This is a genomic window from Planosporangium thailandense (assembly GCF_011947195.1).
Classification (GTDB): Bacteria; Actinomycetota; Actinomycetes; order Mycobacteriales; family Micromonosporaceae; genus Planosporangium; species Planosporangium thailandense.
This window is the reverse complement of sequence record NZ_JAATVY010000019.1, coordinates 56965-113799: the sequence shown is the minus strand read 5'-3', so window position 1 is coordinate 113799 and position 56835 is coordinate 56965. Positions and strand designations below refer to the sequence as shown.

55 protein-coding genes (2 of these 55 cut by a window edge) are annotated in these 56835 nt (G+C 71.5%); 20 read left to right on the top strand and 35 right to left on the bottom strand.

The window, feature by feature from the left end:
* On the top strand, positions 1–678 hold the 3' portion of the coding sequence (locus HC031_RS23070) for a hypothetical protein (RefSeq protein WP_167927471.1). 498 nt of this gene lie to the left of the window's left edge; the window shows 678 of its 1176 coding nt (coding positions 499–1176); the start codon falls outside the window, past its left edge; the stop codon is at positions 676–678.
* A gap of 134 nt (positions 679–812) precedes the next feature.
* Here the strand turns inward: HC031_RS23070 and HC031_RS23065 are convergent, their stop codons facing one another.
* From HC031_RS23065 to HC031_RS23050, 4 genes are all read right to left on the bottom strand, one after another.
* Positions 813–1163 (bottom strand): hypothetical protein, encoded by a 351-nt coding sequence (locus tag HC031_RS23065; protein ID WP_167927470.1) that lies wholly within the window; start codon positions 1161–1163, stop codon positions 813–815.
* 353 nt (positions 1164–1516) lie between these two features.
* Positions 1517–1918: a TIGR03618 family F420-dependent PPOX class oxidoreductase gene (locus HC031_RS23060; protein ID WP_167927469.1), complete on the bottom strand. Its 402-nt coding sequence runs from the start codon at positions 1916–1918 to the stop codon at positions 1517–1519.
* A 94-nt stretch (positions 1919–2012) separates the two neighbouring features.
* Complete coding sequence (locus HC031_RS23055; RefSeq protein WP_205863107.1) at positions 2013–3662, bottom strand: MFS transporter; 1650 nt, start codon at positions 3660–3662, stop codon at positions 2013–2015.
* A gap of 106 nt (positions 3663–3768) precedes the next feature.
* Entirely contained in the window at positions 3769–4329 is a 561-nt protein-coding gene (locus HC031_RS23050) for a hypothetical protein (protein ID WP_205863106.1), read from the bottom strand.
* Between the two features lie 245 nt (positions 4330–4574).
* Between HC031_RS23050 and HC031_RS23045 the strand changes: the two genes are divergently transcribed.
* Positions 4575–5429: a YunG family protein gene (locus HC031_RS23045; RefSeq protein ID WP_167927468.1), complete on the top strand. Its 855-nt coding sequence runs from the start codon at positions 4575–4577 to the stop codon at positions 5427–5429.
* A 63-nt stretch (positions 5430–5492) separates the two neighbouring features.
* On the opposite strand, the gene HC031_RS23040 is transcribed toward HC031_RS23045, so the two are convergent.
* The 4 genes from HC031_RS23040 to HC031_RS23025 form a co-directional block, all read right to left on the bottom strand.
* Positions 5493–6350, bottom strand: coding sequence for a sulfurtransferase (locus HC031_RS23040; RefSeq protein WP_167927467.1), 858 nt, complete (start codon positions 6348–6350; stop codon positions 5493–5495).
* A 360-nt stretch (positions 6351–6710) separates the two neighbouring features.
* A complete protein-coding gene (locus HC031_RS23035; protein ID WP_167927466.1) occupies positions 6711–8369 on the bottom strand; it encodes a histidine kinase in 1659 nt (552 codons plus the stop codon).
* Positions 8366–9037 (bottom strand): response regulator, encoded by a 672-nt coding sequence (locus HC031_RS34505; RefSeq protein WP_167927465.1) that lies wholly within the window; start codon positions 9035–9037, stop codon positions 8366–8368. Before HC031_RS34505 ends, HC031_RS23035 begins: the two co-directional genes overlap by 4 nt.
* A gap of 119 nt (positions 9038–9156) precedes the next feature.
* Complete coding sequence (locus HC031_RS23025; protein WP_338090787.1) at positions 9157–10014, bottom strand: NAD(P)H-binding protein; 858 nt, start codon at positions 10012–10014, stop codon at positions 9157–9159.
* 281 nt (positions 10015–10295) lie between these two features.
* Here HC031_RS23025 and HC031_RS23020 point away from each other — a divergent pair, with 281 nt between their 5' ends.
* Positions 10296–10733: a ribonuclease domain-containing protein gene (locus HC031_RS23020; RefSeq protein ID WP_420813667.1), complete on the top strand. Its 438-nt coding sequence runs from the start codon at positions 10296–10298 to the stop codon at positions 10731–10733.
* Positions 10730–11155: a barstar family protein gene (locus HC031_RS33365; RefSeq protein WP_167927464.1), complete on the top strand. Its 426-nt coding sequence runs from the start codon at positions 10730–10732 to the stop codon at positions 11153–11155. The genes HC031_RS23020 and HC031_RS33365 overlap by 4 nt, the downstream gene beginning before the upstream one ends.
* Positions 11156–11203: 48 nt before the next feature.
* Here HC031_RS33365 and HC031_RS23010 read toward each other — a convergent pair whose 3' ends face one another.
* Complete coding sequence (locus HC031_RS23010; RefSeq protein WP_167927463.1) at positions 11204–11413, bottom strand: hypothetical protein; 210 nt, start codon at positions 11411–11413, stop codon at positions 11204–11206.
* Positions 11414–11930: 517 nt separating this feature from the next.
* On the opposite strand from HC031_RS23010, the gene HC031_RS34500 reads away from it, so the two are divergent.
* The 3 genes from HC031_RS34500 to HC031_RS34495 are packed head-to-tail and all read left to right on the top strand — an operon-like array spanning position 11931 to position 15349.
* Positions 11931–13325, top strand: coding sequence for an alpha/beta hydrolase-fold protein (locus HC031_RS34500; protein WP_167927462.1), 1395 nt, complete (start codon positions 11931–11933; stop codon positions 13323–13325).
* Between the two features lie 47 nt (positions 13326–13372).
* Positions 13373–14278 carry an alpha/beta hydrolase gene (locus HC031_RS23000; protein WP_205863105.1) on the top strand — a complete coding sequence of 302 codons (906 nt, stop codon included), beginning with the start codon at positions 13373–13375 and terminating at the stop codon, positions 14276–14278.
* A gap of 9 nt (positions 14279–14287) precedes the next feature.
* Positions 14288–15349, top strand: a complete 1062-nt coding sequence (locus tag HC031_RS34495; protein WP_167927461.1) for a serine hydrolase — start codon at positions 14288–14290, stop codon at positions 15347–15349.
* Positions 15350–15470: 121 nt separating this feature from the next.
* On the opposite strand, the gene HC031_RS22990 is transcribed toward HC031_RS34495, so the two are convergent.
* Entirely contained in the window at positions 15471–16598 is a 1128-nt protein-coding gene (locus HC031_RS22990) for an NAD(P)/FAD-dependent oxidoreductase (protein ID WP_240942835.1), read from the bottom strand.
* Between HC031_RS22990 and HC031_RS22985 the strand changes: the two genes are divergently transcribed.
* Positions 16597–17205, top strand: a complete 609-nt coding sequence (locus tag HC031_RS22985) for a helix-turn-helix domain-containing protein (protein WP_167927460.1) — start codon at positions 16597–16599, stop codon at positions 17203–17205. The two genes, HC031_RS22990 and HC031_RS22985, sit on opposite strands and share 2 nt — an antisense overlap.
* A gap of 68 nt (positions 17206–17273) precedes the next feature.
* Here HC031_RS22985 and murJ read toward each other — a convergent pair whose 3' ends face one another.
* On the bottom strand, positions 17274–18836 hold the full coding sequence (gene murJ, locus HC031_RS22980; protein WP_167927459.1) for a murein biosynthesis integral membrane protein MurJ: 1563 nt from the start codon (positions 18834–18836) through the stop codon (positions 17274–17276).
* Positions 18837–19117: 281 nt separating this feature from the next.
* Here murJ and HC031_RS22975 point away from each other — a divergent pair, with 281 nt between their 5' ends.
* From HC031_RS22975 to HC031_RS34030, 3 genes are read left to right on the top strand one after another with little or no spacing between them, the layout of a single operon-like run.
* The gene (locus HC031_RS22975; protein WP_167927458.1) at positions 19118–19432 is read left to right on the top strand and encodes a helix-turn-helix transcriptional regulator; all 315 of its coding nucleotides are present in this window, start codon (positions 19118–19120) and stop codon (positions 19430–19432) included.
* The gene (locus tag HC031_RS22970; protein WP_167927457.1) at positions 19432–20346 is read left to right on the top strand and encodes a hypothetical protein; all 915 of its coding nucleotides are present in this window, start codon (positions 19432–19434) and stop codon (positions 20344–20346) included. The genes HC031_RS22975 and HC031_RS22970 overlap by 1 nt, the downstream gene beginning before the upstream one ends.
* 5 nt (positions 20347–20351) lie before the next feature.
* Positions 20352–20486: a hypothetical protein gene (locus HC031_RS34030; protein ID WP_277349774.1), complete on the top strand. Its 135-nt coding sequence runs from the start codon at positions 20352–20354 to the stop codon at positions 20484–20486.
* Between the two features lie 16 nt (positions 20487–20502).
* On the opposite strand, the gene HC031_RS22965 is transcribed toward HC031_RS34030, so the two are convergent.
* The 4 genes from HC031_RS22965 to HC031_RS22950 all read right to left on the bottom strand — a co-directional run bounded on the left by HC031_RS22965 (position 20503) and on the right by HC031_RS22950 (position 24303).
* The gene (locus HC031_RS22965) at positions 20503–20739 is read right to left on the bottom strand and encodes a hypothetical protein (protein ID WP_167927456.1); all 237 of its coding nucleotides are present in this window, start codon (positions 20737–20739) and stop codon (positions 20503–20505) included.
* Between the two features lie 221 nt (positions 20740–20960).
* Positions 20961–21764, bottom strand: coding sequence for an alpha/beta fold hydrolase (locus tag HC031_RS22960; protein WP_338090785.1), 804 nt, complete (start codon positions 21762–21764; stop codon positions 20961–20963).
* Positions 21761–22774: a short-chain dehydrogenase/reductase gene (locus HC031_RS22955; protein ID WP_167927455.1), complete on the bottom strand. Its 1014-nt coding sequence runs from the start codon at positions 22772–22774 to the stop codon at positions 21761–21763. The genes HC031_RS22960 and HC031_RS22955 overlap by 4 nt, the downstream gene beginning before the upstream one ends.
* A complete protein-coding gene (locus HC031_RS22950) occupies positions 22771–24303 on the bottom strand; it encodes an NAD(P)-binding domain-containing protein (protein WP_167927454.1) in 1533 nt (510 codons plus the stop codon). Before HC031_RS22950 ends, HC031_RS22955 begins: the two co-directional genes overlap by 4 nt.
* A gap of 181 nt (positions 24304–24484) precedes the next feature.
* On the opposite strand from HC031_RS22950, the gene HC031_RS22945 reads away from it, so the two are divergent.
* On the top strand, positions 24485–24823 hold the full coding sequence (locus HC031_RS22945) for a hypothetical protein (RefSeq protein ID WP_167927453.1): 339 nt from the start codon (positions 24485–24487) through the stop codon (positions 24821–24823).
* 20 nt (positions 24824–24843) lie between these two features.
* Here the strand turns inward: HC031_RS22945 and HC031_RS22940 are convergent, their stop codons facing one another.
* Positions 24844–25383 (bottom strand): DUF488 domain-containing protein, encoded by a 540-nt coding sequence (locus tag HC031_RS22940; RefSeq protein ID WP_338090784.1) that lies wholly within the window; start codon positions 25381–25383, stop codon positions 24844–24846.
* Positions 25384–25546: 163 nt separating this feature from the next.
* Between HC031_RS22940 and HC031_RS22935 the strand changes: the two genes are divergently transcribed.
* The 3 genes from HC031_RS22935 to HC031_RS22925 are packed head-to-tail and all read left to right on the top strand — an operon-like array spanning position 25547 to position 28266.
* Complete coding sequence (locus tag HC031_RS22935; RefSeq protein ID WP_338090783.1) at positions 25547–26344, top strand: polysaccharide deacetylase family protein; 798 nt, start codon at positions 25547–25549, stop codon at positions 26342–26344.
* The gene (locus HC031_RS22930; protein WP_240942834.1) at positions 26344–27651 is read left to right on the top strand and encodes a YncE family protein; all 1308 of its coding nucleotides are present in this window, start codon (positions 26344–26346) and stop codon (positions 27649–27651) included. The genes HC031_RS22935 and HC031_RS22930 overlap by 1 nt, the downstream gene beginning before the upstream one ends.
* A gap of 60 nt (positions 27652–27711) precedes the next feature.
* On the top strand, positions 27712–28266 hold the full coding sequence (locus HC031_RS22925; RefSeq protein ID WP_167927452.1) for a DUF1697 domain-containing protein: 555 nt from the start codon (positions 27712–27714) through the stop codon (positions 28264–28266).
* A gap of 91 nt (positions 28267–28357) precedes the next feature.
* Here HC031_RS22925 and HC031_RS22920 read toward each other — a convergent pair whose 3' ends face one another.
* Both HC031_RS22920 and HC031_RS22915 read right to left on the bottom strand, forming a co-directional pair.
* Positions 28358–29350: a ferredoxin gene (locus HC031_RS22920; RefSeq protein WP_167927451.1), complete on the bottom strand. Its 993-nt coding sequence runs from the start codon at positions 29348–29350 to the stop codon at positions 28358–28360.
* The gene (locus tag HC031_RS22915; protein WP_338090789.1) at positions 29337–31442 is read right to left on the bottom strand and encodes a transglycosylase domain-containing protein; all 2106 of its coding nucleotides are present in this window, start codon (positions 31440–31442) and stop codon (positions 29337–29339) included. Before HC031_RS22915 ends, HC031_RS22920 begins: the two co-directional genes overlap by 14 nt.
* A 197-nt stretch (positions 31443–31639) precedes the next feature.
* Between HC031_RS22915 and HC031_RS22910 the strand changes: the two genes are divergently transcribed.
* Entirely contained in the window at positions 31640–32155 is a 516-nt protein-coding gene (locus HC031_RS22910; RefSeq protein ID WP_167927449.1) for a nitroreductase family protein, read from the top strand.
* A 153-nt stretch (positions 32156–32308) separates the two neighbouring features.
* Here the strand turns inward: HC031_RS22910 and HC031_RS22905 are convergent, their stop codons facing one another.
* The 4 genes from HC031_RS22905 to pdhA all read right to left on the bottom strand — a co-directional run bounded on the left by HC031_RS22905 (position 32309) and on the right by pdhA (position 37683).
* Positions 32309–33712, bottom strand: coding sequence for a trypsin-like peptidase domain-containing protein (locus tag HC031_RS22905; protein ID WP_167927448.1), 1404 nt, complete (start codon positions 33710–33712; stop codon positions 32309–32311).
* A gap of 169 nt (positions 33713–33881) precedes the next feature.
* Positions 33882–35471: a dihydrolipoamide acetyltransferase family protein gene (locus tag HC031_RS22900; RefSeq protein ID WP_167927447.1), complete on the bottom strand. Its 1590-nt coding sequence runs from the start codon at positions 35469–35471 to the stop codon at positions 33882–33884.
* Entirely contained in the window at positions 35468–36457 is a 990-nt protein-coding gene (locus HC031_RS22895) for an alpha-ketoacid dehydrogenase subunit beta (RefSeq protein WP_167927502.1), read from the bottom strand. The genes HC031_RS22900 and HC031_RS22895 overlap by 4 nt, the downstream gene beginning before the upstream one ends.
* Before the next feature lie 23 nt (positions 36458–36480).
* Entirely contained in the window at positions 36481–37683 is a 1203-nt protein-coding gene (gene pdhA, locus HC031_RS22890; RefSeq protein WP_338090788.1) for a pyruvate dehydrogenase (acetyl-transferring) E1 component subunit alpha, read from the bottom strand.
* A 73-nt stretch (positions 37684–37756) separates the two neighbouring features.
* Here pdhA and HC031_RS22885 point away from each other — a divergent pair, with 73 nt between their 5' ends.
* Positions 37757–38269: an Lrp/AsnC family transcriptional regulator gene (locus HC031_RS22885; RefSeq protein ID WP_167927445.1), complete on the top strand. Its 513-nt coding sequence runs from the start codon at positions 37757–37759 to the stop codon at positions 38267–38269.
* Positions 38270–38306: 37 nt separating this feature from the next.
* Here the strand turns inward: HC031_RS22885 and HC031_RS22880 are convergent, their stop codons facing one another.
* The 6 genes from HC031_RS22880 to HC031_RS22855 form a co-directional block, all read right to left on the bottom strand.
* Positions 38307–38882 (bottom strand): hypothetical protein, encoded by a 576-nt coding sequence (locus tag HC031_RS22880; RefSeq protein WP_205863103.1) that lies wholly within the window; start codon positions 38880–38882, stop codon positions 38307–38309.
* 437 nt (positions 38883–39319) lie between these two features.
* Positions 39320–39901, bottom strand: a complete 582-nt coding sequence (locus HC031_RS22875) for a hypothetical protein (protein WP_167927443.1) — start codon at positions 39899–39901, stop codon at positions 39320–39322.
* Positions 39898–42006, bottom strand: a complete 2109-nt coding sequence (locus tag HC031_RS22870; RefSeq protein ID WP_167927442.1) for a galactose oxidase early set domain-containing protein — start codon at positions 42004–42006, stop codon at positions 39898–39900. Before HC031_RS22870 ends, HC031_RS22875 begins: the two co-directional genes overlap by 4 nt.
* A 489-nt stretch (positions 42007–42495) precedes the next feature.
* A complete protein-coding gene (locus tag HC031_RS22865; RefSeq protein WP_167927441.1) occupies positions 42496–44040 on the bottom strand; it encodes a long-chain-fatty-acid--CoA ligase in 1545 nt (514 codons plus the stop codon).
* Positions 44037–45209, bottom strand: a complete 1173-nt coding sequence (locus HC031_RS22860; protein WP_167927440.1) for an acyl-CoA dehydrogenase family protein — start codon at positions 45207–45209, stop codon at positions 44037–44039. Before HC031_RS22860 ends, HC031_RS22865 begins: the two co-directional genes overlap by 4 nt.
* A gap of 23 nt (positions 45210–45232) precedes the next feature.
* Positions 45233–46399: an acyl-CoA dehydrogenase family protein gene (locus HC031_RS22855; protein WP_167927439.1), complete on the bottom strand. Its 1167-nt coding sequence runs from the start codon at positions 46397–46399 to the stop codon at positions 45233–45235.
* A 179-nt stretch (positions 46400–46578) separates the two neighbouring features.
* Here HC031_RS22855 and HC031_RS22850 point away from each other — a divergent pair, with 179 nt between their 5' ends.
* Positions 46579–47220, top strand: coding sequence for a TetR/AcrR family transcriptional regulator (locus HC031_RS22850; RefSeq protein ID WP_167927438.1), 642 nt, complete (start codon positions 46579–46581; stop codon positions 47218–47220).
* Positions 47221–47298: 78 nt separating this feature from the next.
* On the opposite strand, the gene HC031_RS22845 is transcribed toward HC031_RS22850, so the two are convergent.
* Both HC031_RS22845 and HC031_RS22840 read right to left on the bottom strand, forming a co-directional pair.
* Positions 47299–47448: a hypothetical protein gene (locus tag HC031_RS22845; protein WP_205863102.1), complete on the bottom strand. Its 150-nt coding sequence runs from the start codon at positions 47446–47448 to the stop codon at positions 47299–47301.
* Positions 47449–47567: 119 nt separating this feature from the next.
* Positions 47568–48353: a hypothetical protein gene (locus HC031_RS22840; protein ID WP_167927437.1), complete on the bottom strand. Its 786-nt coding sequence runs from the start codon at positions 48351–48353 to the stop codon at positions 47568–47570.
* 275 nt (positions 48354–48628) lie between these two features.
* Here HC031_RS22840 and HC031_RS22835 point away from each other — a divergent pair, with 275 nt between their 5' ends.
* Entirely contained in the window at positions 48629–50926 is a 2298-nt protein-coding gene (locus tag HC031_RS22835; protein ID WP_338090782.1) for a S8 family serine peptidase, read from the top strand.
* Between the two features lie 55 nt (positions 50927–50981).
* A complete protein-coding gene (locus HC031_RS22830) occupies positions 50982–52136 on the top strand; it encodes a geranylgeranyl reductase family protein (RefSeq protein WP_167927501.1) in 1155 nt (384 codons plus the stop codon).
* A gap of 14 nt (positions 52137–52150) precedes the next feature.
* Here HC031_RS22830 and HC031_RS22825 read toward each other — a convergent pair whose 3' ends face one another.
* From HC031_RS22825 to HC031_RS22805, 5 genes are all read right to left on the bottom strand, one after another.
* Positions 52151–52954 carry a BPL-N domain-containing protein gene (locus tag HC031_RS22825; RefSeq protein WP_240942832.1) on the bottom strand — a complete coding sequence of 268 codons (804 nt, stop codon included), beginning with the start codon at positions 52952–52954 and terminating at the stop codon, positions 52151–52153.
* Positions 52951–54681: a heparan-alpha-glucosaminide N-acetyltransferase domain-containing protein gene (locus tag HC031_RS22820; RefSeq protein ID WP_167927435.1), complete on the bottom strand. Its 1731-nt coding sequence runs from the start codon at positions 54679–54681 to the stop codon at positions 52951–52953. Before HC031_RS22820 ends, HC031_RS22825 begins: the two co-directional genes overlap by 4 nt.
* Positions 54681–55430, bottom strand: coding sequence for a BPL-N domain-containing protein (locus HC031_RS22815; RefSeq protein ID WP_338090781.1), 750 nt, complete (start codon positions 55428–55430; stop codon positions 54681–54683). The genes HC031_RS22820 and HC031_RS22815 overlap by 1 nt, the downstream gene beginning before the upstream one ends.
* Positions 55427–56236: an arginine deiminase-related protein gene (locus HC031_RS22810; protein WP_167927434.1), complete on the bottom strand. Its 810-nt coding sequence runs from the start codon at positions 56234–56236 to the stop codon at positions 55427–55429. Before HC031_RS22810 ends, HC031_RS22815 begins: the two co-directional genes overlap by 4 nt.
* A gap of 87 nt (positions 56237–56323) precedes the next feature.
* Positions 56324–56835 carry the end of a Pls/PosA family non-ribosomal peptide synthetase gene (locus HC031_RS22805; RefSeq protein WP_205863101.1) on the bottom strand. Its footprint extends 3451 nt past the window's final position, so 512 of the gene's 3963 nt are visible here — the last part of the coding sequence; the start codon falls outside the window, past its right edge; the stop codon is at positions 56324–56326.

The following is a 56835-nucleotide window of genomic DNA, read 5'->3' as shown; positions in this document are numbered from 1 at the left end:
ATCCACATCGCGGCGGACACCGGTCCCGCAGTGGCGGACGCGGCCGACGGCACAGCCACCACCGGGACGTCCACGAACCGCAAAGCAACCGACCGGACGACCCGGGAGCAGCAGGCCAAGGGAAACGCCGCTTCCCGTAGTCACAACCGCACCGCCCCGAAACCGGCCTCCTCGGCGGCGAAGCCGCAGCCGAAGGGCGCTGCCGACGCCAAGCCGGCCGACGCCCCGGCACCGCCGCGGTCCGATCCCGCACCGGTCGGCGGGCTGATCCAGATCGAGATGGCCAACGCCATCACCATCGTCCGCACCGGCCAGGAGATGAACCTGCCGAAACGCGCGTTCGTGGTGGCCATCGCCACCGCCCTGCAGGAAAGCCACCTGCGCAACCTGGGCAACTCCAACGTGCCGGCGTCGCTCGACCACCCCAACGAGGGCGTGGGCAGCGACTACGACTCCGTCGGGCTGTTCCAGCAGCGCCCCAACTGGGGCAGCATCGACCAGCGGATGGATGCGCACCAATCCGCCCAACTGTTCTACCAGGCCCTGCTCGCTGTCCCCGGCTGGGACCAACTCGACGTCACCGTCGCCGCCCAGCAGGTGCAGGGGTCGGCCTTCCCCGACGCGTACGCGAAGTGGCAGGGCCTCGCCGAGCAGATCGTGGACGCCATCGCCCCCTGACCCCATCTGTCGACACCCTCCACACCGAATGTTCGAACCCGGCCGGTGCGCGCCGTGGTCGACGGGAAACACCCGCCGGCCGCGGCGCGTGCCGTTGGTACGCGGCTGAGCCGTCAATCCCGGAGCCGACAACCTCAGCACCCGCCCGCGACCGGCCCGTCGGACCGGCGATCCCACAGCGGTGGTGTCCCCCGCCGACCGGTCGTCGCCGAACCGTCGGCCGAGCAGGAGATGGTCACGATGGCGCCCGGCGGGTGACCGGTGCCCGAGTCTCCTGAATGCCGGCATCGGGCCGGGCGACGCGGTCCAGCAGCTTTCGCGGTCACGACCCCGAAGAGGTCGACGCCGTTGGTCTCGGCGCGATCGAGGTCGGCGCCATCCAGATCGTTGGCCGGCGAGGCCCGGGCGGCGCGCGGTGCGGCGGTGAGCAGGCTCATGGGCAACGGCAACGCTGCCGCGCCGAAGCAACTCCGGGCACGAATCATGCGCTCTCTCCTAGCCGAGTCGTTCGCATCCCGCCGGCCGCTCGGCTGGTGCGACCGGCGCACCGCCGGCGAGGGCCCACCTGCCGGTGCGAGGACGACACCGACGAGCGAAGCGGGATGCGGGACGCCCGCCGGTCATCCGTACGCGTGCGAGATGCCGACGGAAGCGTCCGATCTGGACCTGCGTGAGACCCGGAACCGCCCACGCCAGCGCCAGACTAAGGCGGCCGGGTACCCGTCGCACGCCGAGGCGCACGAAGTGTGCGGGCGCCGAATGTCGTGCGCTCATTGCCCACTGCCCGACCCGTGGCCGACCAACCGTCGCATGAGGACGTTGGACTTACGGTTACCGGCTACACGCTGCCGAGCACCCGGGTCACCGCGATCTCGATGACCACCCGCCGGGGGTTGGGACGCGGCGTACGGTACCGCTCGGCGTAGCGGCGCTCCGCATCCGCGACCGCATCCGGATCCCCGTTGAGAAACGCGCGGCCCTCCAGCGTCGCCCAGCGACGCCCGTCCACCTGGCACACCGCGACCGGCGCGCCGGCGGGCCCGGCCGCGGCGACGTTCCGCGCTTTCCGGGAGCTGACCGAGGTGATCACCCGAGCCGTGCCCGTCTCGGCGTCGAGGGTCACGCCGACGGGCACGACGTGCGGGGATCCGTCCGCCCGCAGGGTCGTGAGCGTGCACAAGTGGCGTTCCCGCCAGAACTGCCGTACCCGCTCGTCGCGCAGGTCGAGGTGGTGGTCCATCTCCGTATCCTCGCCGACCGCGACCGGGATCCGCGCCGTGCACGGCCCGGACTGCCGACCGCCGGCGCACGGCGCGGACTCTCCCACCGACGGGCTACCCCACCGGCAGCCCCGCCACAGCGTCGGCGTTGTCGGCGGTACCGATCTCGATGGTCCCGATGGCAGCGGTCCCGGCGGCAGCGGTCCCGGCGGCAGCGGTCCCGGCGGCGGTGTCGGTGCCACGGGTGTCGGTGGACGCCGCGTCGACCGGACCCGCGGCGGTGCGGCCCGACCCGATGAACCGCCAACCGACCAGCCCGCCGAGCACCGCGACCGACGCGCCGACCAGCAGACTGTGGTGCATCGCGGCATCGAAGGCGGCGCGCGCCGCCACGACCAGGCCGGGGCCGCCCGGACCACCGGGCGCGACGGCAAGGGCCTCCCCCAGCGAGCGGCGCGCCGCATCAGGTACGGCCCGTGGCAGGTGTGAACGGTACGTGGCGGCGAGGACCGAGCCGAGGACGGCGACGCCGAACGCCGCGCCGAGCTCCTGCACGGTGTCGTTGAGCGCCGACGCGACCCCGGCGTGCTCCCTCGGCAGTGAGCCCATGAGGGCGCCGCTCGCGGGAGCCATGGCGGTACCGATGCCCGCTCCCAGCAGGACGCCGCCGCCGAGGACGGGCCACCAGGACTCGTGCCCGGCGAGCAGGCCGATGACCGACAGCCCGGCCGCGACCGTGAACAGGCCCGCCGCGACCGTGCGCCCGTCACCGAGCTTGCGGGTCACCTGCGCCGACACCGGCGCGGTCAGGCCGACGGCCAGCGCCACCGGCACGGTCCGTAGCCCGGCGGCAAGTGCTGAGTAGCCGAGCACCAACTGCATGTACTGGGTGAGCATGAACGTCGAGCCGGCCAGGGCGAACATCAGCAGCGCGCCAACCGTGCTGGCGCCGGCGAAGCGCCGGTCGCGCAGCAGCGCCAGGTTGAGCATCGGGGCCGGCGCCCGCCGCTCCCATGCCGCGAACGCGACCAGGGCGGCCACCGCGACGGCACCCGCGGCCAGCACCCGGCCGCTCGTCCAGCCGTGCTCGGGTGCGCCGATCACGCCCCACACGAGCGCGATCATGCCGACCGTGGCGAGCAGTGCCCCCGGTACATCGGGGCGGGCGGCGTGCGGGTTGCGCGACTCCGGTACGAGTACCATCGCCGCCACCGTGGCGACGGCGACCACCGGCACGTTGACGAGGAAGACCGAGCCCCACCAGAAGTGCGTCACGAGCAGCCCGCCCAGTACCGGGCCGGCCGCGACGCCGAGCGCGGACACCGCTCCCCACAGCCCGATGGCTTTGGGGCGTTCATCGGCGTCGAAGATCTGCACGAGGATCGACAGCGTGCCGGGCATCAGGAAGGCGCCGCCGACACCCATGACGCCCCGCAGCAGGATGAGCTGACCGGACGTGCCGGCGAGCGCCGCCGCCCCCGACCCGGCGCCGAACAGCACCAGGCCCACCAGCAGGCCCCTCTTGCGGCCGTACCGGTCGGACAGCGAACCGGCGGTCAGCAGCAGGCCGGCGAAGACCAGGGAGTAGGCGTCCACGACCCACTGGGTCTGTCCACTGGACAGGCCGAGGTCGTGGACGAGACTGGGGATGGCGACATTGAGGACGGTGTTGTCGAGGGTGACGACGAACAGGCTCAACGACAGGACCGCGTGGATCCACCACCGCCGCGGGTGACGGGTCGGCTGCGGATCGGGGCTGCGCATGTCTGGGTGCGTCCTTTCAGGCTGGGCGGGGGGCGGCGGGCTGGGCGGGACGGCGGGCTGGGCGGGCTGGGCGGGACGAGCGGGGGTCGGTCGGACGCGGCCGTCGTCACGACCGGCCAGCGAAGACGGCGGTCGCCTCTCGGGGTACGGCGGTCGCCTGGCCGCCGAGGGAGTGTCGGCGGCGTACGTGGCCGGCCACGGCCGCGGTCAGCGCGGTCCGTGTGAGCACCATGGCCAACGCCATCAGGACGCACGCTGCCGTCCAGGCATCAGCGCCGGTGATGTGGTGGCGCATGGAGAACTCGCCGACGGCGCGGGCGCCGGAGTGGGTGGCCCATTCGGCGAAGGCGACCCGGCCGCCGATGACGGCGACCCAGACGGCTGCGAAGGCGGCCCCGGCGCGCAGGGTCAGCCGTCCACGCCGGAGCGACATGCGGGTGAACGCGGTCGCCAGGGCGCCGGCCGCGACACCGGCGCCGACACCCGCGAGTTCGAGGGTGACGTCGTCGCCGGCGGTCGGCACGCCGCGCAGGAACGCGACCGCGGCAACGCCGACGATCAGCAGCGGGACGGCGAACGTCGACCGGGTGACGGGACGTGCGCCGATGTTGCGGAGCAGTACCCAGGCGAGGAGCCCGACGTTGAGGATCCACTGCGTGAGAGACATCGTGAAACCTTTCGTGAGGTGACACGATCACTCTCGCCGGGCGGCGGTCCGGCCGCGTCGGCCGTGACGACCGCCCGGGCTGCGAGCTGCGGCCGAGCCGCTCCTCGGCCGGATGACGTAGCCATTCCGGCCGGATGCCGTCGATATCGGACGGAGCCGGTCGGGGCGCCATACCTGTCCGGGAGCCGTGCCTGCACGGCTGGCGAACGGCAGAAAATGTCAGAGGCGCGGTACACGATCTGGCGATGGTGACCTTGTCGCGCCTGCGAGCCGTCATGCGAAACGCCTGGGGGCCGGATACCTGTGATCCCGTGGATCTGATGGATTGGCGACCGGAGAACCCGGCGCGCGGTCAGTGCGGCGTCACCGCCCTGGTCGTCCACGACCTACTCGGCGGGGACCTGATCCTCGGCGAGGTTTACGAGCACGGCACGCGGCGCGGGTGCCACTACTGGAACCGTCTGCCCGACGGTACCGAGGTCGACCTCACCCGGGACCAGTTCCGCCCCGACGAGGTCGTCACCGCGGGTTCCGTCGTGGCCCAACCGTTTGGCTCGCCGCGACGTTGTCGTGGGCAGTACGAACTCCTTCGGCACCGGGTGCTCGCCCAGCTGCACGACGTCGGCGAGAGCGATCCGCACGCGCCGGCACCGGCCGGACCGCCGGTGAAGATCGCGTCGGTACTCCTTGTCGATCCCGCGGAGGCCGTCCTGCTACAGCTACGTGACGGGGATGCCCGGGCCGAGCCCGGCCAGTGGAGTCTGCCCGGCGGACATGTCGAGGACGGCGAGGATCCCGAACAGGCTGCCCGGCGCGAACTGGCCGAGGAGACCCGGTTGATCCCGGACGGGGAGCTACGACTCTTCTGCCAGCTGATCCTCCCAGATCTCGCCGGCGGTGGGTCACGGGTGGAGGTGCGCGTCTACGCCGGACGGTGCGGTTTCACATCCTCGGACAGCACCGTCGTCGCGGAGGGCCGGGCTGCGTCCTTCATACCTTTCAAAGACGTCACCACCGTCGACCTGAGTCCGACGGCCGCCGCTGTGCTGTCCCGCCTTCGCGCCCGCCCTCCGGAGTCCGGCGACGACCGCACGACCTAGCCGACCGCACGATCTAACTGGGTGTGTCCCATTTCCCAGCGTGGTCGCGACCGGCTCCCCGGTTCAGCGAGCGACGGGCAGGTCAGTGGCGCTGTATTCGGTCCATGAGCCGGCGTAGAGCTGTCCGGGCGGCAGCCCGGCGTGCTCGAACGCGAGGAGCAGATGGCAGGCGCCGGCGCCATTGCCGCAGTAGCAGACGAGTGTGTCGGAGCCTTCGCGCTGCGCGGTGTCGACGAGATCGCGCAGGCGGTCCGCGGGAAGCAGGCGGCCGTCGGCGTCGAGGGTGTCACGCCAGAACACGTTCACCGCTCCTGGGATGTGGCCGCCCCTGGTGTCGCCCGGTTCGTCAAGGCCGAGGTAGCGGCTCGCGGGGCGCGCGTCCACGAGGCGAACGTCCGGGGACACGGCGGTGGCGAGGTCGGCGACGCGGTTCGCCGGCCACAGCCGCGCCTCGATCGCGCGCGCGACGGGTGTGACATCACCGGTGTCGAGTGTCCCCGCGTATCCAGCGAGGCCGCCCGCAAGGACGGCTGCCGGCTGCCCGAGGGCGCGGAGCATCCACACCAGCCGGGCCGCAGCGACGCCTCCGAGGTCGTCGTAGGCCACCACCGGGGTGTCTGTCGCGATCCCGAGCCGGCCGAGCATCGCTGCCAGATCCTCGGGAGCTGGCAGCCCCGCGGGGTGACCGCCGATACGTGCAAACAGGTCGGCCTCGAAGTCGCAGAAAACGGCTCCGGGCAGATGCCCCGCACGGTACGCGTCGCGCCCCGGGCGGCCCTCGGCACCCCATCTCACGTCGACGAGGACCGTCCCGGGGCCGAGGTCGCCGATCGTGTCTACGAACGGCGGCCATCCCGCACTCGGGTTCGTCGGGCCATCAGCTCGCGGGGCTTTCGGCTGGTGTCCCTCGTTGGCTTTCATGTCCACCACGATACACAAGGGTGTCCGCAGTCTGAGACGCCAATCTCGGACTGTAGGACGCCACCTGTCGAGACGACGCACTCGCCTTCGGCATGGTTGATCGCGTTGGTCCCGCGATGAATGTGCAAGGAGCGGCTGACGTGCACGTGGCGAGAGGGACCGGGCGGCGGCGTGCACGGCCGGCTGACAGGTGACGCAGGATGGTCGCGATGCAGCGCGCTGAACACATGTCCCAGCAGCGCCCACTGCTCGTCGGTCAGGTCACCGGCATACGACCTGCCGCGGACGGTGCCGCAGGCTCTAGCCACGGCAGTCGCAGCCGAATAGGACACACCGATGAGGAGCCCGCTACGGCACCCGTCAGGCCGTCGGAGCGACGACGGTCACCCGCGTCCCCTTCGACGGGGCCGCGTCGATCCGCAGCGTCCCGCCGATCGCCGCCGCCCGGTCACGCATCGTCTGCAGCCCGAGATGCCCGGGGCGCGCCACGGTGGGGTCGAACCCGATGCCGTCGTCGTCGACGACCACGCTCACCGTCGAGTCCCCGGCGGTGATGGTGACCCGCAGACGCGACGCTCCGGCGTGCTTGAGCGCGTTGTGCAGGGCTTCGAGCGCCAGCCGGTACAGGTGCTCCTCGACCGCGGGCGCGAGCGCAACCCGTTCGGTGGGCGCCACCACCTCGACCGGAAGCTGCTCGCGCGCCGCCATCGCGGCCGCCTGCTTGCCCAGCGCCGCCGCGAAGCCCTCCTCCGCGAGCGCGCCCGGACGCAGCTCGAAGATCAGCGCCCGCATCTCGGCCAGCGCGCCCGCGGTCAGTTCGCGCAGCTTCGCGACTTCGGCGGCCGCGGGCGCGTCGGGGGCGAGCCCCGCCGCGGCGAAGTGCCGCTCGGCGGCGCGGGCGTGCAGCGTCATCGAAAACAGCGCCTGGCTGACCGAGTCGTGTAGCTCGCGCGACAGCCGCTGCCGCTCCATCAGCGTCGCGTTCTGCGCGGCGGTCCCGAACAGGGAGGCGTTCTGCACCGCGACCGCCGCCTGGTCGGCGAGCGCGGTCAGGTACGCCTCGTCGTCTTCGGCCAGCCGGTAGCCGTCGGGCAGGAACACGTACAGCTCGCCGAAGCCACGGCCCTGTGAGGTCAGCGGGACGACGACGAGGTCGTCCCAGCCGCCGTCCCGCCAGTACCCGTGCAGCACGGCGAACCGCTCGTCGGCCAGCGCGCCGCCGCGGAACCCGCGGTGCACCTCCAGCCGGGGCAGTGCGGCGGCGTCGGTGACGGCGGGCCGGACCTGCTGCCACATCGCCACCAGGGCGGCCGGGTACCCGTCGCCGGCCGCTGCGTCGACATAGGCGACCGGCCCGTCGGCATTCGCGTCAGCCCAGGCCAGCACCGCGCAGCCGACCGCGGCGGTCGTACGCTTCACCGCCGCCGCCACCTCGCGCAGCGTCACCTCCAACGGCTGGTCGACCGTCATGCCGGCCGCGATCCGGGTGAAGGCGCTGATGCGGTCTTCGAGCCGGCGGAACGCGAGCACGCGGTCGGTCGCGTCGGTGATGATGTCGACGACGCCGACGACCTTCCCGTCGGCGAACAGCGGCGCGAACACGACGTCCCAGTACGTTTCGAGATCGTCCACAACGATCCGCTGCGCAGCCTGCCGCAGCACCTGACCGGCGAGCGCCACCTCGAACAGCCGCACCAGGTCGTCCTCGTTGCCCGGCATCAGCTCGAACGCGTGTCGGCCCGGCGCGGTGTACTCGGCCGGCACACCCATGTAGTGCGCGTAGAACGCCGTCCACGTCTTGTTGCACCGCTGCAGCCGCATGTCGGTGCCGAATACCGCGACCCCCATCGGAACCCGGTCGAAGAACAGCGCCAGCAACTGGGCGTCGAGGCTCGCGTCGCTGACCGGGACCGGCTCGATGACCGGTTCGGACGGCATCGACGTGCTGTGCACCGACGCCCGCACCGCGGCCATCGGCCCCCACGCCGGCGGCGGGGCCGTTCGGTCATCGGTCGTCACGCCGGCTCCCGCCCCGCCACCAGGCCTTCCTTGACGGCCCACATGGCGGCCTGGGTACGGCTGGCGAGCCCGAGCTTGCCGAGGATGTTGGACACGTGCGTGCGGGCGGTGCGCTCGGCGACCCCGAGGTGCTTGGCGATCTGGCGATTGGTGCCGCCCTCCGCGATCAGCACGAGCACCTCGCGCTCGCGGGGAGTCAGCGAGTCGGCGGCCGACCTCGGCGCCCGCAGCGCGGCGGTCAGCGCCTTCGCCGCCGCCGGGTCGAGGTGGACCTCGCCCGCGACGGCGTCGCGGACGGCATCGGCGACCTCTCCCGCGTCGGCGTCCTTGAGCAGGTAGCCGGCCGCGCCGGCCGCCAGCGCCCCGCGGATCTTCGTCTCCTCCACGAACGAGGTGACGGCGACGACCTCGACGTCCGGCCACCGTTGTTTGATCGCCGCGGTCGTCTCGATGCCGTCCATCCCGGGCATCTGAAGGTCCATCAGCACCACGTCCGGAAGCCGGCCGTGGTTGGCGAGCACGGCGATCTCGTCGAGGGCCTGCCGGCCGTTGCCGGCCTCACCGACGACCGTCATGCCGGGCTCGGTGGCCAGATAGGAGACGAGCCCGGTACGCACCACCCGGTGGTCGTCGACGAGAAAGACCCGGATCTCACTGTCGTCGCTCACGCCTCACCGTCTCCTCTCCGGACCGTCTCTTCTCCAGTCCGGGACTGCCCACCCTAGCGGGTCGGTTTGCTCCGGGTCACGGACGGTATGCCGAGGTCAGCGGCGTGTCGGAGACGGCGTCAGCGGAAATCGGCCGCGTGGTCGCCGACCCACCGGGTGTACGAGGCGGCCGGTCGACCGGTGACCTCCTCGACCGTCGGCAGCACCGGCGCGCCCGCGCCGACGGCGGAAGCCAGGATCGACAGCACGGCGTCGACGATCGCCGGTGGCGTGTGGGTGGCCATCTGTCGCCGTGCCTCGTCGGGCGGCTGCTCCTCGTACCGGAGGTCGCGGCCGATCGACGCGCCGATGAGCCGTACCCGTTCGACGGCCGTCAACGACTCGGGGCCGGTCAGCTCGTACGCCCTGCCGGCGTGCCCGTCGTCGAGCAGCGCCCGCACCGCGACCGCCGCGATGTCGCGCTCGTGGATCGGCGCGGTGGCCGCCCGGCCGTACGGCGCCCGGACCACACCGTCGGCGCGGATCGCGGGCGCCCACGCCAGGTCGTTGGCCATGAAGGCGCCGGGCCGCACGAAGGTCCAGGCCAGGCCGGACTCCTCCACCGCGCGCTCGTACTCGGCGTGCGCCCGCCCGATCACGTCACGCGGGTCGAACGTCACCGCCTGCGACGACAGCAGGACGATCCGGCGCAACCCGGCTTTGCGGGCGGCGGCGAGGAACCCGCCGACCTGCCCGGGAACCGGAAACAGGTAGGCACGGTCGACCCCGTCCAGTACGGCCGGCAGGGTGTCCGGATCGCGCAGGTCGGCGCGGCGCACGTCGACCTCTGCCGGCAGTCCGGCACGCGCCGGGTCACGACTTGTGGCGCGCACCCGCTCGCCCGCTTCCAGCAGTTGGTCGACCACCTGACGGCCGACGTTCCCGGTCGCTCCGGTCACCAGGATCATTGGCGTGCCCCCGTCGCGGTCACCGCGCACCGAGCTCCCCGTCGACACTCTCCGTCGGAGCTCCCGGTCGATCGTAAGCGGCCCGGGTCAGCGCTGCCGCCCGTACACGGCGCCGGACGGTCGATCATTCGGCCACGGCCAATCATTCGTTCACGGTCAATGAATATTCCGCCGAGGGTGTTCCGCCCGTTCACATCGACAACAGAGAATCTATTAAGACTGTTTCGTGATATGGCCCGCACCCGGGCCAGCCCTCGGCACCGGAGGTCTCCGTGACCGCTCACACCACCCCCGCCGCCCACCCGCAGCGGCTGACGCCGGCCCGCCGGCTCCGCTTCATGGCAACGCTCGCCCGGTCGGTCGCCCTGACGATCGTCCTGGTAGGCGCCGCGCTGCTGGGCCCGGCCGTCGCGGCGCCCCCGACCGCCGCGCGAGCCTTCGCCGCCGCGCACAGCTCGTGCACGATCACGGGCTGCGCCGACGCCCGGACCGCCCGCAGCGGCTGGCAGAGCCTCGGCTTCCCCACCTCGCGCGGCTGGTACCACTGGAGCGACGGTGAGTACAACTTCGCCGGCGGGCAGTACAACAACTACGAGGGCCAACTGCCGTCAGGCGCGACCTACTACGAGTACGACGTCTACCCCAGGCCCTACGGAGCACACCGCGACGCGTACCGGATCGTCGTCAACCGGTCGACCGGGACGACCTGGTACTCGCCCGACCACTACGCCGACTTCTACAAGCTGTGACGCCATCTTCATTCGCACCCTGGCTGCGCCTGTCGACCGGCGCACCGCCGGACCGGGCCGTCCACGCTGGCACCGCTCACGCTGGCGCCGTCCACGTACAGGGGCGGGCATGTCGCAGTCGAGCGGGCCTGTTCTCGGAGTGGGCGGCGCGGCTGTCACTGCCGGAGTACTTCGGCCGCAACTGGGACGCCCTCGCCGACAGCCTGGCCGATCTCGTCGCAGAGGCGCCCCTGACGGTCGTGGTCGACGACGCCGTCCACCTGCTGGCCGACGAGCCGCAGGCGCAGTTACGCACGCTACTGGCCGTCCTGCGCGGAGTAGCCACCCGCGAGCCGGACCGGTTGGTCGTGCTCCTGCGCTGTGCGCCGGCCGACGAACCCGCACTCCGGCAGCGCATCACCTCGGCGGCCCCGCCGCCGTAGTCGATCGACAAGCCGACCGACGAGCTGATCGACGAGGCGATCGACGAGCTAGCGGTCGAGCATCCCGTACTGAACGGTCCACCCCAGCCGCAGGATCTCTTCGCCGTAGAACTCCAGTCGGACGATCGTGTCGAAGCGGTCACGGATCTGCCGCTCGCCGGCGCGGTGGACCCCGCAGGCCACCCAGACCGGAATCTGCGAGGCGGGGTTGGCGATGACGACGTGCTTTCCGCACCGGTGGTTCTTCGGTGGCTTCATGGCTCCAACGCGGGGGACAGGGGCGGCCGGGCGGGCCCGGTGGTTCTGGTGTGACTTGACCCTAACCGGCACATTCCGCACACGCAGCGTGTTGATCTCGTGACCAACAGCATTGGTGATGCCGGTCATACCGGTTGCTGCACCCGTATGAGCGAAAGGAACCTTCTGTGCTTACTGCGCCGGATGCGTGATGTGACGCCATCTGCGTGCGACCCCTCCTGCGCCACCCCGGCGACCCGTTTGCGGTGCGCAGGGGTCGACAGGGAGCGCCATCATGGAGGCGGTGAGCCAGCGTCCCTTCGCCGATAAGCCGACCCGCCCACCGACCACGGCGGATCGCGGGCAGGTCGCGCCACCTGAGCGCCCCGCTGCCCCGAGCAGGACACGAGGGCTCCCCGCCCGGCTCATGCGCCGTGCCGCAGCGCGTGTGCTCCCGGCCCGGCGTGGCGCGGCCGCACCCGGTCGGACGACCGATCCGGCGACCGTTCCCGCGGCCGTTCCGGCCCGCAGGATCACGGTGCCGGCGGTCACGGCACTGATGATCGGGCTGTCGGTGATCACGGTGGCGGCGATCCTGACCGTACGGGCGGCGCGCGCCGGTCGGTTCGACGGCATCCCGCTGCTGGGACCGGCCCTCGCCCCCACACTCGAAGTGCTGGCGGCGCTCGCGCTGATCGGCTCCTGGGTTTCCAGACGGGGGGCTTCCAGGCCACGGCGCTGGCTGACCGTCCGACTGCCGGTCGTCATGCTGGCCGCTGCCGTGCTGACCGGAGCCGCCGCCGCCATCCTGCGGCTGACGGGCACGGTCGTGGAGCCGTACCCCCCTTCCTTCGCCCTGTGGGTCTTCCTCGCTCTGGCCGCGCTGATCGGACTCCCGGCCATCGCGACGGCGCCGGGAGCGCTGCGCCGGGCCGCGGCCGCCGCAGCGGTGCCGCTGACGCTCAGCGGCGCGCTGTTACTGATCAACAACGAGTACGGGGTCTGGCCGACCGTCGGCGATCTGCTCGGACACACGCGGCTGATCGACGGTCGGTTCCTCGAGGGCCACATCCGTGGCGGCAGGGCACCCTTCCGGGGAGCGCTGGGCGATTCCCGACCGCTTCCGCCCCGCGGTTTCCTCGCCCGGAACAAGGGGATGCTCGTCGCGCTGGACCCGCCGGCCACGAGGTCGCACTTCGCCCACCGGCCCGGCAGCGTCTACCTGCCGCCGGCGTACTTCACGTCGGCGCGTACCAAGCTGCCGGTGATCGTCATGTTGTCCGGGGCGCCCGGTAGCCCGATGCAGTGGCCGACCTCCGGACGGGCCATGGCGACGGCTGACGCGTACGCCGCCACCCACCACGGCCGGGCACCGATCCTGCTCTTCGTCGACCAGAACGGCTCGGCCACCGGCGACACCGAGTGTGTGGACGGCCCGCGGGGCAAGGCCGAAACCTACCTGACCACCGACGTCCCGGCGTTCGTGACCAGGACCCTGCGCGTGCCGCAGTTCCCCGGCCGGTGGGGGATCGCCGGGTTCTCGGCCGGCGGCACCTGCGCGCTCGACCTGGCGCTCGGACACCCGGACGTCTTCCGGCATTTCGTCGATCTCGCCGGCGACCAATGGCCTAATCTGGGCAACCGGGAACACACCCGGTTGGCGCTGTTCGGCGGGTCGAAGGCGGCGATGGAGGACCACGACCCGGTACGGCTGCTACGTAGCCGCCACTACGCGGGAATGACGGGCTGGTTCGCCGCCGGCATCAACGACCCCGACAAGCTGGCGGTGGCGCGTAAGCTCGCGGCGGCGGCGGCGAAAGGAGGCCTGAAGGTGCATCAGTTCACCGGGATCGGCGGTCACAACTGGCAGTTCGCCAGCGACGCGTTCGCCAGGGTCCTGCCGGGGTTGAGCGCCGACGCCGGGCTGCGCTGAGCCGCCACGGGCCGCGCGTGTGACGTTCACCGATGCGACGTACACCGATGCGACGTACACCGGCACGCCGCCTCCTCCCCCATCTCGCGCGGACGGCCCGCAGGCTGAGCCCCGCGGTGGCGCTCTGCCTCGTCGCCACGGTCGCCGGGGCGCTGCTGCACGGGACCGGCCGGGCGCGACCCGCAGGCGTCTGCTCCCGCGGCTGGGACCGGATCGCCTCCGTACCCGACGCGAGCGCCCCCGACGGTGAGCGGCGGGTGTGGATCCACCATCCGGCGGGCACCGATCGCGCCGACCTGCCGGTGCTGTACCTGCTGCACGGGTACCCGGGTGACCCGGAGGCCACGCTCAACGACCAGGTCGGCGCACTCGACGCGGCCATGTGCCGCACAGGCGTGCCGTTCGTCGTCGCCGCCCCCGACGGACGGGCCGGTACCTGGGACACCGAGTGGGGCGACGACGCGAGCGGCCGCTTCGCGCTCGAGTCCTTCCTCACCGGGCCGGTCATCCAGCAGACCGAGGGCAATCACCGGCGCAGCGCCCGACTGCGCGCGATCGCCGGTTTCTCCATGGGCGGGTACGGGGCGGCCGTCCTGGCACTGCGCCACCCGGACCTGTACAGCCAGGTCGCCTCGTTTGGCGGTTACTTCCACGCCGACGACCCCGACGGGGTCTTCGGCGCCGACAGCCCCGCGCACGCCCCCGATCGGCTCGTCTCCGACGTCACCTCCCGCCAACTGCGGTTCTTCCTGGTCGAAGGAGCCGATGAGGACACTCCGCTGACGGTGGGATCCATCCACGGCGAAGCCGACCGGTTCGCCGCGATCCTCACGCGACACTCGGTCAACGTGACGGTGGTCCACCCGCCCGGTGGGCACGGCCCCGATGGCTGGTACCCGGCCGTCTCCGATTGTGTGGCGTTCCTCAACGCGGGCTGGAGACGCGGGCAGTAGTCTCGCCGGGTGACGAGGCGACGGACACCCATCACCGGACCGGTCACGGCGAAAGGGCCCAGCCTGGCGGTATTTCGCAGCCTGGCGGTGCTGCTCAGCCTGGCGGTGCTGCTCAGCCTGGCGGTGCCGCTCAGCGGCTGCGCCGGTGGACAGACGAAAGGTGCGCAGGTGAAATGGGTCAGCGCCGGCCACCTGCCGTCGGCTTCCGCCGGTGGGTCGCCCACGGCGGGTAGCGCGTCGGCGACGCCTGGCTCGCCGACGCCGTCGGCGAGCCGCGACGCGGCCGCCTCCTGTGGGCAGTGGGGCTGCGACCAGCAGCGCCGCTTCGATGCCGCCACCGCCCTGGTCAAGAGCAAGCCGGGGTACCTGGGAATCATCGTCCGGGACCGGCAGACCGGCGCCGTATGGCGGGCGGGCACCACCGACCACGTCATGTGGACCAGCTCCACGATCAAGCTGGCGATCGCGACCAGCGTGCTGGAGCGCGCCCGCGCCGGCGAGGTGACCGTCGATTCCACGGCCCGTCAGCAGATCGCGGCCATGTTCAGCACGTCGGACAACGACGCGGCCGACGCGCTGTGGAAGCGCTACGGCAAAGACACGATGGTGCCCCGCTTCCAACAGGTGTACGGCATGACGGGCCTGACCTTCGTGCCCGGCTTCCCCCGGTACTGGGGGTTCATGAAATGTTCGGCCGAGGATCTGCAGCGGCTGATGTCGTACGTGCTGGAGAAGCTCAACGCGACCGACCGGGACTACATCATGAACGCGATGCGCCACGTCGGCACGATCCAGCAGTGGGGTGTGTGGGCGGCCGGGCCGGCGCAGCAGCCGGGCACCAAGGACGGCTGGTCGATCGAGTCGGACCCGGGCGGAAAACACTGGTGTACCAGTACGGTGGGCTTCGCCGGGCCGAACGCCCGGTACGTGGTGGCGGTGATGTACCACCTGCCACCGGGCAGCGGCACGATCGACGCCGGGGTGCAGGCGGTCAGCGACACGGTGGCGACGGTGTTCGGCGCGCCGACGCCGGCGCCGGTCACGGTGCCGGACCCGAGTACCGGCCTGTGACAGCTCAGCCGGTATCCGCGCCGGCCATGAACTCACGTGCCCCTCGAAGTCGCGCGCGCAGCGGCGCCACCGCCCGGTCCGTGCTCACGCACCCTGTCGATGGAGCCGCTTCGCTCACAGGTCAGGCCGGATGCGCTCCGGGCGCGGCAGAGATCGGGTCCCGGTAGGCGGCGACCGCCTGGCGGGTCTCCTCGGCGACCAGGTCGGCATTGATCGCGGCCGCCGCGGTAGCGCCCGCCGCCGCGGCGGTACCGACCTGGGCCGCCAGATCGGTGACGTTGCCCGCGACCCAAACCCCGGGCACGTCGGTTCGGCCGGTCGGGTCGGCGGGGATGTGCTCGCCCACCCCGGCCGGATGTTCCGCCGGCCGCAGCCCGAGCGCCGACAGGAAGTCGGCGCGCGCCGCCATCCGTGACGACACCGCCAACACCTCGCAGCCGACCACCGTGCCGTCGCTCAGTCGTACTCCCGTGAGCCGGTCCTCCACGATTTCCAGCGACGCCACCTCACCGTCCACCACGCTGATGCCACGGGCAGCCAACTGCTCCGCCTCCTCGTCGGTCGGCGGCGGCGCGGTGTGGGAGAAAAACGTGACGTCGGCGCTCCACTGCCGAAACAGCAATGCCTGATGCACCGCCAACGGTCCGCTTGCCAGCACACCGATGGCCCGGTCACGAACCTCCCAGCCATGACAGTACGGGCAGTGCACCACGTCCCGGCCCCAGCGATCGCGCAGCCCCGGTACGTCCGGCAGCTCGTCGACCAGCCCGGTGGCCACCAGCAGCCGCCGCGCACGGACCGTCCGGCCGTCGACCAGCGTCACCGCGAACCGGTCGTCATCGCGGGCCACGGCGCCCACCTCACCGGGCACAATGCGACCGCCGTAGCCACGGACCTCCGCCCGGCCGCGCTCCAGCAAGTCGGTCGGCCGCATCCCGTCGCGGGCCAGGAGCCCGTGCACGCCCGCAGCGGGGGCGTTGCGCGGCGCGCCCGCGTCGATCACCACCACCGACCGCCGCGCCCGCGCCAACATCAACGCCCCGCTCAACCCCGCAGCGCCGCCACCGACCACCACCACGTCATAGCTGTCCCTGCGATAGCCGTCCCTGCCGTGCCCGTCCCTGCCGTACCCGTCCCTGCCATAGCCGTCCCGCAGCCGCTCGGTCATCGTGACCACCTCCACGACGACCATGCAGGCCCGGCAGCCGCTGCTGCAAACTACGTTGCTGATCTGGCAAACTGGTGACATGGACAGCGACCTCGACCGGGTGCTCGGTGTGGTCGGACCCCGGCTACGCGCGCTGCGCCGGCAACGCGACACCACGCTGGCCGACCTGTCGGCAGCGACCGGCATCTCGGTGAGCACCCTGTCCCGGCTGGAGTCCGGCGCCCGCCGGCCGACCCTCGAGCTACTGCTCCCCTTGGCCAGAGCTCACGGCGTCACGCTCGACGAACTCGTCGGCGCCCCACCCACCGGAGATCCACGCATCCACCTGCGCCCGGTCACCCGTCACGGCATGACGATGGTGCCCCTGACCCGGCGCTCCGGCGGCATTCAGGCGTACAAGCTCGTGATCCCGGCCAGCAGTCACCGGAGAGAGCCCGCCCCGCAGACCCACGAGGGCTACGAATGGCTCTACGTCCTCAACGGACGGCTGCGGCTCGTCCTCGGTGAACACGATCTGGTGCTCTCACCAGGCGAAGCGGCCGAGTTCAACACCCGGGTACCGCACTGGTTCGGCGCCGCCGACGCCGCCCCGGTCGAGTTTCTCAGCCTGTTCGGCGCGCAGGGCGAACGCGCGCACCTCCGCGCCCGCCCGAAGACGGAACAGCCGGTCGAACGACCAGGCGGGTAGTCGCGCCGGCCGTGTGTCGTTGATAGGACTCTTTGTCGTTGATACGCCCCTTCGGACCGCGGTCACGCTCAGGTTGCGCGGAAGCCGGCGAACGTCGCGACGACGATCTCACGCAGTTCGCCGAGGCGAACCAGTCGGGCCACGGCGGCGTAGCTCGCCGCGCCGGCCAGGGCCGCCGCGGCGAGGATGACCGACGAGCCGGCCCATCCGGTTCCGACGTGTGGTGCGGTGACGTGCGCGACCGTGGCGGCAACGCCCACCGCCACGATGACCGCGACCGTCATCCGCGTGTAGCTGCGGGCCACGCGACGACCGTCGAGTCGCCCCATGCGGCGGCGTAGCAGCAGCCCTGCGGCGACCAGGCCGCAGGCGTAGGCCAGCGCGTACGCGGCAGGCAGGCCGACGACGAGGTCATGACCGGCGAGCAACCTGCGGGCGGCGAGGCAACCACCGATCCCGACGACGCTGACGAAGGTGGTGACCAACGCTGGTGTCCTGGTGTCCTGAAGGGCGTAGAACCCACGGAGCAGGATCATGTAGCCGGTGAACGGCAGCAGCAGGAGTCCGAAGGCTGCCACCGTCGCACCGAGCAGGCTGACGGCCATGGGATCGCTGTGTCCGTGGGCGAACAACAGAACGGCGAGGTACGGACCAAGCGCCACCATCGCTGCCGCGACGGGGACGAGGACCGCGCCGGTCAGCCGTAAGCTGCGGGACAGACCGTCGATGAGCTGCGGGTAGTCGCGGTGGGCCGCATGACGGCTCAGCCGGGGCAGAATCGCGGTCATCAACGACAACGCCACGACCGCGTACGGCAACTGGAACAACGTGTACGCGTATTGGAAGACACTGACCGCACCCGCGCCGGCGGTGGAGGCGATCCTGTTGGCGACCGTGGACAGTAGCTGCGCCGCAGCCACCGACAGCAGCACCCAGCCACCGAGGCGGCCGATACGTCGCACGCCGATGCCACGCGGGTCCAATCGCAGCCGTAGCGGGAACCCACTGCGCGCCAGAGCCCGTACGACGAGCGCCATCTGCGCGATCACTCCGCTGGTGGTCCCGACGGCGAGCAACAGCACCTCGGCCGGGGTCAGTGCGGGAACACTTGTGGCACCGCCGACGGCCAGGTAGGTCGACCCGACCGCGATGACGACCACGTTGTTGACCAGCGGCGCCCACGTCGGCGCGGCGAACCGACCGCGGATATTGAGCACAGCACCGGCTGCGGCGCTCAGACCGTAGAACAGGATCTGCGGTAGGAAGTACCGGCTGAACACGACGGCCAGCTGACGCTGATCCGGGGTGAATCCGGGCGCGCACAGATCCACGAGGTACGGCGCCAGCAGCACCGAGAGTACGGTCACGAAGCCGAGGCCATAGGCCAGCAACGACAGCAGCCGTTGGGCGTAGCCGACACCGCCGTCGTGATCGGTCAGTGCGGCTCGGGTCAACAACGGCACGACGACGCCCGCCATGGCCCCACCGGCGACCAGGTCATACACCGTGTTCGGCAGCGTGTTCGCCACGTTGTAGCTGTCCAGCAACCGGCTGCCGAAGCCGAGCGCGGCGGCAAGCACCAGTACGCGTACGAAGCCGGTCACCCGTGAGGCCGCGGTCGCCGTCGCCATGCCCCAGCCAGCACGTCCGACCGATGGTCCGTCCGCCACCCCGACATTCCTAGCGCACGCGCGCCACCTCACACCCTTCTCGCCGAAGAGCCCCACCTCTGACGACTGGCATCACCAGCGAACGACATAGAACGTGCGTGCTACTCCGCGGCTTTCTGTGGGTGGTTCTGATGTCGGTTCTTGTTGGATCTGATCCGTTCCTGATCCTGCTCAGTGATTCTGATCCAGCTGGCCGGTAGCGTCTCTTGACGGTTATAGCTACATGAGTAGAGTTATCGCTCGTGCAGCGTAACCGGCGCCCATCGCCACAGACTGTCAACGTCCTGCGGGCGCTGGCCGCCGACCCGGCCCGGTGGCGTTACGGCTACGACCTGGCCACCGAGGTGCACCTCAAATCGGGTTCGCTCTACCCGATCCTGGTCCGGCTGGCCGACCGTGGCCTGCTGGAGACCTCGTGGGAGCCGGGCGTCGGCAGCCGGCCGCCCCGGCATCTGTACCGCCTGACCGGCGCCGGGCGCGAGTTCGTGGCCGCCCTGACCGCCGCGCGCCGCGACCGCAGCGCCGCCCACCCCCACCGCCGCTTGAGTGAGGCGTAATGCCGTTCTTCATCGTGTTCCTGGTGACGCCGATCGCGGTGGCGGTCGCGTTGTACCGCCGCAACCCGCGCCGGTTCCTGGACGGCCCGACCGAGGACGCGCCGCTGCGACTGCTGCGCTGGGCGGTCAGCCTGCTATCTCCCCAGCGGGCCGAGTGGGGTCACGCCATGCTCGGCGAACTCGGCCACCTGGACGGACGGCGGCGGCGGATGCGCTTCGCGCTCGGCTGTGCCGGCGCCGCGCTGATCCTGCCGCCCTGGGGCCGCGCCGCCGTCGGCCTCTGGGCCGCGATCGGGATCACCGCGGCCAGCTTCACCATCTACGCCGGCCTGACCGTCCACTATCAGCTCGGCGTCGGTGGCTGGATCTCACTCGCGGTCGTCCTGATCATCTGCGGCGGTTACCTGCTCGGTGCCAGCGCGTTGCTGCGCCGGCCCGGTATCGCGCTGCCCGGCCTGCTCGGCGGTGTATTCGCCACCATGGTTGGGCTGAGCATGGCCGGGTTCACCGCACTCGACCAGGTCACCTTCATCCCGAGTCCCTGGCAGCAGTGGGTACGGGTGATCGCGGTACCCGCCGCGATCGGCGCCGCCGGCACCCTGTGGCGCCGTGACCCGGCCGCGGGGCGCCGCGTCGCCCGCCTGGCCGCCCTCAGCGCCGGGCTGCTGCAACTGCTGTACGGCACCGTCGCGGTCGCCATCCTCGGCAGCGGCGGGCCACCCGATGCGGCCGGCGGCGGCACGGTGGGCGGCACGGTCAATGAGCGCCTCGGCAACAACTTCCTCGACCTCCTGGTCGGGACCCTGATCATCGCAATGGTCGGCTGGGCCGCCGCCGCCCTCGCCGGCTACCTGCTGCGCCGCACGCCCACACCGGCCGCCCCACTGGCCACCGACCCGGTCCAGGAGGTGTGAACCCCATGACCACACCGGACCCGACAAACCAGCCGACACCGGCACCCCGCCGACGCCGAGCCGTACGCCTCACCCTGCTGATCCTCATCATCGCAGTCCTGACCGCGCTCGCCGCCAGCCTCCAACTGCGCGGCCGCTAAGCCACTACCGTCGGGGTCAGTTTCGATAGGAGAGCCCGCTCTCGACGTTCTCATCGCATCTGATCCAGCCGAGGTCAGCGGCCAGCGTGGGCGTTGCCGTCGGCTGGTCGACCACCTGCGCATCGACCACCTTTGCACCGACTACCTGTTCATCGACGCCGCGCACAGCGCCCGGTTCGCGCGCTGGTACCTCGACAATCTCTTTCCGCGCGTGCCCGCCGGCACCCCGGTGAGCGTGCACGACGTCTTCCACCGCCGCCGGCCGCTGCCGTTCACCGAAGGCGCCGTGATCCTGCGCTGGCTGGCCGCGCGCGGCGTCGGGTACTTCACGGCGGCACCCGCACGGGCTCCCGAAGTGTTCCGGCAGCTCGGCGAGATCAAGCGGGAGCTCGGGATGGGCGAGCCGGTGCGTACCGCCCGCGACAACCCGATGATCTTCTTCGAGATGCCGGGGATAGGGTGTGGGACCCGTCCTCAGGCTGTCGCGTCAGAAACCCTGGCGCCGGTGGTCGCGAGGATGACCGAGGTGACGAGTTCCGGGTCGTCATGCATCGGCACGTGCCCGCAGCCCCAGAGGTCGACGTGCCGCGCCTCGGGCAGCAGCCGGCGGGCCAGCGCGGACTGCCGGTACGGCAGGATGCGGTCCCTGGTGCCCCAGGCGACGGTGACCGGCGCTGTCGGCGCTCCCTGGAACCGGTACCGCAGGCCGGCCCGGGCGACCGCTTCGAACGCGCGGCCGTTGCGCAGCGCGAGGGAGTCCGCGAGCGCGGCTTCGGCGCTGATGCCCCGGGGCCGCGCGAGCAGCATGCCGAACGACACGGCCCGCAGCGCCTCGACTGCCAGCATCCGGCGGATCACCGGCTCCGGCAGATGTGCCGCGTACCGGTGGGCGCGCAGGACGTTGACCGCCCAGCGGAGCTGGCGCGGCGTACAGAAGCCGGCCGGCGACAACGCGGTGGCCGACGCGACGTGCCCGCCGGCGGCGAGTTCGAGGGCGATCGCACCGCCGAGGCTGTTGCCGGCCACGTGCGGGCGGTCGAGCCCGAGGTCGGCGAAGAAGGTGCGGAGGTCGCCGACGATGCGGGGCATGTCGTGGGGGCGGCCGGGCGCCGGCATCGGCGACCGGCCGAACCCGGGCAGGTCGACGGCGATCACGTCGTGCGCCTCCGCCAGCCGGTCGAAGACCGGAAGCCAGGCCCGCCAGTGGTGGCCGATACCGTGCAGCAGGACCAGCGGATCCCCGGCTCCGCGCCGCTCGTACGCGAGGTCGATGCTCACGCTCCGCTCCCCTCCTCGGCGGCTGTCGGCGTCGGGGTGTTCGCGCCGAACGCCCGGCCGAGTTTGCGTACCTGCTCCTCCATCCGCGGCACGGAGTAGCGTGCGGCGCGACCGATGATGGCGTCGGCGAGCGGACCGGTCGCGAGGGTGCGCAGCGCCTGCACCGCCGCCACCGCGCGCGGCACGTAGATGCGACGGCGCCGGTGTTCGATGCCGTCGACGAACGCGTTCGCACACGCCTCCACCGAGGTGAAGGAGTTGAGCGGCCATGGCAGTTTGCGCAGTGATTCGCGGAACTCGGGCAGGTCGTCCGCGGCGTCGCGAACCAGATCGGTGTCGATCCAGGACGGATGGGCGGTGCCGACCCCGACGCCGCGGTGCGCGAGCTCGAGCCGGATGGCGTTGCCGAACTGCTCGACACCGGCTTTGGACGCGCAGTAGGCCGCCATGCCGGGCAGCATCGTGAAGGCCGCCGCCGACGACACCAGCAGGAAGTACCCGCGGCGGGCGATGACGTGCTCGACCGTGGCGCCGACGGTGCGCATCACGCCGATGAGGTTCACGTCGATCGTCCGGATCAGCGGCTCGATGCCGCCGACCGCGATGGTGCCCCGGTTGGCTACGCCCGCGTTGGCGACCACGACGTCGATCCCACCGAACGCCTCGACGGTGCCGCGCACCGCCCGGTCGAGGCTCGCCTGGTCGGTGACGTCGCACTCGAACCACACGTGCCGCGGTCCGCCCGCGCTGTTGGGGGAAACATCGCCGGGAGAGGCGCCGTTGGGGGAGGCGCCTTCGAGGAAGGCACTGTCGAGGGAGGCGCTGTCGGAGGAGGCACCACCGGGAGAGGCGGCGTTGAGGTCGGCGGCCACGGCCGCGAGGCGTTCGGGCTCGAGCCCGACAAGCGCCACTCGGGCACCCCGGGCGGCGGCGAGGCGGGCGGTGTGCTCACCGATGCCCCGCGCCGCGCCGGTGATCAGTACGGCCTTGCCGGCCAACGACTGGTTCACCGGTCCTCCCCCACGCTCTTCGGTTGCACGCTCTTCGGTTGCACGGTCTGAGTCCGCCTAGTCGGCACTACCCGGTACGCACCGGGATCGAACCGGCGCGTACGCATCCAGTACGGCCAGGTGTAACCAGGCCACAGCGTCGAATTGCGCCCGGTCCGGTCGAGGTACCAGCTGTTGCAGCCACCGGCGGTCCACACGGTGCCCTTCATCCGCCGGTCGACGTCCGCCACGAACGCCTCCTGGGCGTACGGGGTCGGCTCGAGCGCGTCGGTGCGGGTGCGGTCCATGTACCGCAGCATGCTCAGCAGGTACGTGATCTGACACTCGATCATGAACACGACCGAGGTGTGCCCGAGGGCGGTGTTCGGCCCCAGCAGCATGAACAGGTTGGGGAAGCCCACCACCGAGGTGCCCTGGTAGGCCCGCATGCTGCCCTGCCACACCTCGTCGAGCGTGCGCCCGTCCCGCCCGCTGGTGTACGTGGCCATGGGCGGATCGGTGGCGTGGAAACCCGTACCGAAGATGATGGTGTCGACCTCGTGCAGGACGCCGTCGGCGGTGACGATCCCGTTCGGCCGCACCTCGCTGATCCGATCGGTGACCACCTCGACGTTGTCGCGCGTGAGCGCCGGGTAGTAGTCGTTGGACAGCAGGACCCGCTTGCAGCCGAGCGTGTAGCGCGGGGTGAGCTTCGCACGCAGGCCCGCGTCGGCGACCTGCCGGTGCAGGTGGGCGCGGGCGACCCGCTGCGCCACCCGCATGACGGCCGGGTGGAGGAAGCCGGTCCCCATGACCGTCTCGCGCGCCCAGTAGATCCCCGCGCGTACCGTCCACTGCGCCGGCGGGAACACCCGGAACACGCGCTTCTCCAGTTCGGTGATCGCACGGTCGCCCCTGGGCAGCACCCACGGCGGAGTGCGCTGGAACAGGTCCAGGTGCGCCACTTTCGGCGCTATCTCCGGTACGAACTGGATGGCGGAGGCCCCGGTGCCGATCACCGCGACCCGGCGCCCGGTCAGGTCGTGGCCGTGGTTCCACCGTGCGGAGTGGAACATCTCGCCGGTGAAGGTGGAGAGCCCCGGCAGGTCGGGCAGGGACGGCTCGGCGAGCGGGCCGCCGGCCGCCACCAGGAAGTCCGCGCTGTACGGGCCCTGCGAGGTGTCGATCAGCCAGCGCCCGGACGCGTCGTCCCACGCCACGCGCAGCACCTCGTGGCGCAGGCGGAGGTTGGCGGCGACGCCGTACCGGACCACGCAGCCACGCAGGTACTGCCAGATCTCCGGCTGGCCCGAGAAGCTGCGCGACCAGTCGGGGTTGGGCGCGAACGAGAAGGAGTACATGTGCGACGGCACGTCGCAGGCGCAGCCGGGGTACGTGTTGTCGCGCCAGGTACCGCCGACGTCGTCACCACGGTCGAACACGACGACGTCGTCATAGCCGTGCTGCTTGAGGCGGACCGCCGCGCCGATGCCACCGAAGCCCGCGCCGACGACAGCCACCCGATGGTGTGCCCGCTCATTGAAGGTCACGGTTGCGCTCCCACCGAGTGATCGCGAACGCGCTCGTGGTACGGGTCAGTACCACCGCCGTCCGGAAAGTTACCACCGAGTAGATGCGCGCGGAAGCCCCCGGCACGCAGCGCCGGACCCCATGCGCCGGTCCGGCGTGGCGGACGGCGACCCGCTCGACAGGGACCCGTACCCTTGTCCGGTGCGCAACCGACCCCGAACCCGCCGCGTCGCCACCGTCCTGACCGGCGCGCTGCTCGGCCTCACCGTCGTCGCCGGCTGCGGCTCCGACGGCGGCGACACGAACTGCGCCCTGGACGGCTGCACCGTCACCCTCAAAGAGGGCGTGAACGCGAGCACCAAGGTGCTCGGGGTCGAGGCCAAGCTCGTCGCCACCGATGGGGACAAGGTCACGGTCGAGGTCGCCGGCCAGCGGCTTTCGCTCACCGTCGGCCAGCCCGCCGTCGATGCCGGCGCTGTGGCGGTCTCGTTGGACAGCGTGACCGACAGCCAGGTCGTCATCCGGGTCAAGCGCAGCTAGCCCGCCGCGCACCTGCGCGGTCAGCCGAGCCCGGGCAACGTGTCGGGCACGTCGTAGACCGGCCAGCCGTCCGCGCCCCGCCGCATGGTCGGATGGAGCCGGTGCTCCTCCCTGCGGCCGGCGTCGAGGAGGTGCACCACCGTCGCACCGCGAACGGTCAGCGCGTCCGCGACCAGCATCCGGTGGCAGTTGCGCCAGTATGTCTCGGCGCACATGATGGCCAGCCGCTCTTCGGGGGCCCGCGCGACGAGCGCGTCGACGGCGTCCCGAAACCCGGCGGTGTCCATGTGGTCGGCGTAGCCGGCGAACGAGGCGCTGTGCAGCGCCGGGTGCCGGGAGTCCGGCCGCCGCGACCGGCGCCCGCCCAACGCCTCGCCCTGCCACTCGTACCCGATGCCGTGCTCGCGCAACGCACGGGCGAGCGCGTCACGGCCGAACTGCGGATGCTTGCGCGAGCCCGGGTATCGCCGGATGTCGACCACGACGGCGACCTCGGCGGAGCGCAGTACGGCGAGGAACGCGTCGATCGGCCGCGCGCCGTGGCCGACGGTGAAAATCACACCTGTCAGCGTACGGAGCCGACGGTAGGAATCGCCGGTCGGCAGCGACACGGCGCGCCCGGCCCGACGATGCCGACAGAAACGATGTCGACAGAGACGACATCGATACATTCGATGGGCGGATCGGGTTAGCAGCGGGGCCGCATGGGAAGTACCGGCCGACGTGTGCACAGACACTCCCGATCACGGCTTCGACCGTCCATGTAGGCCGGTCACCCGCCGCAAGCTGCTGAAGGCCGCTACCGCTGCCGTTGGAATCGCCACGATGGCCGGCTGCGCCGACCATCCTGCGGCCACGTGGGTGAACCCGGCGACCAACCCGTCAGGATCGCCATCTGCCACGACCATCGCCGGTGGCGAGATCGCCAAGGAACTGACGCACGGCCCGCGCGACAAGCCCGCGGTCGCCCTGACCTTCCACGGCGATGGCGACGAGGCCCAGGTACGCGCCCTGCTCGACGAGCTCGAACAAGGCGGCGCCAAGGTCACCGTCCTTGCTGTCGGGCGGTGGCTGGAGGCGCAGCCCGCCATGGCCAAGCGGATTCTCGACGGTGGTCACGAGCTGGGCAACCATACCCAGAACCACCTCGACATCGCGACCATGAGCCCGTCGGACGCGCTGGCCGAGATCAGCGCCTGCGCCGCGGTGCTGCAGCGGCTGACCGGCTCGATCGGCAAGTGGTTCCGTCCGTCGCAGACCCGGCACGCCACCGACATGATCCTGGCCCAGGCCGCGCAGGCCGGCTACCCGGTCTGTCTGTCGTACGACGTCGACTCACTGGACTTCGCCGATCCGGACCCGTCGACGGTGTTGCGGGCCGTGACCGACACCATCGGCAACGGCTCGATCGTCAGCATGCACTTCGGCCACGCCGCGACGATCGCCGCGATGCCGGAACTGCTGAACCGGCTACGCGACAAGGGGCTACGCGCTGTCACGATGTCAGACCTGGTGTCCTGATGGAGCCGGCGCGGATGGAGCCGGCGCGGGTGGAGCCGGCGCGGATGGAGCCGGCGCAGCCACGGCGGGTGAAATGGCGCCGGACGGGCCGCGTCCACGCCGCCGCCGTCACCATGACCGCGCTTGCCAAGTCCGTGCTCGCCCTGTCCGTGCTCGCCACGGCCGCCTGTTCGCCGGCGGGTGGTGGCGCTCACCGGCCGGAGGTGCGTGCGCAGCACAGGACCGCTGTGGCCGGCCGCCCATCCGTCCGCCCGACCCCCGCCGCGGCGAACCTGCTGCCCGGCATGCCGCCACCACTGCGTGCGGACGACCTGTACGCCGCCGATCGTCCCGGCGCACTGTCGGCGAAGGTGCGGAACCACCTGTACCGGGTGTACGTGCCCAACAACAAGGCCGACACCCTGTCGGTGATCGATCCGACGACGTACAAGGTGATCAAAACCGTGCCGGTACCGCACAGCCCCGAGCACGTGGTGCCGTCCTGGGACCTGAGCACCCTGCTGATAAACAGTGACACCGTCCCCGGGTACGCGCTGACCCCGATCGACCCGGTCACCGGTGAGGTCGGCACGCCGATCCCGGTCGACGACCCCTACAACCTGTACTTCACCCCGGACGGCAAGTACGCGGTCGTCATGGCCGAACTGATGCGGCAGGTCGTCTTCGTCGACCCGAAGACGTTCCAGAAGCGCGACACGCTGAACGTCGACTGCGAGGGCGTCAACCATGCCGACTTCTCCGCCGATGGACGGTACTTCATCGCAAGCTGCGAGTTCTCCGGCGACCTGCTGAAGATAGACACGGTCACCCACCGGCTCATCGGCAAGCTCCACCTGCCCCAGCCCGACTCCATGCCGCAGGATGTCAAGATCTCCCCCGACGGCCGGACGTGGTACGTCGCGGACATGCACGCGGGCGGGGTGTGGGTGCTCAACGGCGACGCGTTCACGACCCCGACCCTCCTGCCGACCGGCGCGGGCGCCCACGGCCTGTACGTCAGCCGCGACTCCAAGCGCCTGTACATCAGCAACCGGGGCGAAGGCTCGGTGTCACTGCTGGACTTCGCCACCGGTGCACTCGTGGGAAAGTGGCAGATCCCCGGCGGCGGCAGCCCGGACATGGGTGGCCTGTCCCCCGACGGCAAGGTGCTGTGGCTGTCCGGCCGCTACCACGGCGAGGTCTACGCGATCGACACCACCGACGGGCACCTCATCGCCCGGATCCCCACCGGCGCCGGGCCGCACGGCCTGTGCGTCTGGCCGCAGCCCGGACGGTACTCGCTCGGGCACACCGGCATCCTGCGCTGACCCCGACCGCGATCAATTCCCGTACTGTGGCGGGGATCGATCGCACGGGAGGGACCGGCCATGGGCAGATACGCGGCGCTGCTGCGCGGGGTGAACGTCGGGGGCAACGGCAAGCTCGCCATGGGCGACCTTCGGCGGGTGCTGGAATCCCTCGGGTACACCGACGTCTCCACCTACCTGCAGAGCGGCAACGCGCTCCTCACCAGTGAGGACGACGACCAGGATCGGATCGCCGGGCGGATCCGCGAGGCGCTGCGGCGCGAGCTGGATCTCGATCGGGGCGTGATCGTCCGTACCGGGGCCGAGCTCGCCGCCGTCATCGGCGGCAACCCGTTCCCCGCGGCGGTGACACAGCCGAAGCTGCTGCACGTGGCCTTCCTGTCGGAGCAACCCGAACCGGAGCGGGCCGCCGCGATCGAACCCGACATCTGCCCGCCGGACGAGTTCGGCATCGGTGATCGCGCCGTCTACCTGCGGTACGCGGTCAGCCCCGGGCGCAGCCGGCTGGCCGAGCTGGTGATGCGGGAGCTCCTGCGCGGACGTCCCGAGGTGGTCGCGACGGCGCGCAACTGGAACACCGTGGAGGCGCTGCGCGCGATGGCCGATGGGGTGTGACGGGCGACCGGCCGTGACGGACGCGCGCCGCCCTGCCCGGGCGCCTGCCGATCGCTACCGGCGCCTGCCGATCGCTACCGGCGCAGGTCGGTCACTCCCGGCGCAGGTCGATCACATGAGCGAGCAGGTCGTCACCGTCGTCGGCCGGACGCCCCGCTGATCCACGGCGCGCGCGGGGCGCGCGACGCGCCGGCTTGTCGCGGGACGCCTTGTCGCGGGACGCCTTGCCCCAGGACGTGTCGCCGCGGGACGTGTTGCCGCGATCCGGCCGGCTCATGATGATCGCCCGCGCCGGGCAGGCCTTCACCGCCCGGTCCACGACCTCGGCGTACTCGCCGGGCGCCGACGGGCGGTAGTCGAGGCGGCTGTCGCCGCGCAGCCGGAAGACCTCTGGGGCCTCCTGCTCGCAGAAGCCGAACCGGGCGCACTTGCCGGGGTTGACCTGCACCCGGACCGGTGGCCCGGCGACCCGCGACCCGGTCCGGCCACGTTCGTCGTCGGTTCCGTCGTAGGCACCGTCGTAGGCGCCACCGCTCGCCGCCCTGTCGGTGCGCCTACGGACGGCCAGGACGAGCCAGCCGACCACCGTGCTGAGCCACAGCCCGATGACCGGAATCTTCACCGCCAGCGGCCCGACGTCGGAGCCCGACAACAGGACGTGGGCGGCGAGCAGCGTGAACGACACGTACGCCAGGGAGTGCAGCTTGCGCCAGCGCCGGTCGCCGAGCCTGCGCTGCAGCGGCACCGAGATGAGCAGCGCGGTCATGATCTCGACCGCGACGACCCCGACGCCGATGCCGACCGGGTCGTGCCCGTTGACGAACGGGACGAACTCGTCGATCAGGTGGACCGTGCCGACCGGGTTGGCCAGCTGGGCGAAGGCGTGCCCCCAGCCCAGCGTCATCGCGATGAGCGCCAGCGTCATGTGGGTGGCGTAGACGTTGGCGTACTTGAACCGCGTCATCGTCCAGCCACGGCCGAGGAGCATGCCCCACATGACCGTCGCCCACAGCAGCAGGTAGGACAGGAATCCCACGCTCGCCGCGACCAGATGAACGCTTTGTGCGGCGCTACGCACCCCCATCGCCTCCTGCCGACGCGCTTCCCGCTTGCGCACCGAAAGCTAGCGCACGGCTCGGTGTGGGGAAACTCGCGTACGGCTGTCCGTTCAGCGCGGCGGCGAGGGTACGGGCGACCGCCGCGTTGACCGATGGCGACACCCCCTGGCCCACGTAGTCGTTGGGGTTGTCCGGATCGGCGGCGGTCGCCGCGGCGGCCACCTGCGGGGTGAAGCCGACGAAGGTCTCCGTGGCGTTGTTTTCGGAGCTGCCGGTCTTGCCGGCGACCGGCCGGCCGCCGAGGATCGCGTTGACGTTGGTGGCCGTGCCGCCGTCGCACCTGCCGTACGCCGACTGCTGCCCGACCGGGCACCGGGCGGCGTCGGTCGCCGCGGTCGCCACCTCCGCGTTCACCGCCCGGTGGCAGCTCGGGTCCGCGGCGGGAACGTTGTTGCCGGACGCGTCGGTGATCTTCAGGACGGGCAGCGGGGCGCAGTACATGCCGCCCGCGGCGACGGTCGCGTACGCGTCGGCGAGGTCCAGCGGGGTGGTCTGCGCCACGCCGAGCGTGAACGATCCCCAGGACGCGGCGTTCGCGGCCAGCGCCGCGTCGCTCGACGCGCGGAACGTGATACCCAGGCGCTGCGCCATGGCGACCGCCGCCTGCGGGCCGATCTGCTCCTCAAGCCACACGAAGTACGTGTTGACCGAGCGCCCGAACCCGTTCCACATGGTTCGGGGGCCGTCCATCCACGACGGGCTCTCGTTGATCGGACACCACTTGCCGCCGCAGCTGCCGGGGCCGCTGGCCGGCCAGCGCGTCACCAGGGGAGACGGCGAGTCGAAGGTGGTGTTCAGCGGCCGGCCCTGCGACAGCGCCGCCAGCATCGTGAACATTTTGAACGTCGAGCCGGCCTGGTAGCCGTTCACCCCGCCGCCGCCGGCGATAAGCTGGTTGACGGTGTTCGGGTAGGTGCCTCCGCCGGGGTTGGCGGCGAGGCTGTAGTGCCGGTTGACGGCCATCGCCAGGACCCGGCCGGTGCCGGGCTGGACCACGGCCATCGGGAGCGCACGGCGGCTGTCGTACCCGTAGACCGACAGCGACTGTCGCAGCGCCACCGCCTGGATGTTCGGATCGAGCGAGGTGACGATGGTGTACCCGCCCTGCTTGAGCGCCTGTTCGCGGTCGGTGACCGTCGCGCCGAACTGCGGCTGGGTGTCCCACCAGCGGCGCAGGTAGTCACAGAAGAAGCCCCAGTCGTTGTGGTCGCTCGGCACCGAGGTGCAGTCGTCGGGCTGCTGTTGCGGGTGCAGCGTCAGCGGCGTGGCCTTGGCCGCCGCGGCCTGCGCGGCGGTGATGACCTTCATCTTGGCCATCGAGTCGAGCACGTACGAACGGCGCGACAGCGCCGCGTTCTTGTCACCGCTGACCGGGTTGTACGCGTCCGGCGACTGGACCAGGCCGGCCAGCAGCGCCGCCTCGGGGAGGGTCAGCTCGCTCGCCGGCTTGCTGAAGTACGTCTGGGCGGCCGCGTCGACGCCGTACGCCCCGTCGCCGAAGTAGGCGATGTTCAGGTACCGGTCGAGGATCTCCTTCTTGGACAGCCTCTTTTCCAGGGTCGCCGCGTACCGGATCTCCTGGATCTTGCGGCCTGGCGTGTCGACGGTGGCCTGCGCCCGCTGCTCCGGCGTCAGCGAGGGGTCGTTCTTGAGCACATTCCGCACGTACTGCATGGTCAACGTCGAGGCGCCCTGCGCGGTCTGGCCGCTCGCGGTGTCCTTGACGAACGCCCGCAGCAGGCTGCGGACGTCGACGCCGCCGTGCTGGTAGAAGCGGGTGTCCTCGGCCGCGACGATGGCCTGCTGCATGACGGGCGCGATGTCGGACAGGCCGACGTCGCGGCGGTTCTGGTCGTAGAAGGTGGTGATCAGGGTCTTGCCGTCGGAGGCGTAGACGTAGGAGGTCTGCTCGTCCGGGGGTGTCTGCAGGTCGCTGGGCAGATCGACGTACCAGCTCGCGGCGCTGTTGACGATCATCCCGGCGAAGGCCGCGGTGGGGAACGCCGCCGCCGCCAGCACTGCCCCACTCAGCACGCCACACAGAAGCAACGTCAAGATCGGCCTAGTACGCACCCATTCACTTTCGCCGGTCGAGGCTCCTCGCCCAATGGCTCGGACCACAGCGACGCACGATTCCCAGCGCCTTCCCAGCACATCTCCAGCTTCGATTGACATCAGTCCGGATAAAAAGGATTAATTGCATCATTTACATCGGTACCGGCGTCGCAGGGTGCGGACAGGGTAAGGGCGAGCACATGGAGACGTGGGATGCGATCAGGTCACGGCACAACGTACGGGACTTCACCGACCAGCCGATACCGCCCGAGGACCTCGACCAGGTGCTGGAGGCCGGCCGGCGGGCACCGTCGGCACAGAACTGGCAACCCTGGGACTTCGTCGTCGTCACCGACCGGGACCGGCTCACCGAACTCGCCACGGTCTGGCAGGGCGCCGGGCACGTGGCGCGCTCGGCGGCCACGATCGCCCTCGTCGCCCCAGTTCCGGCGAACGAACGACAGCGCGACCACGTCCAGTACGACCTGGGCCAGGCGACGATGAGCATGATGATCGCGGCCGCCGACCTGGGTATCGGCACCGGCCACTCCGCCGTCGGCGACCAGGCGCGCGCCCGTGAGCTCCTCGGGTTCCCCGACGACCGGTTCTGCGCCTACCTCATCGCCGCCGGCTACCCGGCCGACCAGCCGCTGCGGCCGGTCGAGCGGCTGAACCGCCGGCCGTTCGACGAGGTGGTGCACCGCGGCCACTGGTAGCACGGAAAGCGCCGGTGGCACGAAAGCGTTGGTGGCACGGAAGCGTTGGTGGCACGGAAGCGTTGGTGGCACGGAAAACGCTGGTGGCCGGCGGGAAGCCGCCGGCCACCGTCTGCGCCGTCACCGCCGTCAGTAGGCGCCAGTCGTCAGCCGTCAGGCGGCCGGACCGGTCGCCAGCCGGACCGTCGCGGAGTGCGGGGCGCCGAACGCGTCCACCCAGCCCAGGTTCACCCGGTCACCGGGATGGTGGCCGTCCAGCAGGTTCGTCAGCGTCGACGCCGCGTCGACGCGCTGACCGTCCAGGGAGACGATCACATCGCCGCGGGTCAGCCCCGCCTGGTCGGCCGGTGAGCCGGACACCACCGCGGCCACCGGCGCGCCGGAGCCGTTCTGGACGCCGCTCTGACTCGACAGCACCTGCACGCCCAGGATCGCGGTCGCGCCGATGTGGACGTTGGCCGAGGCCTTGCCCGACTGGATCTGCTTGGCGATGGTCATCGCCTGGTTGATCGGGATGGCGAAACCGGTGCCGCCGCCGGCCTGGAACCGGAACCCGGTCGAAGCGGCGGTGTCCACGCCGATCACCTTGCCCGAAGCGTCGACGAGCGGCCCACCGGAGTCACCGGGCCGGATGTCGGCGGCTACCTGGATGAGGCCGGTCAGGCGTTCGGCGTTGGCGCCGTTCTCGTCGGTGGCCGTGATCGACTGGTCGATCGCGGTGACGGTGCCGCTGACGACGCTCGGCGCACCGCCCACCCCGCCGGCGTTGCCGATCGCCACGACGCCGCTGCCGGGCGCCACCTTCGACGAGTCCCCGAGCGGCGCGGTACGCAGGCCGCTCGCGCCCGACAGCCGGAGGACGGCGATGTCCTCGGCGCGGTCGTACCCGACGACCGTCGCCGGGTAGGTCTGGCCGTTGCCGATATCGGTCACGCTGATGGCGGTCGCCCCGGCGATGACGTGGTTGTTGGTGAGCACCTCGCCGGTCGAGCTGAGCACGATGCCGGTACCGGCCGCCTGCGCGCCCTGCAGGCCGAGGGTCGTGTTGACGTCGACGATTCCCGGCGTGACGAGGTCAGCCACGGTCTCCGGATCGACCGGCGTACCGGGCTGGGGCGCGGCCAGACCGGCGGGCCTTCCCCCGGTGGTCGCCGTACCCACAATCGGTACGGCGGCGCGCCAGAAGGTCCTGGCCACGCCGACGCCGGCGACCAACGCGACGGCCAGGACCGCGATCACCGCCAGCAGCGCCGGATGGTGGCGCTTGGCCGGTGCGGGCTGCCACGACGGGTCCGGCTGGCCCCAGGGTGGAGCCGACTGCCAGGACGGCGGCGCCTGCTCCCACGCCCGCCCCTGCGGTCCCTGTCCCGGAGGCCACTGCCCCTGGGACGACTGCCCCTGGGACGACTGCCCCTGGGGCCATGTCGGGGGCGCCTGACCCCAGGTCGGCTCCTGCTCCCAGCTCGGTGGCTGCTGCCGGGTCGGTGGCTGCTGCCAGGTCGGTGGCTGCTGCCAGGAGTCGCCCGCCGGCGACGACGGTTCACGAGGATCGGTCACGACGCCTCCCGTACCCGATCGACTGTTCTCTGTCCCATCAGTAGAGCGCACCTAGCTGGGGAGTTACTGGGCGCACGCTTAGGCGTACCTGAAGCCGGCCGGTCAGCCAGCCAAGACGGCGACGGATGGGCCGGCGACAGAGGCGATCGTCACAGTCCGGCGCCGGGTGTCACACGTGGGCGATGAGCAGCGCCGGCTGCTCGATGCAGTCCGCCACGTGACGAAGGAAGCCGCCGGCCGTGCCGCCGTCGCAGACGCGGTGGTCGAAGGTGAGGCTGATCTCGGCGACCTTGCGTACCGCCAACTGACCATCCACCACCCACGGCTTGTCGACGATGCGGCCGATGCCCAGCAGCGCCGCCTCCGGGTGGTTGATGATCGGCGTGGACCCGTCGACCCCGAACACCCCGTAGTTGTTGAGGGTGAAGGTGCCGCCCGTCATACGTGCCGGCGGCAGCGCGCCGGCCCGCGCCTGGGTGACCGTCTCGGACAGCGCGGCCGCCAGATCAAGTGTGGACAGGCGCTGGGCGTCGTGGATGACGGGTACGATCAGGCCACGGTCGGTCTGCGCCGCCACGCCGAGGTTGATCCGGCCGGACTGGATGATCTCGCCGCGTTCGGTGTCCACCCGCGCGTTGAGCGCCGGGTACCGCTGAAGCGCGTTGACGCAGATCCGGGCGAGCAGCGCGAGGACGCTCACCGGCTGGTCCGGCCCAGCCGCGTTGATCGCGGCTCTGGTGTCGAGCAGCGCGGTCGCGTCGACATCCACCCAGATGGTTACCTCGGGTATCTCGCGACGGCTGCGCGACAGCTTCTCGGCGATCGCCCGGCGTACCCCGGTCAGCGGGATGACGACCTCGTCGCGCGGGCCGCGCGGGGCTGCGGTGACCTGCGGCGCGGTGGACGGCCCGGGCAGCGCGGCCGACGGACCCGAGGATGCGACCGCCAGCGCGCCCTCGACGTCGGCGCGCCGGATCACACCGCCCGGCCCGGTGCCGCGCAGGGCCGCGACGTCGATGCCGTGGTCGCGGGCCAGCCGCCGCACCAGCGGCGAGATGACCCGGACCGCGATCGGCGACCGGGACCGATCGGACGCCGGAGAGGGCGCTGGAGTGGACGCCGGAGAGGGTGCCGGAGAGAGCACCGGAGTGGACGCCGGGGCGGCCGGCTGCCCCACCCGCCGCCGGCGGCGCCGGCCCGACGCGGCGTGGCCGGTCCCGTACCCGACGAGCACGTTGCCGGAGCCCTCACCAGAACCGGGGGCGCCGCCGGAGCCGGCGGCGCTGCCCACGCCGGCCCGCTCCTCCTCGCGGTACACCGCGTGGAGGAGCGGCTCGGCGCGCTCGGTCGACCGGTCTGCAAGGGGCGCAGACCGGTCGACGGGTTCACCGTGGTCGGCTGATTCCGCCCGTCCGACCAGCGGCTCGATCGTGACCAGCGGCCCGCCCACCGGCCGTTGCTCGCCCGGCTCGCCGTGCAGGGCCGCCACCCGGCCGGAGTACGGGCACGGCACGTCGACGACCGCCTTGGCGGTCTCCACCTCGACCACGATCTGGTCGACCTCGACGGTGTCGCCGACGGCCACCCGCCACTCGACGATCTCCGCCTCGGTGAGCCCCTCCCCCAGGTCCGGCAGCCGGAAGACCTGTCCGGTCGCGCCTGCGCCAAGTCCGGCCGGCGCGGCTACGCCCTGCGGCCCTTCCGACCGGTCTGGCCCGCAGGCTTCGCGGTGCGGCCCAGACAGGTCGCTGGCGTTCATGCCGCCACCCAGGTCGGGTCGGGCTGGTCGTCCCACTGCAGCCGGGCCACGGCGTCGAGGATGCGGTCCACGCCGGGCAGGTGGATGTGCTCCAGCTTCGGGGCCGGGTACGGGATGTCGAGCCCGGCCACGCGCAGCACCGGCGCGTGCAGCGAGTGGAAGCAGCGCTCCTGCACCCGCGCGGCGATCTCGGCACCGACTCCGGCGAAGCCCTGCGCCTCCTGAATGACCACGCACCGGCCGGTACGGCGTACGGAGGCGGTCACGGTCTCGTCGTCGAAGGGCACTATGGTCCGCAGGTCGATCACCTCCAGATCCCACCCCTCGTCGCGCGCCGCCTCGGCGGCTTCGAGGGCGACCGGCACCGCCGCGCCGTACGTGACCAGGGTGGCGTCGCGCCCCGGCCGCCGTACCACGGCCCGGCCGAAACCGGGCATGGTCGCCGGCAGCGTCACCTCCTCACTGGCGAAGTACAGCTTCTTGGGCTCCATGAACACGACCGGGTCGGGGTCGGCGATCGCCTCGCGCAGCAGCGAGTACGCGTCAGCCACGGTCGCCGGCATGACCACCTTCAGGCCGGGGGTGTGCGCGTAGTACGCCTCGCTGGAGTCGCAGTGGTGCTCGACGCCGCCGATGCCCCCCGCGTACGGCACGCGGATCACGATCGGGACGCTCAGCTGCCCGCGGGTCCGGTTGCGCAGCTTGGCGACGTGCGAGGTGATCTGCTCGAACGCCGGGTAGGCGAACGCGTCGAACTGCATCTCGACCACCGGGCGCAGGCCCGACATGGCCAGCCCGACCGCGAAGCCGACGATGCCGGCCTCGGCCAGTGGCGTGTCGAAGCAGCGCTTGTCCCCGAAGTCGGCCAGCAGCCCGTCGGTGATCCGGAACACGCCGCCGAGCTGGCCGACGTCCTCGCCGAACACGATCACGCGCTCGTCGGCGGCCAGCGAGTCGCGCAGCGCCGCGTTGAGCGCCTTGGCCATCGTCACTTTCCCCGCTGTCGCTGTCACGCCTCGCCCTCCTCGGCGGCCGCCAGCTCGGCGCGTACCTGCGCACGCTGTTCGAGCAGCTGCGGCGTGGGCTGCGCGTACACGTGGTCGAACAGGCTGAGCGGGTCGACGACCGGGTCGGCGTTCATGCGGGTACGCAGGTCGGCCGCGTACGCCTCGGCTTCGGCGGCTACGGCGTCGACCGCGGCGTCGTCGAGCGCCCCGGCACCACGCAGGTACGTCTCCAGCCGCGCGATCGGGTCCCGCCCGAGCCACGTCTCGACCTCGTCCATGGACCGGTACCGGCTGGCGTCGTCGGCGTTGGTGTGCGGCTCCAGCCGGTAGGTGTGCGCCTCGACCAGGAACGGCCCATGGCCGGAACGCGCGTGCTCGACGGCGTTGGCGAGCACGGCGAGGACGGCGACCGGGTCGTTGCCGTCGACCTGCTCGCTGGCGATGCCGTAACCGACTCCCTTGTACGCGAGCGTCGGCGCGGCGGTCTGGCGGGACAGCGGCACGCTGATGGCGTACCGGTTGTTCTGGACGAAGAACACCACGGGCGCGCGGAACACGGCCGCGAAGTTGACGCCCTCGTGGAAGTCACCTTCGCTGGTGGCGCCGTCGCCGATGAAGACCAGCGCCACCGTGTCGCGGCCCTGGTGGGCCTCTCCGTACGCCAACCCGGCCGCGTGGACGGTCTGGGTGGCCAGCGGGGTGCACTGGGGAGCCGTCCGCCAGGCCGCCGGGTCGTACCCGCAGTGCCAGTCGCCGCGCAGCAGCGTGAGGACCTCCACGGGGTCGATGCCCCGCGACACGAGGGCCACCGACTCGCGGTAGGTGGGGAACACCCAGTCGGTCGGCCGCACCGCCATGACGCCGCTGACCTGGCAGGCCTCCTGCCCCCGGGAGGACGGGTACACCGCCAGCCGCCCCTGCTTGGTCAGCGCGGTGGCCTGGACGTCGAAGCGGCGACCGATGACCATCCGCCGGTACAGCTCGCGGAGCGTCTCCGTCGGCGGCTCCGGGTAGTCGCGCACGGCGCACTCGGGGCTGACCCGGCGGCCGGCTTCATCGAGGAGCCGGACCGGCTCCGGGCTGGGCAGTAACGGGGCGGCTGGCTCCGGCCGCGCGGCTGCGCGGTTGGTGCGGGGAGACGCCCTGCGGATCGCCTGGGGTGTGGTCGTCACGGCGAGGACCTCCTGGACCTGCGGTGAGATTATGGTCACGTCTCGCGGATGATTGCCTCAACAACCGCGGCAAACGCGGGACGTTTGACCTCCAGGAGCGCCCTCAATGAGCCAAGAGCCCGATCCGGTGGCCGGCTTCGCCTCGCTCGCGGGACGAACGGCACGACCCCTCGACGACATCGACCGCCGTATCCTCGACGCCCTCGTCCGCGACGGCCGGGCATCGATTCGGACGCTGGCCGAGCGCGTCCACATCTCCCGCACCAACGCGTACGCCAGGGTGGAGCGGCTCGTGCGGGACGGCGTGATCACCGGCTTCCGGGCACAGGTGGCGCCCGAGCCGGCGGGACTGGGCACGTCCGCGTACGTGAGCATCACGATCGAGCAGAACACCTGGCGGGAGGTGTCGGCCCGGCTCGCCCGGATCCGGTACGTGGAGCACGCCGCCCTTCTCGGCGGTGACCACGACGTCCTCGCACTGGTCCGCGCGCCGGACAACGCGGCACTTCGCGATCTGGTCCTCAACCAGGTCCAGGCGATCCCCGGGGTACTGTCGACCCGGACCTGGTTGGTCTTCGAGGAGTTCGACGGCGTCGACACGCCGTGGGCGACGTCGTGACGCCGTCGCGGTGGCCCGCCACCGGGAAAAGCTCCCCCTACGCCGACGGGGCCGCGGGGATGATCCGGCTCGTCAGGTCGAACACCTGACCGCAGTAGTCGTCCCGGTCGTCGATCACCGGATTGGTCGCCAGGTCGCCGTCCGGCACGAGCGAAGCGAGTTCCTGGGGCAGGCTTCCCGCGAAGCGCCGCAACGGCCGCCCGTCGGCGTGCGTCAACGGGATCTCGATGCCGTACACCGTGCCGTTGTCGGTCACCCGGATGTAGATCCGACACCGCTCGCCCCGGAGCATGAAGCCGGCGAATGTGTACACGTCCTCGAACCAGGGGAAGCCGCCGCCGTGCACCAGCAGACTGAACAGTCCGAACAGCCCGTGGTCGTAGGAGGGGGCCGTGGCTTCCGTCGTGAACCCGGCCGCCGATGCCTCGACGACGACGTTTCGGTGACTGTCGCGAACGTTCGACTGCCACTCCCGCGACCGGTTCATGTCGGCTGCGACCGCAGTTCTGACGTAGTCGATGGCCGCTTCGACATCGAGTGGCTCACTGTCGCTCGCCAGTGCGAACTCGACGGCCAGCCCGGACGCCATCCACGGATCGTCGGACAGCGCCACGCGGGCGCGTTCATCATTCGGGCGCACTATTCCGCGCAGTCGTGGCCCGCGGGATGAAATCGGACCGGGAGGCGCCACCACGAGAGGGATCATGCTTCTGAGCAAGTAACTGAAGGTCGCGTCCTCCAGGTCCGTGGCCATTTAGATTAGTCAGCGTCTATGGACACCTCAACCCGATCCGGCGTGCCGAAAGGCGCACGGATGCACCCGGCGCCGAATACACAGAACCCCACGCCGGTCTCCCGGCGTGGGGTTCTGGTGCCGATGTGCAGGTCGCCTCGCGGCGAGTGGCGCAACGCGGCTCCAGCCGAACGGTATTCCGCGAAGGCATATGGGATGAGGCCCGGGGACACTGGTCACACCGACGGGAAGTACAACCATCCGATGCGTACCGGTACTCCCATCCCGCATGTGCCCTGAGTCACAGGCAACTGGTCTCAGGTATCGCCGTGGCCACACGCCACCCCGTCGCGGTTGGTGTCCAGGCGCTGACGGTCACGCCCGGACACGGTCACCGCTCCCAGGCCATGCTCGACCAGCCAGGCACACCGGTCGGTGACCCCCGGCGGGAAGTTCCACGGCACGCATTGTCCGGGAACGCCGTAGTTGTGGTCGCACCCGTCGACCTCGGCGGCCTCCGAGTACACCACGCCGGCCGACGGCGCCGCCGCTTCTGTGGGCACATCCGACTGGTCGGCGAAGGGGTGCACGTACGGGGCGGGCACCGGCGGCTGCGGCCCGGACTGCCCCTCGGACTGCGGCCTCGACTGTGGCCGGGACGCCGGCCGAAACTTCGGCTGGTGCCTCGGTGCAGACCCGCCGGCCGGCAGCGCCGCGGCACCGGCGCGGCCGACCACCCCTGGCGATGCCCCGGACGACACCCCTGAGACCGATGCCCCCGACACCGACGCCCCCGACACCGAGACCCCGGAAACCGAGGCCCCGGAAACCATGGCCAGCACGGCGGCGCCGACCGCGGACACGGCCGCCAGGCGGGGCGCTACTCCGTATCCGCTCATCCGACGTGCACCCACTGCGCCACCGACGGCACGCCGGCCGCGTTCACCACGAACAGCATGTACCAGCCCGGCGGAGCGATGTTGGGGTTGCTGGTGACGTTGAGCGTGACCCGGTTCCCCCGGACCGACATCGGCAGGTCGACGTACCGCTGGTTCGAGTCGGTGGCGTGGGTGACCGCCGCCGGCCGGATCAGCGCCGCCTTCACGATCGGCGAGTCGACCCGGATCCGCTGTGCCGATCCGTACTCCCAGTGGGTGTCGGCCACGCTGCGGATCTGCGGCCGCGGGCCATGGAACAGGTACGGCGGGGAGTAGATCGACACGCGCATGTCGAAGCTGTTGTTGGCGGGGTTGTCCCCGACGGCCATGACCCGCCCGTCGGGCAGCAGGAACGCCGACGAGTGGTACCCACGCGGCACCGGGTCGGTGGCCATCCCGGCCGTGAAGGTGTTGGTCGCCGGGTCGAACATGGACGCCTCGAACACCGGGTCGGCCCGGGTGTGCAGGTCGCCCCCGGTCTCGAAGACCTTGCCGTCGGGCAGCGTGACCAGCGACAGGTAGGTCTTGCCCTGGTTGGGCGTCTCCGGCCGGCCACCGGTCAGGGTGCCGGTGGGCAGCAGCGGACCGGCGGTGTAGGTGGGCCTGGCCTGCTTGAGGTCGACGATGTCGGTGAGCCGGATGGCGTCGGTGTTGGCGTTGATGTTGCTCCCACCGGCGATGAGTACCCGCTGGTCCTGGGCCGGCGGCAGCAGCACGCTCATCGACTCCTGCCGCTGGTCCGCGCCGCGCAGCCCGGGAACCGCGGTCACGGCGCCGGACTGGTGGTTGTACATCACCGGTCCGGTGCCGGGGTCGAAGATGTGGCTTCCGGTGTAGAATAGCCGGCCGTCCTGCATCAGGACCATTGCCGGGTACAGGCCCCAGAAACGCCGGTCCTGACGGATCTGGGTCGGGCCGAGCCACCGCTGTTGGGCGTTGGAGAAGTAGTCGGCAACGACGGTGTTGTGGCTGTCCACGTCCAGGCCACCGAGCGTGATGACGTCACCGTTGCCCAGCGTGGTCACGCCCGGGTACCAGTGCCCGGCGTTGAGGGTGTTGGTCTTTTCGTACCTGTTGGTCTTCGGATCGAAGATGTACGCGTCCCTGGTCCCCGCGTAGGTGCGGTTGCCGGACGGGTAGGCCTTGGTGCCGCTGACGACCAGGACGCGCCCGTCGGGCAGTTGGGCGTGCCCGCCGCAGAACATGTCCCCCGGGGTCGGCACGCTGATGAACGTGCCTGTCTTGGGCTGGTAGAGCGCGGTCTTGAAGGTGCCCGCGGCGAACTGGTTCGGGTCGTTGCCGGAGCCGGCGATCAGCAGCACGTTGCCGTTGTTGAGCACCACCGAGTGCACCGCGCGTACCGGCGAGTTGAACGGCATGACCTGCCAGGCGCCCTTGGTGCAGGCGGGGCCGGCGGTGCAGGGGGCGGCCTGCGTCTTCGGCTCGGCGACGTCCACCGTGGAGTAGTCGTCGGTGACCAGGGTTCCGGCGCCGTAGATCGCCGCTCCCCACCGGATCCGGTCGGTGCCGGGCGGCACCGGTGGGGTGCGCACGGTCTTCTGCGTGAAGGTCGAGGCCGGTGTGAGCGACGCCAGGTCGCCCCAGAACTGCCACCCCTTCGCCACGTCGTGGCGGAAGACCGTCAGCGCCACGTCCGGCGTCGTGCTCGTGTACCACAGCGACACGTCGTACTGGTGGCCGGGCGATACCTTCGGCGCGCAGGACGGGTCCTGCAGCATCAGCGCCCGGCCCCGGCTGTCGCCCCCGGCGGTTTTGTCCCCCCCGGCGGAATTGTCTCCCCCGGCGGTGACGACCGCCCGCATCGCGTTCGCGCCGCTGTGCGCCTTGCTGGTGAGCGAGAAGAACTTGCCGGCAGCGCCCGGTTCGGACGGCTCCCAGCAGACCGGGAACCCGCGCGCGTCGAGGTTCTCCAGACCGGGATTGGCGATCTGGTTCGTATCGGCGTACGCGGCCTTGCCATTGATGGCGAGCACGACGGCGGCACTGACCGCCGTCAGCACGGCTGGTCTGCCGCTGCGCGTGCGCAGCCATGAGAGCGGGTTCATGAAGTCTCCACTACCGGGCTGAAAGAACACGGGTTGAAAGAACACGGGTTGAAAGAACACGGGTTGAAAGAACACGGGCTGACAGACGGGACGGACACGCAGCCGGAGCGGGCCGAGCGAACGGCTGGCGGCAAGGGACACGCCCGTACCATTGCCCCCGGCGCGCCGTCAGGACAGCGTGCCCACGGGGACAGCGATCACCGCTGTTCGGCTCTTTCCGGATACGCCGCCGCGCCGGCTCGGCCGGCGGTGTCGGCTTGCGCCGTATAGCCGAATTCAGGCGTGTTAAACCTGTGCGAGACAGCGGATGGGCACGCAGCCGCGCTCCACGATGGACCGTCTACAGAGAGATGCCCACCCGACGACGAGAGCCCGCTCGCCGACAGCGAGCGGGCTCACATCGCGTAGAGCGTCCTAGGATACTGTGGTCAGGGCTGTGCGGGTGCGGGAGGTGACGAGCCGCCCACGGCGGCCATCACTCGGCGGCCATCACTCCGCGGCCATCATCCGGCGCAGCTCCCGCTTGAGCACCTTGTGACTGGGGCCGAGCGGGAGCTCGTCGACGAAACGGATCCGGCGCGGGTACTTGTGCCGGCCGAGCCGCTCCCGACTCCAGGCGATCAGCTCCTCGTCACTCGGTCGCTGGTCGGTGCCGTCGAGCACCACGACCGCACAGATCTCCTCGCCGTGTACCACGTCGGGCACGCCGATGACGGCGACCTGCGCGACCGCCGGATGGCGGGCGATGACCTCCTCCACCTCGCGCGGGTAGACGTTGAAGCCGCCGCGGATGACGAGGTCCTTCTTGCGATCGACGATCGAGATGAACCCGTCGGCGTCCCTGGTGCCCAGGTCGCCGGTGCGGAACCAGCCGTCGACGACCGCCTGCTCGGTCGCCTCCGGCCGGCCGAGGTAGCCGGCGAAGACGTTGTGGCCCCGGATCACGACCTCGCCCAGCTCACCGTCGGGCACCAGCTCGATCCGGTCGTCGAGCTCCGGCCGGGCCACCTCCACCTCGACGCCCCAGACCGGGTGGCCCACGGTGCCGGGCCTCGTGCCGAAGTGCGGCTGGTTGACCGTGGCGGTCGGGGAGGTCTCCGACAACCCGTACCCCTCGTAGATCGTCGTCGAGAACGCCTCGTTGAACCGCTCGAGCACGGCCACCGGCAGTGACGCCCCGCCGGAGATGCACAGCCGCAGTCGCGGCAGCCACTCGTGCCGGGCGGCCGCCTCCACCAGCGCGACGTACATCGTCGGCACGCCGTGGAACACGTCGACGCCCTCGCGCAGCATCAGCTCGATCGCGGCGTCACCGGAGAAGCGCGGCAGCAGCACCAGCGTCGCCCCGAGCCGGAACGTCGTGTTCATGCTCACCGTCTGCCCGAACGTGTGGAACAGCGGCAGGCACCCGAGCGCCACGTCGTCGGCGCTCGTGTCGTGGCTGTCGAAAGCGTTGACGGTCGCGTTCATGACGAGGTTGAGGTGGGTGAGCAGCGCGCCCTTCGGCTCCCCCGTGGTGCCGCTGGTGTAGAAGACGACCGCGGTGTCATCGGCGGAACGCAGCTCGTACGACCACAGCGGCGTCAGCGCGGCGCTCACGTCCTCCAGCCGCGTCGGGCTCACCGGCGCGCCCGGTGACAGCGGACCGACGCTCACCAGCGGGATGCCCGCGGACTCGGCGGCCTCCGCGCCCATGACGAGCTGGCTGGTGTGGCAGATGAGCAGCTTCGCGCCGCTGTCGCGCAGCACGTACGCCGCCTCGTCGGCGGTCAGCAGCAGGTGTACCGGCACCACCACGGCACCCGCGGCGAGCGCGCCGTAGTACGCGCGCGGGAACTCCACGACGTTGGGCGACAGCAGCGCGATCCGGTCACCGGGTCGGATGCCCAGCTCGCGCAGGCCGGCCGCGTACGTGCGGGCCTGCTCCCACAGCCGCGCGTACGTGACCCGCACGTCGCCGTCGATGACCGCGACCTTGTCCGGCCGGCGGCGGGCCGACTCGGCGAGGATGGTGGCGAGCGACAGCGCCGTCATGCCAGGTGGCCCCCGATCTTCGTGTACCCGCGCAGCAGGTCCCGCGAAATGATCAAGCGCTGCATCTCGTCGGTGCCCTCGAAGATCCGGTACAGGCGGACCTGGCGGTACCACCGCTCGATCGGCAGCTCGCGGGTGTAGCCCATGCCGCCGTGGATCTGCAGCACCCGATCGACGACCCGGTTGACCATGCCGGCACCGTACAGCTTCGCCATCGACGACGCGTGCCGCGGGTCGGTTCCCTGGTCGACCGTCCACGCCGCCTTCAGGACCAGCCAGCGCGCGGCCTCGAGCTCGACCTCGGAGTCCGCGATCATCCACTGGATCGCCTGGTTGGTGCCGATCGGCTTGCCGAACGTCTCCCGGGTCCGCGCGTGCTCGAGCGCCATCTGCAGCGCGCGCTCGGCGATGCCGATGGCGTGCGACGGGATGGTGTACCGACCCTTGCCGATCCACTGCATGCCGAGCTGGAAGCCCTGACCGATCTCGCCGAGGATGTTGCGGGCGGGTACGCGCACGTTGTCGAAGATCAGCGAAGCGGGGCCGCCCTCCCCCATCGTCCGGATGAACTCCGAGCGCCAGCCCATGGCCCGGTCGACCAGGAACGCCGTCGTCCCGCCGCCGCGGACACCCTTCTCCCTGTCGGTCACCGCGACCACGATGGCGAAGTCGGCGTCGTTGCCGTTGGTGATGAACGTCTTCTCGCCGTTGAGGACCCAGTCGTCGCCGTCCCGCCGGGCGGACAGCTTGATGTTGGCGGCGTCCGAGCCGGCGCCGGGCTCGGTGATGGCGAAGCAGGAGATGCGCTCACCCTCGATCGTGGGGATCAGGTACTCGCGCTTCTGCTCCTCATTGGCGTAGTAGAGGATGTTGTCGGCCTCGCCGCCGAACCGGAACGGCACGAAGGTGTGCCCGAGCTCGGTCCAGATCAGCGACTGCATGACCGCCGACAGGTTCATGCCGCCGTACTCTTCGGGCGTCGACAGCCCCCAGAAACCGAATTTCTTCGCCTTGAGCTGCAGCTCGCGCAGCTCACTGCGGTCCAGCCCCGGCTGGTGGTCGCGTTCGCGCCGCAGCACCTCCTGCTCCAGCGGCATGACCTCGTTGCGGATGAAGGCGCGTGCGGTGTCGCGGATCGCCTTCTCCTCGTCGCCGAGGGAGAAGTCCATGCTGTCCTCCGGATCTCGTGGTTTCAGAACGCGTTGACGCCGGTGAGCGCGCGCCCGATCAGCAGCTGCTGAATCTGGCTGGTGCCTTCGTAGAGCGTGGTGACCCGGGCGTCGCGCAGGTACTTGCCGACCGGGTACTCGTCGATGTAGCCGTATCCGCCGAACACCTGCAGGGCGTTGTTGGCGGTGCGGACGGCCGCCTCGCTGGCGAACAGCTTCGCCATGGACGACTCGGTGGCGAACGGCTCGCCGCGGTCGATGAGGTCGGCGACCCGCCACACGAGCAGCCGGGCGGCGGCCGTGTCGACCGCGATGCCCGCGATGAGCTGCTGGACGAGCTGGTACGAGGCGATCGGCTTGCCGAACTGCGCGCGCTGGCCGGCGTAGCCGACGGCGGCGTCCAAGCAGCCCTGGGCGATCCCGACGCAGCCGGCCGCCACCGACATCCGCCCCTTCGCGAGCGCCGCCATCGCGATGCTGAAGCCCTTGCCCTCCACGCCCAGCCGGGCGGAGTCCGGTACCCGGACCTTGTCGAAGACCAGCTCGGCGGTGGCCTGGCCACGCAGGCCAAGCTTGCCGTGGATCTCACGGCGGGTCAGGCCGGGGCTGTCGGTCGGCACGAGGAACGCGGTGATGCCACGATGCCTGTCGATACCATGGTGGCCCGGGCCGCCGGTACGCGCGAAGACCAGCGCGACGTCGGCCGTCGTTCCGTTGGTGATGAAGATTTTGGAACCGGAGACGACCCAGTCGTCGCCGTCGCGTACCGCGGCCGTGCGCAGCGCGGCGGCGTCGGAGCCGGTGTCCGGCTCGGTGAGCGCGAAGCAGCCGAGCGCCTCGCCGGCGCACAGCCGGGGCAGCCAGGCGCGCTTCTGCTCCTCGCTGCCGTAGGCGGCGATCGTCTTGCCCACGAGGCCGAGCGACACCGACACGATGCCGCGCACCGACGAGTCGCCGCGCCCCAACTCCTCCAGGACCAGACAGTACGCCAGGTGGTCGCCACCGGAGCCGCCGTACGCCTCGGGGATCGTCAGCCCGAGGAAGCCGAGGTCGCCGAGTTTGGCGACGATGCCAGGGTCGACCGACTCCCGGCGGTCCCACTCGGCGGCATGCGGCATCACCTCTCGGTTGACGAAGTCTGCGGCCAGTTGCCGCACGGCCACCTGCTCCGGTGAGAGCGCCAGGTCCATCTTTTCTCCGTCGTGCCGTTCCCGGTCGTACTGTTCGGCGGGCCTGCTGTCCGGCGGTCGTGCCGTCCTGCGGTCACGCGGTCGCCGGGTCCCTTTAAACTAGCGGTGCAAGTTTTTTCTCGTCCAGCCGCCGGTATGGCAGAGTTCGCCGGTACAGCATCCGCTCCCGGAGGTCGCCGATGGCTCGACCACGCCAGGCGCTGCTGAGCCGGCAGCGCATCGTCGCCACCGCCACCGCGGTCATCGACGCCGAGGGGCTCGCCGCGCTTTCCATCCGGCGGCTCGCCACCGAGCTGGGCGTACAGGGCCCGTCGCTGTACAACCACTTCGCCACGAAAGAGGAGATCCTCGACGCGGTCGCCGACGCCGTCATCGAGCAGGTCGACATCTCCGTCTTCGGCCGTTTCGACTGGCGGGTGGCGCTACGCCGCTGGGCGCGGTCGTACCGCGACGCCCTGACGGCGCATCCGAACATCGTCCCGCACCTCGCCCAGGGCCCCGGCCGGCGGCCGACCGCCCTCGCGATGGCCGACGCCGTGTACGGCGGACTCGTCGACGCCGGGTGGCCGCCGGCGCGCGCCACCCACATCGGCGCGTTGATGCGCTACTTCGTCGCCGGTTCGGCGCTGGGCTCGTTCGCGCGCGGCTTCGTGGACGATCCACAGCTCTACGCCGACCGGTACCCGCACCTGACCCGGGCCCACCTGCTCGCCGACCACCAGAAGAGCGTCGACGAGGGCGCGTTCGCGCTCGGGCTGGACGCGCTCATCGACGGATTGGCGAGGTTGTACGAGGACGTTGTCGGTGAGCTACCCGACTAACAGTCAAGATCCGCGCAATGTTGCGCATATTGCTGCTTCCCGAAACGCTGAGGCAGCAGTTTCGCACACACTGCTGCCTCAGACGTCCACGCCGTACGTGGTGAGGCCACGGCGCCGAAGGTCCTCCGCGACGGTCAACGCCACCGTGTGCTCGGCCGGCCTCGATCGCAGAAAGCCGCCCGCAGCCGCCAGGAACTCCTCGAGATCGCTCGTGGTGAACCAGGCCATGCCCGATGATCGCGTGGGCCGGCCCCGCGTCGCACCCGGATTTCCCGACCAGGGTCTCGCGGCCGGATCCCGCGGCCGATCCCGCGGGCCGATCCCGCGGGCCGATCCCGCGGCCGGCCTCACCTGGCCCGGGAGCCGGGCGCCGTCACGACCTGGATGGGCTGGCTGGCTTCGAGCTCGGGCGAGGTTCGCGGCCGCGGGATCCGTACGGCAGCCGCCAGCCGCGCCCGCTCGGCCGCGGCGAACGCCTCGTCGTCCAGGCTGCGCTTGCCGGCGGCGGCCGTGTCGGCCATGTGCCGGGCGGCCCGCTCGACCTGCGACGCCTGCTGGTAGTCGGCCAGCAGCCGCCGGCGGATCGTGCGCAGCAGCCGGGCCTCCAGCTCACACGGGTGCAGGTCAAGGTCCCAACCGTTGCGGTGGGCCACGATGTCCGACAGCTGTCGGGCGGACAGCTCTCCGCGCCGGTACGCCTCCGTGGCCGCGTCCAGGAAGCGTCGGCGGTTCACCACGGCGTCGCCGACCGTACCGGGGGACTCGAGCGTGACGTACGCGGCCGCCTCGGTCGCGCGGCGCGCGGCCGCGTCCGCGGCTTCGTACGCCTGCCAGGCCTTCTCCCGGTTGCGCTGCGCTTCGGCCCACTCCTCCTGCCGGCGCGCCGCGGTCGTCGCCGCCCGCTCGGCGGCCACCGCGACCTCGTCGGCGTACCGGTGCAGATCCGCCTGCCGGGCAGCGTGCCGGGTGCGGCGCAGGCGGTTCGCGGCCGTCCGCGCCGCGGTCTCGCACAGCCGCCGGCGCCCTTCCGGAGCGAGCAGGAGCGCGACGACGAGCACCGCGAACGCGACGAGAGCGAGCTGGACCAGGGCTGCATGCTGGATGATGAGCAGGGAACGGTGTGCGACCGGCATGAATCCCTCAATACCCGCCGTCGCTGATCACCAAAACACCGGACAGAACCAACCCGTGTACTGATGCAACCCGTTTACTCCTGTTCGCACACATTCACGCTCCGCTCCGATCCGACCATTGCTGTCGTCCGATCGGGCGCGGCCCGATCGCCAGGCGGATCACAGTTCTCGATCGAACACGTTCGACGAAGGAACACGTTCGACGCTGGAACCCGTGTCATCTGCCCTGGCGGCGCCGTGCATGCAGGTGAGGTAGGCGAATGGGCCGCATCCACGTGAGAACGAGCTGGGCCGGGAGCGCGGCGCTGACCGTCGCGGTACTTGCCGCCGCCCTGGCGGGCAGCGGGGTGGCCGCGGCCGCGCCGGCCGACGGCACCGTCCGCCATGCGAACGCCGCCGACGCGGTCAGGAACAGCTACATCGTGGTGCTCAAAGCGGGCGACGCCACGCCCGGCACGGTCGTCGCCGCGGCCGGCCGGCTCGCCCACGCCTACGGCGGATCCGTGCGGCACACGTACACGAGCAGCGTCAAGGGCTTCTCGGTCAGGATGAGCGAGCAGGCCGCCAAGCGGCTGGCAGCCGACCCGGCCGTCTCCTACGTGGAACAGGACCGCAAGGTCAGGATTACCGGCACGCAGACCAACCCGCCGTCGTGGGGCCTGGACCGCATCGACCAGCCCAGCCTGCCGCTCAACCAGTCCTACACGTACCCCAACACCGCCGCGGCGGTGCACGCCTACATCCTCGACACCGGTATCCGGATCACCCACCGGGAGTTCGGCGGCCGGGCCAGCTACGGCCACGACTTCATCGACAACGACGCGGTCGCCTCCGACGACGACTGCAGCGACGGCACGGCGGGCACCGGCCACGGTACCCACGTCGCCGGCATCGTCGGTGGCTCCACGTCCGGGGTGGCGAAGGCGGTCCAGCTCGTCGCCGTACGGGTGCTCGACTGCCATGGCGTCGGCGACTACTCACAGATCATCGCCGGCGTGGACTGGGTGACCAGCAACGCCGTGAAACCCGCGGTGGCCAACATGAGCCTGGGCGGCCCCGCCGACGACACGCTCGACGCGGCCGTGAAAGCCTCGATCACCTCCGGGATCACGTACACGGTCGCCGCCGGCAACAGCGGCGTCGACGCCGCCTACTCCTCGCCGGCCGACGTACCCGAAGCCATCACCGTCGGCGCCACCGACGAGTCCGACACCCGCGCCTGGTTCTCCAACTACGGCACGTGCGTGGACCTCTTCGCTCCCGGCGTGGACATCACTTCCGCCTCCAACGCGGACAACACGTCCTACGTCAGCAAGGACGGCACGTCGATGGCGAGCCCGTACGTGGCTGGCGCGGCCGCGATGTACCTGGCCGCCAACCCCAGCGCCACCCCGACCCAGGTGCAGGCCGCCCTGCTCAACGCCGCGACCCCCGGCAAGGTGCGCGACGCCGGCCCCGGATCGCCCGACAGGCTGCTCAACGTCGCCATCGCCGGCCGGCCGGCCGCCGGCACCGTCCCCCAGCCGACGGGCGCGGATTCGTCACGGGTCAAGGCCGACTTCAACGGCGACGGCCGGGACGACCTGGCGCTGTTCTACGACTACGGCAACGGCCGCGTCGCGCTGTGGACGCTGACCGCCCAGGCGGGCGGCGGGTTCGGCGCGCCGGTCCTGCGCTGGCAGGGCCCCAACTGGGGACCTGGCACGAAGTTCGTGACCGCCGGTGACTTCAACGGCGACGGCAAGGCCGACCTGGCGCTGTTCTACGACTACGGCAACGGCCACGTCACCCTGTGGACCCTCACCGCGGACCGCAACGGCGACGGCGGCTTCTCCGGGCCGCTGCCCCGCTGGGACCGGCCGGTGTGGGGCACCCGCACGAAGTTCGTGACAACCGGGGACTTCAACGGCGACGGCCGGGACGACCTGGCGCTGTTCTACGACTACGGCAACGGCCGCGTCGCGCTGTGGACCCTCACCGCGGCCGGCAGCGGCACCGGGAACCTCGGAGGTCTGGCCAACCGCTGGACCGCCCCCTACTGGGGCACCGGCACGAAATTCCTGGCCACCGGCGACTTCAACGGCGACCGCAGGTCCGACATCGCGCTGTTCTACGACTACGGCACCAGCCACGTCGCCGTGTTCACCCTCACCGCCACCGGCACCGGGACCCTCGCGGGCCTCGCCAACCGCTGGACCGCCCCCTACTGGGGCACCGGCACGAAGTTCCTGGCCACCGGCGACTTCAACGGCGACGGCAAGACCGACATCAGCCTGTTCTACGACTACGGCACCAGCCACGTCGCCCTGTTCACCCTCACCGCCACCGGCACCGGCACCCTCGGTGCCCTCACCAACCGCTGGAACGCCCCCTACTGGGGCACCGGCACGAAGTTCCTGGCCACCGGCGACTTCAACGGCGACGGCAAGACCGACATCAGCCTGTTCTACGACTACGGCACCAGCCACGTCGCCGTGTTCACCCTCACCGCCACCGGCTCCGGCACCCTCGGGGGTCTCACCACCCGCTGGAACGCCCCCCATTGGGGCTCCGGAACACGGGCGATGCGGTAACCGCTCCACGGCAGGCGGTCCACCCGGACCGGTACGTTAGGCTGCCGTCGTGTCCGTGCCACCGGTCTGGGATGTCGCCGTCGTGGGCGCCGGGCCGGCCGGTCTCGCCGCGGCGTACGCGGCCGCGAGCGCCGGAGCGCGCACGCTCGTCCTCGAGCGAGGTGAGCATCCCCGGTACAAGACGTGCGGCGGCGGGCTCGTCGGCGCATCCCTGCGGGTCGTCGGCGCCCTGGACGCCCCCGAGCCGGCCCGTCTCGCCGCCCGTGACCCCGTCCGCGCCGCCACCTTCACCCACCGGGGCCGGCGCGGCTTCACCCGCCGCGACGAGGCGCCGCTGCTGGGCATGGTGCGCCGGGAGGAGTTCGACGACGCCCTGCGGATGGCCGCCGTCGCCGCCGGGGCGGTCGTACGCCAGGGCATCCGGGTCCGCGGCGTCGATCAAGACGGCGAGTGCGCGTACGCACTGCTCGCGGACGGTACCCGGGTGGCCGCCCGGGTCCTGGTCGGCGCCGACGGCTCGGCGGGGGTGACCGGCCATCACGTCGGCGTCCGGTTCGGTCAGGTCGACCTCGGGTTGGAGCTGGAGTTGCCGGTGCCCGAGCCGGTACGGGCGCGGTGGCGCGGTCGGGTCCTGATCGACTGGGGCCCGCTGCCCGGCTCGTACGGCTGGGTCTTCCCCAAGGACGACCGGCTCACGGTCGGCGTCATCGCGGCGCGCGGCCACGGCGAACGGACCAAGGAGTACCTTCGCTCCTTCGTCGGCCGGCTCGGTCTGGCCGGCATCCAGCCGGCCCACGACTCCGGACACCTGACCCGGTGCCGCACCGACGACTCCCCGCTGCGCCGTGGCCGGGTCCTGGTCGCCGGGGACGCGGCCGGCCTGCTCGAACCGTGGACCCGCGAGGGCATCAGCTACGCGCTGCGCTCGGGTACGGCGGCGGGGACGGCCGCCGCCGCGGCGTGCGGTGGCGATGACCCGGAGCCGGCGCTGCGCGGGTACGAGTCCGAGATCGAGCGGACCCTGATCCCCGAGATGCGGGCCGGTCGCCGGCTGCTCGCGGCGTTCACGAAGCGCCCCGCCGCGTTCCATCTCGCGCTCGCGACCCCGCCCGGCTGGCGGATGTTCAGCCGCTTCTGCCGGGGAGACCTCACGTTCGCGCCGATGGTCGACCGGCTGCCGGTACGCGTGGCGGTCGCCGCGCTGCGGTAGACATCGCGCCGCGGTCAGCTCTTCGAGGGGGGCACCGCGCCGTGCATGGTGCTTTCGACCAGGTCGTACCCGAGGTCGAAGTGGATGCCGGTGGGGTTGCTGAGGTCCGCGCCGTCGTACCACGACCGGTCGGCCTCCGGATGGGGGCCGACGGCGCCGACCCGGCCGGAACCGTACGCGGCGACGACGGCGGCCGGCGCGCCGGTGTCGTATGTCGCGAGGACCACGGCCGGCGCGCCGGGTCGCAACCGGAACAGTGGGCCGTCCTGGAAGTACATGGTCCGCGGCCGGCCTCTCCAGCGGATCTGGATGAGCGTGTCGTCCGTGGTCCGCACCTGTGCTCCGGGGCTGCCCACGTACTCGTCGGTGTCACCGGGCAGCAGGTCGAACCCCGGGCTGGCCCCGGCGAGGTACGCGCCGAGGCAGAACCCGAGGTAGTGCCCGCCCTGGTGGACGAAGCTGCGGATGGGGTCGGCGTAGCGGCGCATCTTGCGCCAGGCCGAGTTCACGCTGCCGCCGCCCGGCTGGGCGTACAGCGTCGCCTTGGCCAGGGCCGCGGGCGTGATGTCCACGGCCTCGTCGGGGCCGCAGAACTGGGTTCGGAACGCGGTGGGCGAGTTGCGCAGCAGCGTCGCGACCGACTCCGAGCAGCCGTTGCACGACGCGGGTCCCCGGTAGACCAGGGCCAGGGGACCCGGCTTCTTCGACTCCACCGTGGACATACCGGCCCACCCCAGCCCGGCGAGAACGACCGCGCCGCCCGCGCCGATCAGGAGACGTCGCCGGTTGATGAGCGGTGACCGCGATCGGTCTGTCAAGGCCTGCTCCTCGTCCGCTCGTGGGTCGGGTAGTCCGGGACGCTGTGGCGCCGGGTGGCGCGCTGCCGTCTGCGCCTCCCCCGCTGTACGGGCAGCCGCACGGTCACCTCCGCGGGCCCTTCCGCCGCCCCGCCCGGCCCGGTGACCATCGGGCCACCGTCCAGTGTGCCGCCGAGGCCCAACCGGTTGCCCAGGGACATCGCCGCGGCCGCCGCCACGGGCCGGACCGGCGGCCGGCGCGACGCCGGGGTGGCCCAGCGGCGGGCCCGGTTGGCCAGCGCCGAGACAAGCCCTTCCAGCGGCCCCCGGCCGGCGGTCGCCCGCCAGGCGAGCCCGGCCAGCAGCACCACGATGACCTGCAGGAGGTAGCTGGTGCCGGGCGTGTACGGGTCGTACTCGGAGTTGATGAACAGGATGTGCGCCACGTAGAAGCTCAGGGTCATGCTTCCGGCAGCGGCCAGCGGGGCGAGCACGACAGTGATCACCCCTCGCGGGATCCGGGCGGCGACCCGGCCGGCGAGCAGCATGAAGCCGAGCAGCGCGAGACCCGCGCCGGTGGTGCCGACGAGGTCGAACGGGGTGCTCGTGTGCGGGGCGTTGACCGCGAGCCACCACCAGGTGGAGGCCGGGGTGGTGCCGTCGCCGCCGAGGGTCAGCATTTCGGTGGTCTCCGGCACGGTCAGCACGCTGCGCGGCTGCGCGGCCCAGATGTGCGCCAGGCCGCCGTACCGGTGCAGCAGCATCGACGACGCGACCGCCGTTCCGACGGCGAGCACCAGCCCGGTGCCGAGGAGCGCGACCGCCGTGCGCAGCCGGGTCAGGGTGAGCCGCCCGACGACGAGGCCGGCGCACAGGTACACCATCCAGGGCAGCGCGGGGTACTCCCCCGTGATCGTCAACTCGCTGAGCAGGCTGAGGGGATGGGCGAGAGAGCCGAACCCCGGGTTGTCGAGATTCGGTACGGGCAGCCGGGGCAGCACGCGGTGGGTGAGCACGGGCGCGCCGACGGCGACGAGCGTCCCGATCGTGGCGACCAGCCACGTCGGCAGGAACACCAGCGGGATCATCAGCAGGAACATCACCGCGTAGTAGGGCAGGATCACCGCCGCGATCGAGGCGTCGGTGTGGCCCAGCGCCATCCCGATCGCGCAGATTGCCAGCGCGCGGACGACGAGCGTCGCGACCGTGGCGGGCGCGGCCCGGAACGGGACCCGGCGGCGCCCGGTCATGAACGCGATGCCGACCCCGGACAGCACGGCGAAGGTCGCCGCGGCCCGCCCACCGAAGATCGCGAACGACCAGCTCGGTTTGCCGCTGGCGGTGGAGTCGTACAGCGAGTGCACCGCCATCATGCCCAGCAGCGCAACCCCCCGGGTCGCGTCGACGCCGACGAGCCGGGCCCGCTTGACCGGGGCCGCGGCGATCTTCGCCGGCACCACGGTGTCCTTGACCGGCGGCACGGTGTCGTTGGCCCGCTTTGCCGCCTCCTGGGCCGGCCGCACGGTGTCCTGGGCCGGCGCTGACCGTGCGTCGGGAGCCATGTCCGGAGTCGGCACCGCCGGGTCCGGCGCGGGGTACACGGACGGGTCCGGCGCCGGGTACAGCGCCGGCGCGGGCGGGCCGCCGGGCGCGGGATCGGGGTGCGTGCGCTGTTGCGGTATCTCTGGTAGTCGCCGCATCTCCGGTAGCCGCTGCTCCGGTAGCCGCTGGGCCGGAATCTGTGTCATTACCGCATCACCGAATCCACGAGGTCCAGGCCGAGATCGGCGCCGAGGCGGACGGCGTCGAGACCGGCGTCGTCGTACCAGTCGTCCGTGGCTTCCGGGTGCGGTCCGACCACACCGACCCGGCCGGCCCCGAACTGTGCCACCAGCGCGGCGATCGTGCCGTTGGGATAGCTGGCCAGGACGTCCACGTCCGCGCCCGGGCGGACCCAGAAGTACGGTCCGTCCTGGAAGAACAGCGCCCGCGGCCGGCCCTGCCAGGTGACCTCGACGACGGTGCTGTCGGTGGTGGCGACGGTCGCGCCCGACGAGGCGATGTACTGGTCGGTGTCGCCGGGCAGCAGGCCGAAGCCGGGCGTCGCGCCGGCCAGGTAACCGCCGAGACAGAATCCGAGGTAGCGTCCGCCCGAGCGGACGAACCGCCGGATCGCCTCGCGGTCGCGGCGCAGATGGCCGTAGCCGTCGGCGAGACTCTCCCCGCCCGGCTGCGCGTACAGTGTGGCGCCGGCCAGCGCCCGCGCCGACAGCGGTACGTCCTCGGCCGGGCCGACGTAGCGGACGTCGAACCCCCACCGGCTCGACTTCAGCAGTGCCGCCACCGCTTCCGGGCAGCCGGGCGACGACGCCGGTCCCCGGTAGACCAGCGCCACCGGGGACGCCTGCGGATCAGCGGTGGGCGTTCGCGACGCCAGTCCACAGGCGGCGAGCAGCCGGCGCGTGGCCCGCACACCGCCCGGCTCGCGCGACCTCACGGCTGCCGCCGCGACGGCGGATTGTCGAGCGTCAGGGCGGTGCAGCGTACTCCGCCACCGCCCTTGGCGAGCTGGGTCGTCTCCAGCTCGATCACCCGCAGGCCCCGGGTCCGCAGCTCGCCGGCCAGCCGGGCCACGCCCTTCGTCATGGTCACGGTGGTGCCGTCACTGACCAGGTTGAGCGCGAACCGCGCGGCCTCGTCGACCGACACCTCGATGAGGTCGAGCCCGAGGCCCTGGAGTCGCCGCCGGCTGGGCGCGTCGAGGGCGTCCGGGCAGTAGGCGATGGTGCGGGTGTCGATGACCCCGACGGCCAGATCGAGGTCGTACCAGCGCGGTCCGACCGTCTGCAGTGGTACGACCTCGTAGTCCAGCTCCCGGGCCAGCACCGCGTGCATCCGCGGGTCGGTACGCTGCCCGAACCCGGCCAGCAGCAGGTCGCCGCAGGCGAGCGCGTCCCCCTGCCCGCTGAACGGGTAGGGCGCCTCGACGACGTCGTACCCGCGCCCGACCAGCCAGTCCTGGAAGTACGGCACCTCCGCCTTCCGCTCCGGCGGCGGGCTGCCCAGCACCGCCCGGTTGCCGCGGACGACGGCGGCGTTGGCGGTGAACACCATGTCGGGGCACTCGGATGCCGACGGCAGGAGCTCCACGCGCCGGCCGGCCGCCAGGTGCGCCGCGACGATCGCCTCGTGCTCGGCGACCGCCGCCGCCGGGTCGGGCTGCACCGTGGTGTCCATGTACGGGTTGATCTCGTAGTCGACCCGGAAGTTCTTGGCGTCGCATACCAGCAGTTCACTGTTCACGGTGGGTTTCCCCCTCGGCGCGGGAACCGTCGTGCGCGACGGAACCGGACGGAATCGGACAAGATCGGTCGGGTGTCGTCGCCGGCATCAGGCGGCGACCTCCGCGAGGGCGGCCTTCTCAGGGGCGACCTTCTCGGGGGCGGCCTGCTCGGCGGTGCTGTCGTGGGCGCCACGGGTGGTCACGCCCTGCGCGGGGATGCCGCGCCACCGGCTGCCCGGGGTGAGGCGTTCGCCCTTCATCAGCAGGGATAGCGAGCCGAGTGAGACGTCGTTGCCGACGACCGCGTCGTAGAGCACGATCGCCCGGGTCCCGACGGTCGCGCCGGCGCCGACGGTGACCACGGACATCTTCATCACCCGGTCTTCGAACAGGTGCGTCTGTAGCGACACCTCCATCCCGACGGTGGCGTCGTCGCCGATCTCGACGAGGTCGAACTCGGTGATGTACGTGGTGCCGATCCAGGTGCGCCGACCGATCCGCACGCCGAACCAGCGCAGCACGGGCGGCAGGAACGGGGTACCGATGAGCAGGCCGACCCCGGCCGGGACGGCTGCGGCCTCGAAGATCCCGGTGACGAACTCGGTGCGGCGCACGAACG

What these genes read in the sequence shown, in the direction of transcription:
- HC031_RS23065 (WP_167927470.1), bottom strand. Translation starts at nt 1,163, where the DNA reads ATGATTCGTGCCCGGAGTTGCTTCGGCGCGGCAGCGTTGCCGTTGCCC.
- HC031_RS23060 (WP_167927469.1), bottom strand. Translation starts at nt 1,918, where the DNA reads ATGGACCACCACCTCGACCTGCGCGACGAGCGGGTACGGCAGTTCTGG.
- HC031_RS23055 (WP_205863107.1), bottom strand. Translation starts at nt 3,662, where the DNA reads ATGCGCAGCCCCGATCCGCAGCCGACCCGTCACCCGCGGCGGTGGTGG.
- HC031_RS23050 (WP_205863106.1), bottom strand. Translation starts at nt 4,329, where the DNA reads ATGTCTCTCACGCAGTGGATCCTCAACGTCGGGCTCCTCGCCTGGGTA.
- HC031_RS23045 (WP_167927468.1), top strand. Translation starts at nt 4,575, where the DNA reads ATGGTGACCTTGTCGCGCCTGCGAGCCGTCATGCGAAACGCCTGGGGG.
- HC031_RS23040 (WP_167927467.1), bottom strand. Translation starts at nt 6,350, where the DNA reads ATGAAAGCCAACGAGGGACACCAGCCGAAAGCCCCGCGAGCTGATGGC.
- HC031_RS23010 (WP_167927463.1), bottom strand. Translation starts at nt 11,413, where the DNA reads ATGAAGCCACCGAAGAACCACCGGTGCGGAAAGCACGTCGTCATCGCC.
- HC031_RS23000 (WP_205863105.1), top strand. Translation starts at nt 13,373, where the DNA reads ATGCGACGTACACCGGCACGCCGCCTCCTCCCCCATCTCGCGCGGACG.
- HC031_RS22985 (WP_167927460.1), top strand. Translation starts at nt 16,597, where the DNA reads ATGGACAGCGACCTCGACCGGGTGCTCGGTGTGGTCGGACCCCGGCTA.
- HC031_RS22990 (WP_240942835.1), bottom strand. Translation starts at nt 16,598, where the DNA reads ATGTCACCAGTTTGCCAGATCAGCAACGTAGTTTGCAGCAGCGGCTGC.
- murJ (WP_167927459.1), bottom strand. Translation starts at nt 18,836, where the DNA reads ATGGCGACGGCGACCGCGGCCTCACGGGTGACCGGCTTCGTACGCGTA.
- HC031_RS22970 (WP_167927457.1), top strand. Translation starts at nt 19,432, where the DNA reads ATGCCGTTCTTCATCGTGTTCCTGGTGACGCCGATCGCGGTGGCGGTC.
- HC031_RS34030 (WP_277349774.1), top strand. Translation starts at nt 20,352, where the DNA reads ATGACCACACCGGACCCGACAAACCAGCCGACACCGGCACCCCGCCGA.
- HC031_RS22930 (WP_240942834.1), top strand. Translation starts at nt 26,344, where the DNA reads ATGGAGCCGGCGCGGATGGAGCCGGCGCGGGTGGAGCCGGCGCGGATG.
- HC031_RS22925 (WP_167927452.1), top strand. Translation starts at nt 27,712, where the DNA reads ATGGGCAGATACGCGGCGCTGCTGCGCGGGGTGAACGTCGGGGGCAAC.
- HC031_RS22920 (WP_167927451.1), bottom strand. Translation starts at nt 29,350, where the DNA reads ATGGGGGTGCGTAGCGCCGCACAAAGCGTTCATCTGGTCGCGGCGAGC.
- HC031_RS22910 (WP_167927449.1), top strand. Translation starts at nt 31,640, where the DNA reads ATGGAGACGTGGGATGCGATCAGGTCACGGCACAACGTACGGGACTTC.
- HC031_RS22900 (WP_167927447.1), bottom strand. Translation starts at nt 35,471, where the DNA reads ATGAACGCCAGCGACCTGTCTGGGCCGCACCGCGAAGCCTGCGGGCCA.
- HC031_RS22895 (WP_167927502.1), bottom strand. Translation starts at nt 36,457, where the DNA reads ATGGCCAAGGCGCTCAACGCGGCGCTGCGCGACTCGCTGGCCGCCGAC.
- HC031_RS22885 (WP_167927445.1), top strand. Translation starts at nt 37,757, where the DNA reads ATGAGCCAAGAGCCCGATCCGGTGGCCGGCTTCGCCTCGCTCGCGGGA.
- HC031_RS22875 (WP_167927443.1), bottom strand. Translation starts at nt 39,901, where the DNA reads ATGAGCGGATACGGAGTAGCGCCCCGCCTGGCGGCCGTGTCCGCGGTC.
- HC031_RS22870 (WP_167927442.1), bottom strand. Translation starts at nt 42,006, where the DNA reads ATGAACCCGCTCTCATGGCTGCGCACGCGCAGCGGCAGACCAGCCGTG.
- HC031_RS22865 (WP_167927441.1), bottom strand. Translation starts at nt 44,040, where the DNA reads ATGACGGCGCTGTCGCTCGCCACCATCCTCGCCGAGTCGGCCCGCCGC.
- HC031_RS22860 (WP_167927440.1), bottom strand. Translation starts at nt 45,209, where the DNA reads ATGGACTTCTCCCTCGGCGACGAGGAGAAGGCGATCCGCGACACCGCA.
- HC031_RS22855 (WP_167927439.1), bottom strand. Translation starts at nt 46,399, where the DNA reads ATGGACCTGGCGCTCTCACCGGAGCAGGTGGCCGTGCGGCAACTGGCC.
- HC031_RS22850 (WP_167927438.1), top strand. Translation starts at nt 46,579, where the DNA reads ATGGCTCGACCACGCCAGGCGCTGCTGAGCCGGCAGCGCATCGTCGCC.
- HC031_RS22845 (WP_205863102.1), bottom strand. Translation starts at nt 47,448, where the DNA reads ATGGCCTGGTTCACCACGAGCGATCTCGAGGAGTTCCTGGCGGCTGCG.
- HC031_RS22840 (WP_167927437.1), bottom strand. Translation starts at nt 48,353, where the DNA reads ATGCCGGTCGCACACCGTTCCCTGCTCATCATCCAGCATGCAGCCCTG.
- HC031_RS22820 (WP_167927435.1), bottom strand. Translation starts at nt 54,681, where the DNA reads ATGACACAGATTCCGGCCCAGCGGCTACCGGAGCAGCGGCTACCGGAG.